Consider the following 57,671-nt stretch of genomic DNA (forward strand, 5'->3'; position numbering starts at 1 on the left):
GGGCCGTGTCTCAGTCCCAGTGTGGCCGTTCACCCTCTCAGGTCGGCTACGCATCGTCGCCTTGGTGAGCCGTTACCTCACCAACTAGCTAATGCGCCGCAGGCCCATCCGCAAGTGACAGATTGCTCCGTCTTTCATCATCCCCTCAGGAGAGGAAATGAGATATCCGGTATTAGCTCACGTTTCCGTGGGTTATCCCGGTCTTGCAGGCAGGTTGCCTACGTGTTACTCACCCGTCCGCCGCTAACCATCAGGAGAGCAAGCTCTCCATCAAGTCCGCTCGACTTGCATGTATTAGGCACGCCGCCAGCGTTCGTCCTGAGCCAGGATCAAACTCTCCAAGAAAGTTGGAAGAATCTGCTCACCCGAAGGGAGTAGCTTTCCAACGAAAGTTTGTAGCTCATTTTGAATCTGACGAGATTGATTTAATCTCTATCGCTCCGGTCATAAGACCGTCGCGTTTATACTCACTCGTTGTTCAGTTTTCAAAGATCAAACTTCGTTTCGTTGCCGGAAGCTCATCGCCTCAGCAACTTTTATAGTATATCATGTTCGGCCCAACTTAGCAAGCTCTTTTTTTAAATCTTTTTATCAGATTTAATATGAAAGCTTGTGATTTGATTCAAGTTTCAACCAAATCATTGGCCGGAGTATTAATATAACACGCATTGTTGTATTATGCAAGTCTTTTTCTGAAATTATTATTTAATTGTATATATACGGTGCCGACCGTTTGCCTAATCATGCATTTCATAACTGCGGCACCTGCTGATAAATCAGTAGCCTTTCTTCTTCCTTGGCCAAAGCGTATAACTGAAACTTATAACGAAATCAATGCCAACAATCCATGCCCAAAGTAAGGGAACTTGCTTAAGCGCTTCGGTTCGCTCGGGGTCATTGACGACTACAATCATGAGAAAGATCAGAATCGAACCGATGACCCAAGCCAGCGCATGTCTGAACCACCCTTGCCGCTCTCGTTTTGCATGTGCCTTCCCGTATTTAGGGGCCTTATGGGGCTTAGCCCCTCCTCCAAAACGATAGGCGAACCGCTCGTCGGCCCAATGAATCATCCGGTGGCCAAAAGCAATGGTTACACCGATGTACACCGCAGCCAGCCCATGCATAAATTCCGCCTCGGCTCCACCGCGCAGATCCATAATCGTAAGAATGATCAAGAGAAGGTCAACTACAGGAGTCATCAACAGCAGCGCGGCACCGCCCTTTTTCCATCCTGCCAAATACCGGACGCTAAGCCCGGCTAAAACCAAGACCCAGAAGGCTATTTCGCACCCAACAATCCATATACCGATCAAACCTATCTCACTCCTTATTTAATACAAATGTGCTAAAATCAATTTACCACAGTCGTACTAAATAAATCAAGCACGTGGTATAATGGAGACATGCCTAAAATTGTTGATCATGAACTCCAGAAAGCCAAAGTGGCCGAGGCCACCTGGCGCGTCATTCAGAAGCACGGTATCGAGCAAGCTTCCGTCCGAAACATTGCGGAAGAGGCGGGGATCTCCGTGGGTTCGATGCGGCATTATTTTTCAACCCAATCCGAGCTCCTGTCCTATTCCATGAAACGGGTATCAGAGCGGGTATCGCAGCGTATATATGATACGGTCTTCTCCGGTGACCTGATGCAGGACATTCCTTCTCTTCTGCATGAGGTTCTCCCTACCGACAACGAAAAGCGGCTGGAAATGGAGGTGTGGTTTTCTTTTGTCGTCAAGTCGCTGTCGGATGACTCCTTGCGTACGCTGCGCCATCAGGTGGACGACGAGCTGCGGTCGATTTTCGTTACCGTATTCAACGGCTTATCGGAAAGCCAGCTCCTGCTTCCCGGTCTGGATTTTGCCATCGAAGTGGAACGCTTCTACGCCGTCCTCGACGGCCTGGCCATCCATGCCGTGATGCGTCCGGAGCGTGTGACCCCCGAGGTCATGGTCGCGGTCATCAGGCGGCATTTGTTATCCTTATGCCAGCCGGGTGTCCATTCCATGGCACAGAAGCCTGACTCAAACGCAAAAAAGGAACAGCCGCGTGATACATGATCACGACAGCTGTTCCTTTTATTTATTTACCCTAAAAACCTGAAAACTACTCCTGACGATTCCGCATATGCGGGAAGAGCAGCACGTCACGGATCGACGGAGAATCCGTCAGCAGCATCACCAGACGGTCGATGCCGATGCCCAGACCACCGGTCGGCGGCATGCCGTACTCCAGCGCGGTGAGGAAATCCTCATCCATTTCATGCGCTTCGTCATTGCCCTGCTCGCGTTCCTTCAGCTGTGCTTCAAAACGCTGGCGCTGATCGATCGGGTCGTTCAGCTCGCTGAACGCATTGGCATGCTCACGGGCCACGATAAAGAGCTCAAAACGGTCGGTAAACCGCGGATCCTGCTCGTTTTTCTTCGCAAGCGGCGAAATTTCCACCGGATGCCCGGTCACAAACGTCGGCTGAATCAGCGTTTCCTCAACAAATTCCTCGAAGAACGCGTTAAGGATATGACCGAATGTCATATGCGGCTCGACTTTGACGTTATGCTCTTTGGCCAGACGGTGAGCTTCCTCGTCCGCCATATGCACGCCGAAGTCCACGCCTTTGACTTCCTTGACCGCATCCACCATGGATACCCGGCGCCAAGGCGGAGTCAGGTTGACTTCATGCCCTTGATAGTTGATGACTTTGGTGCCAAGCACTTCCTGCGCAATATGCGCGATCATGTTCTCGGTCAGGTTCATAATGTCTTGGTAATCGGCATAAGCCTCATACAGCTCGATCATCGTAAATTCCGGATTGTGGCGGGTGGAAATCCCCTCGTTACGATATACACGTCCGATTTCGTATACCTTCTCCAGACCGCCGACAATCAAGCGTTTCAAGTGAAGCTCGATGGCAATCCGCATATACAGCTGCATGTCCAGCGCGTTATGATGCGTAATAAACGGCTTGGCCGCGGCTCCGCCGGCAATCGCATGCAGTGTCGGAGTTTCAACTTCCAGGTAGCCCTGTGAATCCAGGTAACGGCGCATCGATTGAATAATCCGCGAGCGGGCAATAAACGTCTGCTGTACTTCCGGATTGATGATCAAATCCACATAACGCTGACGGTAACGAAGCTCCACGTCCTTGAGGCCATGGTATTTATCCGGCAACGGATAGAGGGATTTCGACAGAACCTCCACCTCGCTGGCCTTGATCGTCGTTTCCCCGGTCTTCGTCTTGAACATCGTTCCGGCGATGCCGACGATATCGCCCAGGTCCAGCAGGCGGAACGCCTCGAATGCATGCTCAGGCACGGAATCCTGGCGCACGTAGATCTGAATTTTGCCGCTGAGATCCTGAATATGGGCAAAAATAGCCTTACCCATGCCGCGCTTAGCCATAATCCGTCCGGCAACGCGAACTTCGGCGTGCTGCTCGTCCAGCTCTTCTTTCGTCATTCCATCGTATTTACTCAGCAGATCGCCGGCCATGCTGGTTCTGTCGTATTTTTTGCCAAAAGGATCGATCCCCAGTGCACGCAGCTCGTCCAGCTTGCTCCGGCGGATTTTCAGCATCTCGCTTAATTCAATTTCCTGTTCCTGGTTGTTCACTTCTTCTGACATGGTCAGTCTTCATCTCCTTCATTTCACTGCTAAACCTCTCCCGCTTGTCCAAGCGGCATGCCGTCTGCCATCTATATCCGAAAATAACCCCACCAAGTGGGGCCTTTCCTTTGCCTCGACGTTAGCTCAAGTGTTACATTCCACAATCTTGAAAAAAAGCTTCCTCAAGGAAGCTTTCTTTCAATCCTAAAGCATGGATATTACTTTTTGATATCGATGATTTTATATTGAATGACGCCCGCAGGAACGTTCACATCCACGACGGTTCCTTTTTGCTTGCCGATGATTGCTTTGCCGACCGGGCTTTCATTGGAAATTTTATTGTTCAGCGGATCGGATTCGGCACTACCGACGATCGTATATTCCATCGTATCGCCGAATTCCAGGTCCTGCACCGTTACCGTAGCACCTACGCCTACAATGTCCGTGTTGATCTCATCATTATTGATGATCCGGGCATTGCGCAGCATTTTTTCCAAAGTAATGATTCGGCCTTCAATAAAAGCCTGCTCGTTCTTGGCGTCTTCGTATTCGGAGTTCTCACTGATATCACCGTAGCCGATGGCAACCTTGATCCGCTCCGCGACTTCGCGGCGCTTCACCGATTTCAGGTTCTCGAGTTCGTCTTCCAGCTTCTTAAGTCCGTCCTGTGTAAGAATGACTTCTTTATCGCTCATCTTAACCGATTCTCCTGTCATGTAAATAAATTAAAAAACATCCTGCTTCCATAGAATGAACTAAAGAAACTTACGTTCTTGCTCCGTGGTCAGGAGATGGCAATGCTTACTTTAGTTCAATCTATATATATGCAAAACTATATGCAAAATTTGAAGGATCAGAACATCCTCCTGCTGCTTGTTAAACGAAGAGTCGAATTTATACTGCAAAATTATATGGTAACCGTTTCAAAATGTCAATGACAGGGGTGCAGCCGCGGCCGCCCATCTTATTGGGCCACCGCTTCCACACCTATTTCCTCGGCTTCCATTTCGGCACGCTGGTTCAGGTTTGCCACAAAATCCTCCAATATTCCGACCATTTCGTCGCGCTTCGTTCCTTCCATAATCTCATCCTTGATCCGCGCGGACCCTTTGAGACCCTTCAGGTACCATGCCAGGTGCTTGCGCATTTCGCGTACGGCCACGAACTCGCCTCTCAGCGCGATAAGACGGTCCATATGAAGAATCGCGATGCGGATCTTCTCTTCAGCCGCAGGCTCCGGAAGCAGCTCACCGCTCTTGAGGTACTCAATCGTACGGTACAACATCCACGGATTTCCCAAAGCGCCGCGTCCGATCATAACCCCGTCACATCCGGTTTCGTCGAGCATGCGCCGCGCGTCTTCCGGCGTAACCACGTCACCGTTACCGATGACTGGGATCGATACCGACTCTTTAACTTGCTTTATAATGCTCCAATCGGCATGTCCCGTATACAGCTGTTCCCGGGTTCTGCCGTGCAGGCTGACTGCCTGGCCTCCGGCGCGTTCTACCGCTTGGGCGTTCTCCACCGCATAAATGTGGTCGCTGTCCCATCCGGTTCGCATTTTCACGGTCACTGGTTTGTCGACTGCATCCACGACCGCGGAGACCATTTCATAAATTTTCTGGGGATCGAGCAGCCAGCGTGCACCGGCGTCGATTTTGGTCACTTTCGGAGCCGGACAGCCCATATTGATATCAATAATATCGGCGTTGGTCTGTTGATCCACAACTTTGGCTGCCTCCACCAGGGAATCCCGGTCTCCCCCGAAAATCTGCAGGCTGAGCGGCTTCTCGCGCTCATCTACATATAGCATTTCCCGCGTGCGCTGATTGCCGTGAACGATCGCCTTGCCGCTGACCATTTCTGCGCAGACCAGACCCGTTCCAAATTCCTTGGCGATAAGACGGAACGCAGGATTACACACGCCCGCCATCGGTGCCAGCACGACTTGGTTCTTCATTTCAATATCGCCAATCTTCAGCATCGCATCATTTCCCCCCTTATTATTCATTGTATATACATAAGCAGTATTCCTGCTTCTCAAAAGTCTAACCGTTCCTCAGTTCCTGAACAGATACACCCAGTGCTTCCGCTACTTTGATCAAAACCTGTTCTTCTGCACGACGGTTTCCCCGTTCGATGGCCCCCAGCACCGCAAGCGATATGCCGCTCTTGGCTGCGAGCTCCTGCTGTGTGTAGCCTTTTAGCTTCCGGAAGGCGCGGACGCGCTTCGCCAGCTGCATGTTTTCCAAAGCTGCAGACCTTCCTTTCCATCCAGCTTATCCAGAGCTGTCTCTACGATTGTATATAAGCCGGAAGGCTCGTCGGGAGGAACGATATCGGATAAGGGAACCAGCACGAAGGCGCGCTCCTCCATCCGGGGATGCGGCAGCACCAGTTCTTCCGTGTTCTCCCTGCGACCCTCCATCCAGATTAAATCCAAATCGACGGTCCGGGGCCCCCAATGGATCTCCCGAACGCGCCCAAGCCCATTCTCAATCCCCTGCATCACGTGCAGCAGTTCATGGGAATCCAAACTTGTGCGGACGCACACGGCCATATTTAAAAAGAGGGGCTGGTCCACATAACCCACAGGCTCCGTCTCATAAAGATGGGAACAGCGGGCTACCGTAATGCGGGGATCCTCATCCAGGCGCCGGATGGCTTCCATCAGCGTATGCTCGCGGTCACCCAAATTTGCCCCTAAAGCAATATAAGCCTCTGATAGCTCAGAGGTGAAATGTGCATTCATGGTGGAGTCTCACTTTCTTGTTCTATGCAGCTCCACAGTAACACCCTGAAAATGGATGTCAAATGGAGGATGCGGTTTGGTCACTTTGACCGTCAGTGCATTGATACTAGTATAAGTGTCCAGTACAACAGATGCAATACGTTCGGCTAAAGCTTCGATCAGGCGAAAAGACTCGGTTTCTACCACGTTTTTGACCGTTTCGTGGACTTCGGCATAATTTACCGTTTGGGTGAGATCGTCGTTCTCTCCGGCTGCGCGCAAATCCAGCTCCATGTCCAGATCGACGTAGAAGCGCTGGCCGAGCTTGCGCTCTTCCTCGAACACGCCGTGATACCCGTAATACTCCATGCGGTGAATGACCATTCTATCCATTTTCTACTCCGCCTCCCCAATAATCAACATCGTATCAAATGATCCTGTATATAAAACGTTATTCCCGACTCACAACTGCTGAAGTGTATATCATCGCATCGCACATTTTGACGGTTCGTTTGATCGATTTCACGTCATGGACCCTCACCAGCTGGCAGCCCTGGGCGATTCCGAATGCCACTGTGGCCGCGGTGCCCTCGACCAGATCATCCACCGGCAGATCCAGCACGCTGCGGATGAACTTTTTGCGGGACGTGGCCAGCAGCACGGGATATCCGATCTGGTTCAGACGGTCCAGCTGGGTCATCAGCTTCAAGTTGTGCTCTCCATTTTTGGCAAAACCGATCCCCGGGTCCAAAATAATATGTTCCCGCCGAACTCCGGCCGCCAAGGCGAGGCGCACGCTCTCTTTCAGGTCAGCGACGACGTCCTCCACAAAATCGGTGTAGGCCATGTCGTGCCGGTTATGCATCAGAATAATCGGACAGCCCAGCTCGGCTGCCACCTTCAGCATGTCCGGATCGCCTTTGCCTCCCCAAATATCGTTGATGATATGGGCACCGGCCAGAATGGCCTGGCGAGCCACTTCCGCCTTGTACGTATCGATCGAGATCGGAATGTGCGGGGCCGCTTTATGGATCGCCTCAATCACGGGAATCACGCGGGCCAATTCCTCTTCCGCGGATACCGGCGTATATCCCGGCCGGGTTGATTCTCCTCCGATATCGATCAGGTCGGCGCCGTCCAGCATCATTTTGAGCGCATGGCGTACGGCCGTGTCCGGATCCACATACCGGCCGCCGTCGGAGAAGGAATCGGGCGTTATATTTAATATGCCCATTACCTGGGTAGACTGTCCGAGCCTCAGCACGGCTTGATCCATCGTAAAGTTACGTTCGTAGATTGTCGTTTTCACTGTCAAATCCCTGCTTTCTGTCGGTACAAATCGAGCAGCCTGCGGGTGATCGGGCCGGCGGCGGCGTGACTCACTGTTCTGCCCGTTCCCTGCCTGTCCAGCAGGAGCGTAACGGGCACAAGCTCTTGGATGGAGCTGGTCACGAACACCTCATCTGCGGCCAGCAGATCTTCCCATGTATACAGGCCTTCCGTGCAGCGGATGCCGGCCTCGCCGGCGAGCTCAAGCACAACCTGGCGCGTAATGCCAGGCAGCAGCCCGGTGGAAGCATCAGGTGTATAGAGTTCCCCTTCTTTCACAAAAAACACATTGCTGACGACGCCTTCGCTAACATGTCCGCGCTCATCGAGCATCAGGCCTTCCGCCTGGAGGGTACGCGGATCACTCACAGCCGCCAGCTCTCTTTTCGCCAAAATGTTGTTCATGTAATGGAGCGACTTTAGGCGGATCGGAGTTTCAGGAGAGTTACGCCGCGTGTCCAGCAGCTGCAGGGCTTTTCCTTGGGTATAGAGGTTCTCAGGCACCTCCGGCAGCGCCTTCACAAGCAGAACATGATTGGGACGGCTGTACTCCTCCCCGGGAAGCCCAAGAACATCAACGCCAGCGCTGACGGTATAACGGATGTAAGCCTCCTCAAGGCCGTTCTCCTTCATCAAGGCTTCAATCCAGCCGGGCATGGACGCAAGGGCATCCTCCGCCGAAAAGGGAATGCCCAGCATCCGGCAGCCCTCTGCCATCCGCTTCAAGTGCCTCTCCAGCAAAAAGGGCCGGCCGCGGTATGTCCGCAGCGTCTCGAACAGCCCCATTCCGTATAAAAAGCCGTGATCCATTACAGGTACCACGGCGTCGGCGGCATCCACGATCCCGCCGTTCAATCCTATCTTCTTCATGCTTTGGCGCCTGCGGTCTGCTTCAGGAAATTACGCAGTATTTGATGCCCGTGATCGGTGATGATCGACTCCGGATGGAACTGGACGCCTTCAATCGGATACTCCTTATGACGCAGTCCCATAATCTCGCCTTCCTCGGTTTCTGCGGTGATCTCCAGGCAGTCCGGCAGACTGTCCCGCTCCACCAGCAGCGAGTGGTATCTTGTCGCCGTAAATGGCGAAGGAAGACCCTCGAACACAGAGGTGCCGTGATGATGGATCGGCGATGTTTTTCCGTGCATCAGCCGTTCAGCACGGATGACATTGCCGCCGAATGCCTGCCCAATGGCCTGGTGACCCAAGCATACGCCGAAAATCGGGATTTTTCCCTTAAAATTCGCAATCGTCTCCAGGCTGATCCCCGCCTCGTTTGGCGTGCAGGGACCCGGGGAAATCAAAATATGGTCGGGTGCAAGCTCCTCAATGCCGGACACGGTAATTTCATCGTTGCGGTACACCTTCACTTCCTGTCCGAGTTCCCCCAAGTACTGCACCAGATTGTACGTAAAAGAGTCATAATTGTCGATAACCAAAATCATATGCTCATCCCCTTATCCCAGATTTGGCGGCGGATTCCTTTTCGCTTGCGAGAACCGCCAGGATCATGCCTTTAGCTTTGTTTTGGCATTCCCGGTATTCCCGGTAAGGGTCGGAATCGATGACGATTCCCGCCCCGGCCTGGATATATCCCGTACCTTCCAGGACGGCCATCGTTCTTATGATAATATTTAATTCCATATTGCCGTTGTAGTCAATCCAGCCGATTGAGCCGGTGTATGGCCCGCGCCTTACGGGTTCCAGCTCCTCGATGATCTCCATCGTCCTCACCTTAGGGGCGCCCGTGATGGTTCCTCCCGGGAAAAAAGCCGCGATCACGTCGTACACGCCTTTGCCCGGAGCGAGCCGGCCTTCCACCTGAGAAACGAGATGCATCACATGGGAGTAATGCTCGACGGTCATCAGCTCCGGGACGTGCACCGAGCCGTACGCCGCTACCTTCCCCAGATCGTTACGTTCGAGATCCACCAGCATGATATGCTCGGCTCTCTCCTTCTCGCTGCCCAGCAGCTCGGCCGCCATAGCCGCATCCTCCTGCGGGGTCAGACCCCGGCGCCTCGTGCCGGCGATCGGGCGGGTGCTGATCCGCTCCCCCTGAAGCTTCACCAGCAGTTCCGGAGAGCCGCTGACCAGCGTGAATCCCGGAGAGCGCAGAAGCCCCATGTAAGGGGAAGGGTTCAGCAGGCGGAGCCATTCATAGGCCTGCTCCGGCGGCGAATGGAGGTCCAGCTCCTGACGGAGCGACAGATTCACCTGGAAGACGTCCCCTTCGCGAATGTACTGCTGGATGGCCCGCACAGCCTGTTCGAAGGATTCCTGCGGGAATCCGGTACGCAGCTGCGGCCACTCCTGCCGTGGAGACAGCTCCTCCGCCTGCTTTCGCCGCCGGTCCGCTTCGGCCTGGATCCCGTCGTCCAGGTTCACCATGGACAGCCACAACGACTGCATGGACCGGGCACGCTCGGCAGCCTCCTCGTAAAGAACACCCAGCCTTTGCCCGATCAGATCCCTGTCCAGCCCTTCTGCATCAAAATGCACATGGACCGTGCAGTACACCTTCTGGCTGTCTGCATCATGTACCCACAACTCTTCCATCCGCATCCACAAATAATCCGGGAATGCCGGAAGATCGGCCGCGGTGGACGGCAGATTTTCAAGGGAACGAACGATGTCATACCCTAGAAAACCAACGCATCCTCCAAGAAGGGGCGGCAAATCTGGATCCGGCTGCTGGGGAGCCCGGTACGGCGCCATCCACCGCTGCAGCACCTGCAGCGGACTTCCGTCCACCTTCTCAGTCGCCCCGCTCAGCACGTGCGTCACAACGCCACCGTGATCTTTTCCGTGAAGAACCGACACCGGCCGCAGCCCCAGGTAGGTATACCGCCCCTCCTTACCGCTCTCGAGTACGAAGGAATAGGGCGAAGCCTGTTCCCAGGCTGACGTCCAAGCCGCCGGGAGCTCCCCTTCTTCCTGCCGGTCCCATCCTCCGGACGACAGCACATATGGAAACATCGTAATGCCCTCTGCGGCCCAAGTCATCCATTGATCCAAGGTGATCAAACCGCGCTTATTTCTCTTCATTTTCTGATCCCCTTTTAGTAACAAGACCCGTCTATTGGTTGTCAGTATACTTGGAGTCGGCAGGTTTGAAAAGACTTTTTCCAAAAAGATGCCTGATTTGGCTGCCAATGAGCAGCTGCATGAACAAAAAAAACCTGCAGCCGGATAGACCGGCAGCAGGGGCGAGAGTTTTTACAATGTATAAGACGCTAATTACGCCTCAAAGTTATACAGCGGTGTGCTCAAATAGCGTTCGCCGTTACTTGGGATGACTACCACGACACGTTTGCCTTTACCGAGCTCTTTGGCCACTTGAAGTGCGGCGAACACGGCAGCGCCGGAAGAAATACCGGACAGGACGCCTTCTTCTTTGGCGATACGGCGTGCCGTTTCAAAGGCTTCGTCGTTCTCCACGTGAATGATTTCATCGTAGATGTCACGGTTAAGGATATCCGGAATAAAGTTGGCGCCCAGACCTTGAATTTTGTGCGGTCCTGGTTTGCCTCCTGCCAGAATTGGAGAAGCCGCAGGCTCAACAGCCACGATCTTGACGTCAGGGAAGCGGTTCTTCAGCACTTCGCCGGCACCGGAAATCGTTCCGCCCGTTCCGATTCCTGCCACGAAGGCGTCGAGGGAGCCGCCGATGGATTCAATCGCTTCCACAATTTCCGGACCCGTCGTTTCGCGGTGAATCTTCACGTTGGCCGGGTTTTTGAACTGCTCAGCCATGAAGTAATCCGGATTTTCCTTCACGATTTCTTCGGCTTTCTTAACGGCACCGTTCATGCCTTCAGCTCCCGGTGTCAGAACCAATTCTGCACCGTAGGCGCGAAGCAGGTTGCGGCGCTCAAGGCTCATCGTTTCAGGCATGACGATCACGGCTTTGTAGCCTTTGGCTGCAGCTACCATAGCCAGACCGATACCGGTGTTGCCGCTTGTCGCTTCCACAATCGTACCGCCAGGCTTCAGAAGGCCGTCCTTCTCCGCTTGTTCGACGATGCTGATCGCAATCCGGTCCTTAACGCTGGAGCCCGGATTTTGATATTCCAGCTTCAAGTAAATTTCCGCGCTGTCTTCCGGTGCAAGCCGGTTCAGCCGGACAAGGGGTGTTCCTCCGATTAATTCCGTTACGTTGTTGACGACCTTAGCCATAGGTAAATCCTCCCTGTTTATAATGAATTTGATGAATAACTGCTGTATACAAAATTCTAGAAAGAGAATCTGGCTGGCTTGGATCAAACTATATCCGAGTAAATAAGTAGGTATTTATACCTTCATCTTATCAACCTTCCACCTCAATGTCAATACGAACCCGGACGTAAGGCCTGGTTGTAAACAAAGAAAACATCCTGAAAACGTATGTAAGCCAGGGCACATCATCTTGCCTGCCGCTTCTGTCGTTTCAGGATGCTTTGGATGGCGATATTTTGATCAAAATTTTGGCGTCATATTTGTTTCTCAACTGTTCTTCCAGCTGCGAAAGGGGGACAGCCTCGCTTAAGGCCAGCTGTTTGCGGGCCTCCAGAATGATCTCCTCGCTGCTCTTGGTACTGCCGTTCTCCACGCTGATCAGCTGGACGACCGCATATCCGTCATTTAGCCGTACCGGACCCGCTGCGTCCCCTGGCTTCAGGGTTGAGGCTGTCTGCAGTACTTCCGGAGCAATAAAAGGATCATCCTCTTCCACCGTCCCCAGGTCACCGCCTTGATCGCGTGTAAATTCATCCAGGGAGTACGCTGCCGCCAGCGTGCTGAAATCCTCTCCCTGCTGCAGGCGGTCAAGCACCCGATTCGCCTCATCTTCGGTATCCGTCTGAATCCAGGCAAGATGATAAGCCTTCTTGGCTGCAAACTCCTCTTGATGCTGATCGATATAACGCTGTACCTCCGCATCCGTGATGCGAATTCCTGCGGTTGCGATCTTTTGCAGTGTGAGACGGTACTCGGTTTCCGCCCGGATTTCCTCGGGAGTCAGGTTCAGCTGGTCGGCCATCTCCCGATAATAGTCGTCCGGGGAAGCGTAACCCTGCATTTCCCGGTTAATCTCCTCCGTCACTTCCTCCGGGGTCACCTTAATTTTCAGGGACTGGGCTTCCGCATATACCGCCTTGTGATTCAGCATCTGCGTCAATGCTTCCTCCCCGTGCGTCCGTTTCAGCTCCTCGACCCAATCGCTTTCCGTAATGGTGCTGCCGTTAAAAGACGCCACCGCATCCGCCCCTGCTTGCTTGTCTTCAGCCGGTGACGGCTCATCTGCCGGTTTAAGTCCACGGATGACAATCAGACTCCCCATAAACAACACGCCCGCTGCCAAAATAATGACCGCGGCCCACAGCCCCTTCTCCTGTCTGGTTATCATATCATCGAACCCGCCCCTTACTTCATGGCTTGTTCAAGAATCTGCTGCAGTTGTTCCCTGTCAAAATCATACGCTTCATTGCAGAAATGGCACACCACTTCCGCCTGTCCATCTTCCTCGATCAAACGCTCCAGTTCCGCTTGGCCCAGGCTGACCAGCGTTTGCTCTACCCGGTCACGAGAGCACTGACAGCGAAACATGATGTCCATCTCTTCGAGAACCTCTACATCGGGAAGCAGCTGCTTCAGCATATCTTCCAACTCCAGTCCTTGGTCCAGCAGGGTGGTTACCGGCGGAATCGCGCTTACCGCCTGCTCGATCGCCGTGATTTCCTCATCGGAAAGGCCCGGAAGCAGCTGAATGATAAAGCCACCGGCCACGAGCACGGAATTGTCGGGAGCGACGAGTACGCCCAGGCCAACCGCAGTAGGGGTTTGCTCCGATACGGCAAAATAATACGTAAAGTCCTCTCCGAGCTCTCCCGAAATAATCGGTACGCTTCCGCGGTAAGGCTCTTTGAGGCCCAGGTCTTTCGTTACGTGCAGGTATCCCTCACGGCCAACCGCGCCGGCTACGTCGAGTTTTCCCTGGCTGTTGCTGGGCAAATGGACATGCGGATTAGTGACGTATCCCGTCACTTCGCCAAAGGAGTTGGCTTCTACGACGATCTGTCCGATCGGTCCGTCGCCCTTGACTTGAATGCTCAGCTTTTCCTTGCCCTTCAGCATGGCGCCCATCATACCAGCGGCTGTCAGCGTGCGTCCCAGCGCCGCTGTGGCGGTAGGCCACGTATCATGCCTTCTGCGAAGCTCGTCAACGAGAGCCGTCGTTCTCACCGCGAAAGCCCGGACCCGTCCGTTCATGGCCGTGCCCCGGATGAGGCGGTCCTGTTTGTTTTCCATTATGTGTACTGCCTCCTTTATTGGATGAGCCGGGAAGGCTCTGCCATTATCTATCTATTTTACCGCAAAACAGGCCTTTTTGGTGATCCGGTTGATCTTTCTGGCAATTCAGCGGTTGCGCTCATAAATAATCCGGAGGCCGTCGAGCGTCAGAAGCGGATTCACTTCCTGGATAACCTTCGTTTCACTGGCGATCAGATCCGCCAGTCCGCCCGTTGCGACCACTTTCAAGGAGGGCACCTGCATCTCGCCGCGAATCCGCTCTACAACGCCGTCAACCTGCCCGGCATATCCGAAAATAATGCCTGCCTGCATCGCATGGACAGTATTTCGTCCGATGACCTTTTTGGGCTTCTCAAGCTCAATCCGAGGCAGCTTCGATGCGCGCTGATACAGCGCTTCGGTCGCAATGCCGATGCCCGGGACAATCAGGCCGCCGAGATAGGCGCCTTTGGCATCAATGCAGTCAAAGGTGGTAGCCGTGCCAAAGTCGATCACGACGAGCGGGCCCTGGTACTTCTCCACGGCGGCAACCGCGTTGGCGATCCGGTCAGCCCCGACCTCGCGCGGATTTTCGTAACGCAGATTGAGCCCGGTTTTAATCCCCGGTCCCACGATGAGCGGCGAATGGTGGATATATTTTTGGCACATCTCCTCAATGACATGGACCATAGGCGGCACCACCGAAGAAATGATCACGCCCTCAATGTCGCTGACCGGGATCCCGGACATCTGAAACATGTTCCGGAACATAATGCCGTACTCGTCCGGCGTGGAATGATTGACCGTGCTGAGACGGAAATGATGCAATAGCTCCCGGTTTCTGTATATCCCCAAGACGATGTTCGTATTCCCGATGTCGATCACCAGAATCACGGGGGCTATCCCTCCTTCACCGCATTGAGATCGAGGCTGATGTCCAGACTGTCGAAGGAATACGTCAGTCTGCCGACCGAAATGACGTCGACGCCGCAGGCCGCGATCCCCTTCACAGTCTTCAAAGACACGTTGCCGGAGGCCTCCACGGTCACATGCGGGGACTTGGCCTTAATACGCCGGACGGCCTCTTTCATCAGATCCTGGCTCATGTTATCCAGCATGATGATGTCCGCACCGGCTTCCAGCGCTTCCTCAACCTGATCAAGCGATTCCGTCTCCACTTCGATGGTCATCGTATGCGGGATAAACGCCCGGGCACGCTCCACGGCCTGGCGGATTCCGCCGGCGCCTTTAATATGGTTGTCCTTGATCATCACAGCATCATACAGCCCGAAACGGTGGTTGGCTCCCCCGCCGACGCGCACCGCGTATTTCTCCAGCATGCGGTGTCCCGGCGTCGTCTTCCGGGTATCGACCAAGCGGGTAGGCAGGCCCTCCAGCGCATCCACGAACGAACGTGTCCGGGTCGCAATGCCTGACAGGCGCTGCAGCAAATTCAAGGCCAGCCGCTCCCCCGTCAAAATCCGGTGCGTGCTGCCTTCCACGACAGCGAGTACCGTTCCCTTCTTTACGAAATCGCCTTCCGATACTTGAGGCGTGAACGTGAGCGCAGGGTCCACGACTTGAAACACGAGCTCCGATACGGGAAGTCCAGCTATCACGCCATCTTCCTTGGCATGAATGATTCCCTTGGATTCATGTCCTGCCGGGATGGTCGACAGCGTCGTCACATCTCCCGATCCAACGTCCTCTCTCAGCCACAGCCGGATGGATTCCACAAGACTTTCATCATAACCGTTAAACGTCATCGCTGATTTCCTCCACTATTTCTTGATCCCGCCGCTGCAGCAGATGCTTGCGCCAGCCTTCGTCATCCCGCAGTGGGAAGTCTTCGCGGTAATGCGCCCCACGGCTCTCTTCCCGGGACAATGCCGCGCTGGTCACCAGCAGACTGCTGGTCAGCATGTTGGCAAATTCAAATTCCTCACGCTTGCTCAGTCCGGACTGGAAAATCGGCAGCTGGCGCTTCAGTTCATCCAGCCCCTTCAGCAGCAGCGTCTTGTTCCGGCGCAGTCCAACATAACGCACCATAACTTTCTGAAGCTTGAGCCGGCGCTCTACAATGGCCTGCCTTGGCGATTCCAGGCGCCCCTCATCGACCCGGATATCTTTGGGTTCCCAGTCCAGCGGGGACAGTTCCTGCAGGCGGTTCACAATACGCCGTCCAAACACGATCGCTTCGGAGAGCGAGTTACTGGCCAGTCGGTTGGCGCCGTGCACGCCGGTCGAGGACACTTCGCCGCAGGCAAACAGCCGCTTGATGCTGCTCTCACCGTTCAGGTCCGTTTTGACGCCGCCCATCATATAATGCGCAGCCGGAGCCACTGGAATCCAGTCCGTCGACATATCCAATCCGTAAGTCATGCACGTTTCGTAAATGGTCGGAAACCGATGCTTAAGCATATCCTCCGGCTCATGAGTGATATCCAAATAGACGAAGGTGGATTTCGTTTCTTCCATTTCGCTGAGGATCGCCCGGGCGACAATGTCGCGCGGCGCCAATTCGAGCAGCTCATGGTATTTTTCCATAAAACGTTCGCCTTTAATATTCCGCAGAACGGCGCCTTCGCCCCGAACCGCCTCGGAGATTAAAAACCTCGGAGCACCCGGATAACAGAGAGCCGTCGGGTGAAACTGAATAAACTCCATATCCCGTACCTCAGCCCCCGCCCGATAGGCAATCGCCACACCATCAGCCGTGGCCACTTCCGGATTGGTGGTGTACCGGTAGAGCTGTCCCGCGCCGCCGGAACAAAGCACGGTCGCGTTCGCCTGCACAAAGATCCGCTGCCCGTCGGGACGCTGAACCAGTGCTCCCTTGCACTCGCCGTCTTCTGTAATAACGTCTATTACAAAGTGATGCTCCCATACCTCAATATGATCATGCTCCGCCACTTTCTCGGCCAGCGCTCTGACAATTTCGTAGCCGGTCGCGTCCCCGTTGGCATGCAAAATCCGCCGGTGGCTGTGCGCGCCTTCCTGGGTCAGGGCAAGCTCCCCGTTCTCCAGGTCAAACGTTGTGCCGAGCCGGATCAGCTCCTTGACGCCCTCAGGGCCTTCATTGACCAAGAGGTCCACCGAGGAGGATGAACACAGCCCTGCCCCTGCCATCAGCGTATCCTGCCGGTGATACTGTGGGGAATCGTCCTCCGAAATGACCGCGGCAATCCCCCCTTGTGCGTACCGGGTGTTGCTTTCGAGCAGTGCCTTTTTCGTGATCATGATGACGTGCCGGTCCTGGCTTGCCTGAATCGCCGTAAACAGTCCGGCTATGCCCGAGCCGATGACGATGACATCCGTCTTGGTCCGGGGCAAAGTCTGCAGATCAAAGTCAACCAGATATTGTGGAATCATGTGCCTGTTCACCTGTCTTAAGAGAAAGAGTAGCGCATGCTACTGTACTTGTAACATGCGCTCTAAAGAAGTTCTGGCTTTATCTGCAACAACCGGCGGCACGTAGATTTGCGGCTTCATGGTTTCCAGACACTTCACCAGTTTTTTCAGATTGTTCACCTTCATGTTCGGGCATACCAAAAACTTGGTGGCGAAATGAAACTCCTTATCCGGGCTGTCGAGACGAAGCTGGTATCCGGTACCGTCTTCGGTTCCGACGATAAACTGTTTGCTGCTTGATTTTTTGCAGTATTCCAAAATTGCCGTAGTGCTGCCGACGAAATCGCCCATAGCCACGACCTCCGGACGGCATTCCGGGTGTACGACAAACTCGGCGTCGGGATATTTGGCTCTCATCTCCACAACGTCTTTTACCGTCAGCATATCATGCGTATTGCAGTACCCTTCCCAAATGATGAGCTTTTTGTCGGTATGCTGCTGCACATAGTGACCCAAATTTTTGTCCGGTACCCAGATGATCTCATCGGAATCGACCGATTGAATCACTTTTACCGCATTAGAAGAGGTACAGCAAATATCCGTTTCCGCCTTGATCTCTGCCGAAGAGTTGATATACGTAACCACTTTGGCGTTAGGATGCTGCGCTTTCAGTTTGCGGAGTCCGTCCACGTTGACCATATCGGCCATTGGACAGCCTGCACGCTCATCCGGAATCAGCACCGTTTTGTTCGGAGCCAGAATCTTAGCGCTTTCACCCATAAAATGAACGCCGCAGAAGACAATGACTTCCGCATCGGTTTGAGCCGCTTTCTGGGCAAGCAGGAAGGAATCGCCACGGAAATCCGCTACTTCCTGAATTTCATCCCTTTGATAATAATGCGCCAAAATAATGGCGTTTCTTTCCTTCTTCAGCTTAAGCAGCTTCTCCGTCAGTTCCCGCTTTTGTTCCTGCTTATGCTCCAGTGCCAGAGCTTCCACCAGTAACCCACTCCCTCTGAAATCCCATGATTTTACCCGGTTGATGGCTTCATAACCTCATAACATCATGAATAGTTTGTGAAAATTCTCCCAAAGTTGCCCGTTGCAACCTCGAGACCATCTTGTTTATCAACTAATTTACACAAGGTTCACGATACTGTCAATTGACTAAAATGATCTTTATATGCTATCTAGCCGAAAGAAAACAAAGCTTCCCGCTCGATTCCGTCCGATTAGGCCGCCTCGCTTCTATTTGGAGAATGTAGCCGCCCCAATCGCTACTATGCCTCAAAAAAAATAACTGGTGCGACAGAGTTAAGGCGGAACGCTATCGGCTTCAATGCTTAAACACCCCAAATGGCCCCCGCTCTTATTCCCTGGCAAACGACACAAAAAACCCGGGGACGGCTAACCGTCTCCGGGCTGTTGTTGCATTGGGATTAGGATCTGGATTCCGGCGGTGTTCCGCCGTTGCCCGAACCTGGATTCTCATTCGTCCCATCATTGTTATTTGGAATGTCGCCCGGTGTATCCGTGTTGATATCGCTAGGCGGGTCATTCGGCAAGTTGGATGGAACATCGTTCGGAATTTCTTCCGTTGGCAGGCTGGTATTATCCTTGCCCTGAATGCGTACACGCACGTCACCGACGTTGTCGATCACTGGGGCGCCGCTTTCGGAAGAACCTTCACCATCTCCGCCCTCTTTCGGACCGTCTTCGGAAAGATAACCCTGCTCGATCAATTCCTTGATTTGATCCAGTTCCAGCGTTTCCTTCTCAAGCAGCGTGTTGGCGATGAGGTGAACCTCTTTCGAGTACTTCGTCAGCAGTTCTTTCGCCCGCTCGTAGGACTCGTTTGTCATGCGCTGCATTTCCTGGTCGATCTCGTAAGCGATCGAATCACTGTAGTTCTGCTCGTGACCGAGGTCACGGCCCAGGAATACCTGACCTTGCGAGGACCCAAACTGAAGCGGTCCAAGCTTCTCGCTCATACCGTATTCCATAATCATGCTGCGGACGATGCCCGTAGCCTGCTGGAAGTCGCTGTATGCGCCTGTTCCGATTTCACCGATAAACAGCTCCTCGGAGACCCGGCCGCCCAGGAGACCCGTCACCTTATCAAGCAGCTCCTGCTTGGTCACAAGCATCCGGTCTTCCTTCGGCATCATGATGACATATCCGCCGGCGCGTCCGCGCGGAATGATCGTTACCTTGTGTACCATATCGGCATGCTCCAAGAAGTAGCCCACGATCGTGTGACCGGCTTCGTGGTAAGCGACAATCCGCTTCTCCCGGTCGCTGATCACGCGGCTGCGCTTCTCGGTACCGACGATGACACGGTCAATCGCCTCATCAACTTCTCGCATGGAGATGTCTTTACGGTTACGGCGTGCAGCAAGCAGCGCCGCTTCGTTCATCAGGTTCTCCAGCTCGGCGCCGGTAAAGCCTGTCGTACGTTTAGCCACAACATCCAGCTTGACATCTTTGGTCAGCGGCTTGTTGCGTGCGTGAACCTTCAGTACCGCCTCGCGGCCTTTCACGTCTGGACGATCGACCGTAATTTGACGGTCAAAACGGCCTGGACGCAGAAGCGCAGGGTCGAGGATGTCGGCACGGTTCGTTGCAGCCACGATGATGATACCTTCGTTGCCGCCGAAACCGTCCATCTCAACGAGGAGCTGGTTCAGCGTCTGCTCGCGTTCGTCATGCCCGCCGCCGAGTCCGGCACCGCGCTGACGACCTACGGCGTCAATCTCGTCAATGAAGATAATACATGGTGCATTTTTCTTGGCGTTCTCGAACAAGTCACGCACACGGGATGCACCGACCCCGACGAACATTTCCACAAAGTCCGAACCGGAGATACTGAAGAACGGAACTCCGGCTTCACCCGCTACGGCGCGGGCGAGGAGGGTTTTACCTGTACCTGGAGGGCCTACAAGGAGAACCCCTTTAGGAATACGGGCACCTACTGCGGCAAATTTCCGCGGATCCTTCAGGAACTCAACGACTTCGACAAGCTCCTGCTTCTCTTCGTCAGCTCCCGCAACATCCTCAAAGGTAACCCTTTTCTTCTCTTCATTATATAGACGGGCGCGGCTCTTGCCGAAGTTCATTACCTTGCCCCCGCCTCCCTGCGCTTGATTGAACAGGAAGAAGAAGAGAATAAACATAATAACCAAAGGAATCAGGGAAGAGAGCAGCGTCAGCCAGACGCTTTCGCCTTCCATCTTCTTCTGGGTGAATTTCATGCCGGTTTTGTCACTGGCAGCTACCAGCTCTTCGATTGCAGCATCTGTAGCCGGAGTGTAGGTCGAGAAATTCTCTGATTTAACGTCGGCCGGTTTATTCTTATATTTACCGGTTACCAGATAGGCGTAACCGTCGAATTGAACCGTAATTTCCGATACGTTACCAGCAGCGATTTGCTGGCGCAATTGATCGTATCTAGGGCTGTCAGCAGATTCACCGCTGTTGCTGACAAACTGGACTATGCCCACCACAACTAAAAAAAGAATCAAATAAAAACCAGAATTCCGGATGAACCGATTCATCCCCTACCTCCTCTCAAAACACTTTAATTATTTTACCATAGCCTGTCTGACCATCTCAAATAGAGGTGGTAAAGGCATGAGCGTGCTTAAGCTCATGGGCTTGAGTAGCGCAATTAGTGGGTATAGATTTCCGGTTTCAAGATCCCGATGTAGGGCAGGTTCCGGTAATGCTCAGCGTAATCCAGACCGTATCCGACAACAAACGCGTCAGGGAGTACGAATCCGGTATAATCCGCCTCGAGCTTCACTGTTCGGCGGGCAGGTTTGTCAAAGAGCGTAACCACGCACGTCGATTTGGCGTTGCGGCTCTTGAGCAGCTCAATCAGATGGCTCAGCGTGAGACCGCTGTCGATAATATCTTCGACAATCAGCACGTCACGTCCTTCAACCGGGACATCCAAATCCTTGATGATTTTGACAACGCCCGAAGACTTGGTCTGCGCCCCGTAACTGGATACGGCCATGAAATCGAGTTCCATAGGTACTGTCATATTTTTAACCAAATCCGCCATAAAAATAAACGCGCCTTTGAGTACACAAATCACAAGAGGGTTGCGACCCTCATATACCGAGCTCAGCTCGGCACCGAGTTCCTTAATTTTCTTCTGGATTTCTTCTTCGCTGATCAGAACTTCTTGAATATCGTTTTGCAACTGAGCGAACCTCCTACGTTATACTATGAAAGCCTAACAATGACCATTACAGTTACTCCGCATTCCCCGCATCCTCCAGGGAAAGGTGAAGCACTGTCGATGTATGCGCACCTACAGCGGCATGAATCGAACGCCGTACACCCGGGATCCATACGATGCTGCCTGAACCGTCAACAAGAACCGGTATGCGGGAGCGCATGGATGGAGGTATCTTCGCGTCAATGAAAATATCTTTTACCTTTTTGCTTCCGTTTAATCCCATGATTCTCATTGTGTCCCCAGGCTGTCTTGAACGGATCGTGAGCGGAAACTGCAGCTCATCGGCGTCAAAAACCGCTTGATGACCGTCTAACGCCATCTTGGACAATTGATTTACTTCAGGCGTATGCTCCGCCATTCTCAGGACTTTCCTTATTTCTTGCAACCACAACTCCGGGACGATTGCATCCAACCGATATGTATAGCCAATCATCTTCTCCGGCATCCCGTGCATAAACGTTATCCAATCGTATTCGCGTATGCAGACCAGGCCGCAGCCCAGATCCAGGTGCCATGTTGTGCTGTCTTTCTGATGAATCCCGTGCCGAATGGTTTCGATCTTGTGATAATCGGTGTTTTCGGAACCCGGCGACAGATAATTTAATATTAGTTTAATCAACCTCCGTTGTAAAGCGACATGTAAGGCCAAAAAGGAAGGCGCCCGAAAAGCGTGCCTTCCATGATTACACTGTACCAGTTCGCGGTATGCGTTCACCGCTGCCTGTTCCACGAAGTCGTCTTCCGGGCCGATAATGTCAGCCATCTGATTGATCGATTGAACAATCCGACTATTATATTGCCCTAAATAAGGCAGGACATCCAGACGGATTGCATTCCGTCTGTACTCGGTCTGGAAGTTGGTCTGGTCGACAGCGTATGGATAACCTTTCTGCTCACACATATCCACGAGGTCTGTTTTGTATATACGTAAGAAAGGGCGGATAAGTTCCACATTTTTTTCCCGTCTTTTGAACCGGATTCCCCGGAGCCCCCCCGGCCCGCTTCCGCGCAGCAAATGCATCAGCACCGTCTCCGCCTGATCGTCGGCATGATGGGCCAAAGCGATAGTGTTGGCGCCGCAGGCCTGCGCCGTTTCAAACAAAAATTCATAGCGCTTGAACCGGGCCGCCTCCTCCACCCCCTTGCCGCTCGCCTTCATATAAGAGGGTACGTCGACTCTGGCCATCTCAAACCGGATACCTAATTCCGCGGCCAGCCGCCGGACCAGTTCGGCTTCCTCATCCGCTTCCGGCCGCAGCCCATGGTGAGCGTGGGCACAAATGAGGTTAAGGGGGACCGCCGTTTCGGAAATGTCCTTCAGAACATGCAAAAGAGCCACAGAGTCCGGACCTCCGGATACTGCGACTACGAGGGTGTCATGGGGAGACCATAAGCGGTGCTCTTCCGCCGTGCGGAGCACTTGCTCTTTAATTGTGCTGAACTTCTGCCTGCTCTCCATCCATGTTCTCCTTTTTTCGCATTCATGCCTATGTATCAATATCTTCTATTATACAGCTCACCGATCTGGTTTTGCTCATTTAAAAAATACAAAGTACACCGCAGCTCCCAGCATAATGACTGAGAAGGCAAACGTATTGATCAGCCACCTCGGCGTCTTCCCCGGGGCTCTCCCGGAAATGGCCGGTGCATAAATTTGCTGTTTCCACGCGGCCAGCGCCTCCCTGGACCCCGGAAATTCACCTTGGACCGCTTTGCGCAGCCATGGAGCATACGGCTTCAGTCTCGGGCTCCGGCCGATCAGGTTGAGCAGTTCAGAACAGTTCCGCGTCTGCGGGAGCAGCTGGGCGCAGGCCGCCTTCAGTCCCTCTTCATTCAGAAGCTGGATCATCAGCACGGCGAAAGCGAACAAGTCGTAAGCTTCATCGCTGCTGCGGCTGCCGGCATTCCAGTAACCCCGGTCATACCACTCCGTGAACTGCTTGACGCTGCGTCCGATTTTACTGACGCCGCCGTAATCGATCAATTCCACCTGCCCATAATCCGATACCATGACATTGTCGGGCTTAAGGTCTCCGAATATGAACCCGAGCCGATGCAGGCCGGTCAGCTTTTCGAGCAGCCGCAGCCCTGTAATTCCAACCCATTCCTCGCCCCGCCGGCGGATAAAATGATGGATCGGATTCCCCTCAATATAACGCATCACGTAGAATGGCACTTCTTTACCCATTCCCGTAAAATCATCCACTTCCAGCAGAAACGGAGTTTTGAAGCTCCCCTTCAGTCCGTCCTGGTGCCTGCTCTGTGACTGCAATGAGGTCAGCACATTGATCTCCGACTGCAGATCCAGCGTGTCATACCCCATTTTCAGCGCGTACAAATTCCGGTATCCGGCCTTGTGAACGAGGTACACGATGCCGTTGCCGCCCTGTCCAAGCACTCGCCGGATCACAAAGCGGTTGTTATGCCATTTTCCCGTAATTACCGTTCCGGCCGGATATGCCGGTCTAGACGACGTAGTCACCGAGCATCCCTTCTCCTTCTCCGTCATTTCCCCGCCAGGTTTGTCCGTCTAGTGTACCATAACGGAAGAAATCAATCACCTTCAGAATCGCCGGTCCGGTTGGCGTGGCCCCTTTCATTTGGATTCGTTGAAATAGATTACGCACCCCGCCAAGATCCTGGATCCAATCGGTGTCCATGACGGCGTCCTCTGTGCTGTTGCGACCGGGAAAATGGAATACGGCCAATTCGCTGCGGCCTTCTCTTGCCTGCAGGCTGAGCATCAAATCCCGGATGGCGTCCTCGACCGCAGCCAGCTTCGGCTTCATGCTGGCACTGGCATCAATCAACAGGGCAACCTGCAGCGGCGTCGTTTCAGTCAGCTCATCCACGACTTGAACGACCTGGGACCGCTGCTGGGGCGGAAGCTCCTCCAAGGATCCGTCCCCCAAAATCGTCTTTAACTCCTTATTAACCGCCTGCTGTATCGTCTGAACCACCGTTTTACGCGTCATCATCTGCATCGTCTGGGCCAGTTGTCTGGTCCCCACGATGTGGCTCACCCCCCCGCCAGCCTTGGCAATTTCAGTGATTTCCAAGCTTCCCAGCTCTCCAATCGTCCCGTAATCGATCACACCGGCAACATTTACCGTAATTCCCTCCTGCAGTGCATGAGCTGCGGCCATGACCGGGCTAGCCCCGACATTGGAACAACCGTCCGTAATTAATAAAATTTGTTTCATAATGGCATCATACCTCCCAAAAGTGTCTATCACCCTTTAGGCTCTAGTATTTCCACTTTTGAGAGATTCAAACGGCAGCCCGGCCTCTCCATCCCATTTCCCGGGCAATGGGACGGCTAACAACTAGTTTACATATTCACCTCCGATCATCCCCGGCAAAGCGGTCAGCTGACCGTGCGCGGCCGCTCCATGCGGTCGACGCCCGGCACATGCAGGGTAGCCCACTCCGGTTGGTAATGCTCCACCTTTCCGACAACGACGGTCATGTCGTCATGAATCTGATTTTGCTGGTAACGAATCACTTTCTCGAGCAGGCAGTCGGCAATATGCTGCGGATCGTTGCTTTCGATTTCCTGCAGCATCCGCTTCATCCACAATTCCTTGTTCACAGCGTAACCCGGTGCATCGTAGATGCCGTCCGTCATCATGATAACGATGTCCCCCGCCTGCAGCTTCAAGGTGACCAGGTCCACCTCAATATCCTGAATAATGCCGATCGGTAGGTTGCTGGCCGAGACGGGAATCACGTCATTGCCCCGTTTGATAAAGCTTGGGGTGGAGCCGATTTTCATAAACGTCGTTTCCGCTGTATATTGATCAATCAACGCCATATCCACCGTCGCATATATCTCCTCCGGGGATCTCAGCATCAGGATGGAATTCACCGATTTGATCGCCAGCTTCTCATCCATGCCCGACTGCAGCAGCTGCTCCAAAATGTTAAGCGCGGTGCTGCTCTCGAGTCTCGCTCGTTCTCCGTTGCCCATACCGTCGCTCAGCGCCACGGCGAAAGTGCCATTGCCCAGCTCGACCGTGCTGAAACTGTCGCCTGACAGCAGATCTCCTCCTTTGGCGGCCCCGGCCACCCCCGTCGTAATTTCGAACGTTTTGGCCGAACCGAACATGACGGTCGCAAGCCCGTCTTTGGTGCTGCTGAACGTTTCATTCAACACGGCCACATGCTCGTCCAATATATTGGATAGCAGCGGCGCAATAATTTTACGGCATTCATCGTACCCCCTTGTATACGCATGCACAATTTCGATTTCCACGTGTCCGGGATCCAAACTAATGATTTCGATCCCCTGGATCGACAGTCCCAGCTTCTCCAAAGCGTCCCGAATTTGCTCCTCCTGCCGGTACATCGCTTGTCCTTCCCGCTGAATTTCCTTAGCCAGGTCCTCCATCACCTGGGATACGCCCGATAATTGCTCGGCGACCAATTGACGGCTATCGTATATTTGCCGTTTCCATTGCATATCATGTTGGTAGAGATGATACTGCTGCTTCATGACATCCACAACGTCGCCGGTTTTGGCGCACATTCTCTTCCATTCCTCCGGAACGTCCTCAGCCGACATCTCCGGGTTCTCCTCCACCGAAGTCATCACGTCGGTCATATATTTATAGGTTTGATAGAACTTCGCGTCCCAGCAATGGTTTTTCTTGAAGCAGTTCGCACACGCCCCTTCCGTCACAGCATTCATAAAATGGTCCATTTCTTCGTTCCGCTTGCTCACCTCCTCCGTGCCGGACACCTGGCCGAAGCTCTGGGACAGCTGACGGAACACCTGCGAGAATTGGGTCACCCGCTCGGCGGTCAGATCCCTTACCCGCTTGGCATACTCATGCTGCGATTTGCTGTGATCCGTCGTCCCCGGCACATACTTGGAGATCACCGCAATCATCGCTTTCGGGGTCAGCAGAAACAGTCCGATGGCGATACAGGTTTCCCAGGTGGACTGCATGACGTCGCCCGGACCGCTGAAATAAATAGACAGGATGGAAGAGCCCAGCAGCATGCCGATGGATACGGCCCCTTTCCGCCCTTCCCGCAGCATTCCGGCGAGCATCCCGGAAAAAGCGAGCAGGCTCATCTGATAAATGGCCGATATATCCGCCAAGCTCAGAATCAACCCGGTTACGACGCCGACCGAAGCCCCGAGCGGCGCCCCGCCGACCAGCGCAAACACCAGGATCAGGTACCTGGAGAGGACATGCTCCACGGACAAATTATATACGCTCCACCCCACCGCACCTGTCATGACGGAAGCAAGCAGGATAATCAAGCATAGAATTTCTTCGTTTTTCAGCTGGTAGTTCTTTTTCCTGTACGTAAACACCGGAATCGCCTGGATAAACACGAGCGTCAGCACAAAGCTGAGTACGGCATCGACCGCGGTCATCATCAGGGCATACCATGTAAACGGCGGACCGATCAGCACCATGAATATTTTGACGCAGAAAGCGGAGACGAACACCATCAGCGGCGCGTAGGATAACTCGGCGTGGTCAAAGGCGTTCAGCCCTTTATACATCAGGTGGAAGATGATGAGCTCGGCGGCGATAATCAGCGGTGCCGGAAACGGAGCAAACAGGGAGCCCAGGATTACGGCCATCCCCACCGGCAGGATGTAATCCCGGCGCATGAAGGCGATGACTGCAAAAAAGGCGACCGCAAACGGCGACAGCTCGTCCAGTATCATGGCTTTTCCGAGTAAGAAGCCCATAAAAGTCAGCAGCAGCATCCACTTCTTTGCTGCGAGGAACTGCATCGGCCGCTGCACGGCCGACATGTTCCGGATCCGTTCCGACCAGCTCATTCCGTCCACGACCGCTTCCCCCTTTGCCGATTTCATGACAGGCACGTCCATCACATTCCATTTTTCCATGATCTTGGCACCACCATTTCGTAGGATTTGTTGGTACCCATTATAGAACCGGTGAAACATGAAAGTTTGTCAGAACAGCGGACAAGCGACCAAGAAATTTCCGACAAAAAAGCCTGCGTTCCCGAATGATCGGAAATCCGGGTCGACTGGTTGTCCCCCAACACTTCCAGCCCGTTTCCAGCGGGTTCGATCCGGGGGAATCTCCCGAATAAAATCACCGCTTCGGCTAGCGATTGCGACAGAGATAGCTGGAATGGCGTTGGATGCTGTCGGTAATTTCTTGCAGAACGACAAAATTACCGAATGCCGCCCTTGATGAGAAGAAGACTGCAGAACAGCGCCTGGCCCGCAGCAAAAACAAAAAAACCGCAGAAGGCTTGGTGCCCTCTACGGTTATCTGCTTCATACGGTTATCGTATGCTCTAATCTGTTAGTAAAAATTACATGCGTTTCGCGCCACGGCCTCCGCGCTTGGATTCCGTGTTCTTCTTGATCGACGATATGCGCTCCTCGCTGTCTTTTAGGAAACGAGACATTTTATCCTCGAATGAAGTCTTGTTGGCCGCAGGCTTAAACGGACGCCCGCCACGTTCACGATTGTAACCTCCACCACCACCGCCAAAACGGTCTCCGCCGCCTCCACCGGTACGTTCCGGTCTTGGTCCTCTTGGAGGCCGAGCTTCGGATGCCGGCTTATCAACAGCTTGTTTGATGGAAAGCCCGATCTTGCCGTCCTTATCGACATTGATCACCTTCACTGTCACAACATCATTGATCTTCAGGTGATCGTTAACATCCTTGACGTAATTATCGGCGATTTCCGAGATGTGAACGAGACCCGTGACACCTCCTGACAGATCCACAAATGCTCCAAAATGCGTTATGCCTGTCACCTTGCCTTCTAACTTGGTGCCCACTTCGATTGCCATAGAATAAAATGATCCTCCCTTAAAAATATACAACAAGATTTAATAAAACCTTGGCTGTGGTGATTTGATTATACATAAAGCGTAAACCCAGGTCAACTGAGTAATAACCCACTTCAGCGCCTATATTAAGGGCTGGTGGATTCCGCATGAATCGGGGTTTCGCCCGGCAAATACAGACCATAATTTTTCCTTGCCAACTGTCCGATATACTCCGGATCGTTCAGCCGTTTCACGTCCCGCTCGAGCTGCGCCTTCGTCTGTGTGGTCTGTGCCTCCAGCTTCAGCTTCTTCGACAGCTCGGAACTCTTGTCCGCAATTTGCGAATTCTGGTCAATAAAGGTATAACCTGCCCACCCCATAAACAGAATCATGAAAGTCAGCCATAAAAAAATCCGCCTCCGTGCGCCAGCATGATGACCGGCAGGCTGTTTGTCATTCTTTTGTGTAGTCTGCGGACGGGTTTGGGCTGGTGATGCAGCGTATTTTCCCATGAATGCCTCCTCTTTACAAATACGGAAATCTTTGCGTAACGGGCCGTTCCTAAGCCTTGTCTACTCCTTGGAGAACCATCGCTTCCACAGCTCTGCAGCTGCGGTGAGAAACTTCCTGAACCACTCGGGCATCTTCAGACGGGAGGTGATGGGGCGGAGCATCCATTGAAGCAGCTTCCAGAAAGGCGTGAGACAGCGCAGGATCACGTGGAGAAGAAACATCAGGAGGCTGCCGAGCATGACGGCAATCCACTTCAACAGTTTCAAGATCGCACGGATCGGAGCCCAGACGAGCGCTCGAAACAAACGCTTGACCACATCAATCACGTAACGTACTGTCCTTATCAACATTACCACAAAACGCTGGGTTGTAACACTCAAGATTAAAAAATATAACCATACCCCAATAAAGAGTCCCACAAATACATAAAACCGAAGCTGGCCGTAATTGCTGATATACAGCATCCGAAACACAAACAGGGCCGCAGCGCTCCAGTACAGCACGTCCAATACATGAAGGGTCCATTTCGGAAAGTGGAGCTGGCCCGACAGCACCCGGTAACTGTCATAGGCCACCCCCAACGCCGCTCCCGAGAACAGCATCCACAGCAGGGTAATCCATTGAATCTGTGGACTCATTTAAACAGCTTGCCGAGCATTCCTTTGTTTTTGCTGTGCGAACCGGGATCCAAATAAACCAGGGAATTCACGTGGCCCTCGATCGAGAGCAGGCCTTCTTCCAGGTTTAAATTTTTAATATGTAAATTCTGGCCTTTAATGGTCAGGTGCCCTAGCTCGGTTTGGAGCAGAAACTCCTCGCTGTCAAAACTCTCCACATTGTTTACCCCCGTCAGGTGCAGCTGCTTGCGATTCAGCATATGCAATTCATGCTGCTTGTTTTTCGCTTGCTCGATCATGGCATGTACCCCTCCTTCTTAACAATAGCTTATGGAGCGGTTTCGGGGTTTAGAACCAGCCCTGCCGGGTGAAACGGAGGAACTTTAAGCATGATCTGAGCATCGTGCCAAGCTAAAAAGGCATCCCCCGATCGCGATCGGAAGATGCCTCTAATGTGCTGCTGTGTATATGCCTTCTGGAATGCCCGCTTACCAGTTCAAACCGTTATCTTTGGCGATCGGTTCTTCCTTGACCAAGGTGTACAGGCTGTTCGCCTCGTCCTTGCGGGTCGTTTCGGCAAGCCGCTCCACCTTCACGGTGACCAGCTTCTGGCCGAACTGGACGGTGATCTCATCGCCCACCTTGACCGTGCTGCTGGGCTTGGCTTCCCTGCCGTTAATGAGGACCCTTCCCTGATCGGAGACGTCCTTCGCAACGGTACGCCGCTTAATTAACCTTGATACCTTAAGGAATTTGTCGACGCGCATCTTATTTTACGGCTTCTTTAAGCTTGTTGCCCGCTTTGAAAGCAGGAACGTTGGATTCCGGAATTTCGATGGTTTTGCCGGTTTGCGGGTTGCGGCCTGTACGACCGGAACGCTTGCGGGTTTCAAAAGTGCCGAAGCCGATCAGCTGAACTTTTTCACCGCTTGCCAGAGCTTCCTCAATTTCACCCAGGAAACCGTTCAGAACGGACTCCACGTCTTTTTTAGTCAAACCGCTTTTCGTGGAAATGTTGTTGATCAGATCTGTCTTGTTCATAAATTATAATCCTCCCAATATACAAAGAAATAAGTATTGGCGCGGTAGAGGAGCTTAACCCCAAAACATACCGCTTTTGGCGCGTTCTGTATGGTATTCTTGCTGTGCCGCCCGAATTCCTGCCTCAATCCGCCATTTTTTTATAATTTCCGAGGAAATCCCTGCAAAAAGGAGCTGCTGGGTGTCATCTAACGGAAATTTTGCGCGAAATCGGAATCATGAAACACAAAAGTCATTCATTCCTGTTCGCTAAAAGGGCTTCACTCCACAGGCATTGAAGGCGCCCTCCGTCCCTCCGGGTACCGGAGATTTCATATCATACCTCATTTTTGGCCCGTTGCCAAATTTTCTCCATCTCATCCAGGCTGGCTTCCTGCAGCGTTTTGCCTTCTGCGTGCAGCACATCCTCGATATAACGGAACCGGCTGACGAACTTGCGGTTCGTTCTCGACAGCGCTTCTTCCGGATCGGCATCCAGGAACCGGGCCGCGTTCGCCGCCGCGAACAGAAGGTCACCCAGCTCGCCCACCTGCTCGTCGACGCTCTGTCCCTCCGCCACGGCCTGCCGCAGCTCTCCGAGCTCCTCCTCGATCTTGTCGAATACACCCTCGATGGAATCCCAGTCGAACCCGACCTTGGATGCCTTCTTCTGAAGCTTATATGCCTTCATGAGCGCCGGCAGGTCTCTTGGAATCCCGTCCAGGGCGGACGCCTTCTCGGGCTCGATGCCTTTACGGCGTTTCTCCTCGGCCTTCATGGCATCCCAGTTCTGCAAGGCGGCTTCCGCATCCTTGGCCTTGTTCTCGCCGAACACATGCGGATGGCGGAAAATCAGCTTGTCATTCAACCCTTGAATGACGTCGAACACGCTGAAGGTGCCTTCCTCTTCCTCCATTTGCGAATGCAGCATGATTTGCAGCAGCAAATCGCCAAGCTCCTCCTGCATATGCTCAGGGTCATCGTCATCGATGGTCTCCAGCACCTCGTAGGTTTCCTCGATGAGATTTTTCCGGATCGACACATGCGTCTGTTCCCGGTCCCACGGGCAGCCCTCCGGACTACGGAGGATGCCGACGATCTCATGAAGCCGGGCGAAGGTCCGCTGGCGCAGGCTCTCGTCGTCGCTTCTAGGAACGTATACGAGCGAGAGGTTGCCATAGCCTTCGACGCGGTCCAGCTCAAACAGCGGAACCTGAAGCACCTGCTCCTCCCCTTCGACACCAAGCGCATGTCCGACAACGACCTGGTAATCGTCAGGATAGAGCTCCATGAGGCACAGCTTCACCTCGGAAGCGGTAAACTCATCGTATACCTGCCCGATCACGGTGTGCAGCTGAGGCTGCAGCATGCTGCTGCGAATGCCGGTGGAATCGAGAAGCTGAAAGCCTTCGATCGGATCAAAGCCGAGACGGATAAAGGCTTCGTCGAGAAAGGACTCCCCGCCCAGGATTTCAAGGGAGATCCCCTTCTGCGGGCAGTGCTCCCTCAGCAGCTGAACGGTGGATTCCGCCACCATCGGATGCCCGGGCACCGCATAGACGATCAGGCTCTGTTCATCGCCGGCCGAAGCCAGCTCCAGCAGCCGGTCTGCGATGGAGGCGTACACCTCCGGAAACGAATCATGCGCTTCGTAGATGTGGTCAAACGAACTGACTTCGAGCTTCAGCTCCTCCAGCATCGACATGACCGGATGCTCTTTCGTTCTGACGTAGATTTGCGATGCCTGCTGCAATGTCTTCACAATACCCATCGTCAGCCGGTCCGGGTTGCCCGAACCGAGACCGACAACCTTCAGTACTGCGCTCATATGTCATTCCTCCGCTCTATTTCCCATTCTTCCGGGAATGGGGCATAAATATACTATATCACGGTTTCTTTTTTAAAAGAAAACCAGAAACGCAAGGAGGGCCCCGCATGGCTCGGCCCTTTACTGAAGCTAGTTCAGCGGCTCCGTTAATCCGCCGCCTTCTATCATTCTCCCTCTATGACGGCCAAAAACAGAAGATTCCTCCGTCCCCTGCGGTTATTACCGCAGCAACCGAACCCGCTTCAGTAAGGCTGTCAACGGACGGCCGATCTTCGGCAGCATCGCAAGCTCCTCTTCGGTAAGGAGCTTGGCCAGCACGGCGCCGGCGAGGAACACGGCGCCTCCGGCCGCGGCACCGGCAACACTTGCCGCGGCAGCCACGAGGCGGGCGGGCAGCCCAAGCGCGGACAGCACCGCGTCCGCCGCGAGCGCCACAGCGCCCGCCACCACGGCCATGCCGGCCAGCATCAGCGCCGGCTTGGCCAAGGCGGCACCGGCGCGAATGCGCAGGCCGGTGCTACGGGCCAGCAGCGCGATGTTGAGCGCTGCTGCCAGGAAGTGCGCGGCCACGCCGGCGATGGCCGCGCCGGTAATGCCCAGCTGCGGGACCAGCAGCAGGTTCAGCAGCGTCTTCGCCGCTGCCGCGGCCAGCAGATGCACGGCCGGCGCACGCACGATGCCGACGCCCTGCAGGAGCGCGGCTGAAATGATGCTGAGCGCGCTGCCGACGGCGGTGAAGGCGATCCAGCGCATGACGCCGCTGCCCGCTGTGTCCTGATACAGCGCGATATTCAGGGGATCAGCCAGAATGGCAATCCCCACCGATGCGGCGAGTCCCAGCAGCCAGAACCAGCGCAGGGACAGCCGAGTACGCTCGCTCACCAGCTCGCGGTCTCCTCTCGCCTTTGCGTCCGCCAAAGCGGGGATGAACAGCACTGACAGCGACGTGGCCAGCATCGTCACCAGCTGGACGATGGGGATGCCGCGGTTATAGATGCCGAACTGGATCATCGCCCCCGCCTCGCCGGCGCCTCCGGCTTTGAGCAGCCGCGGTACGGTAAAGCTGTCCACCATGCCGATTAAAGGCACGGCCAGTGAACCCAGACAGACGGGAATCGCGTACAACAGGATCCGCTTCAGCAGGCTCCAGCTTCTCTCCCGCCCGGCTTGACGCGGCTGACCCGTCCGAACGGTAGACTCCTTGTGCGTCGACAAGGCAGCGCCTTCTGCGCCGGCAGAGCCACGCTGAGCCCGCCGGAACCTGCGCCAATAGCCGAGCATAACGATGAGACCTGCGGCACCACCAGCGGCCGACCCCAACAGCGCCCCTGCTGCGATGGTCTCCGGCTTCGCCCCGATCCCCGTCAGGTAAATCAGCAGCCCGATCATGACGGCGACCCGCGCACACTGCTCTGTGATCTGCGAAACGGCGGTGGGCATCATGTTTTGGTATCCCTGAAAAAAGCCTCGCATCCCGGTCATCACCGGCACGAACAGCAGCGCTAAGGACGCTGTCCGCACCGCCGGCACGACGCTGGAATTGTCGATCCAAGTCCCGATAAACGGAGCGCAGGTGTACACGGCGGCCCCCAGGACGATGCCGAGCAGCGCCAGCAGCACCGAGGACAGCCTCATCACCCGGAGTCCTTCCCCCGTCCCCCCGACGGCTTCGTCCTCTGCGACGAATTTCGAGATCGCGGCGGGCAGGCCCGCGAGTGCGATCGTCATCATTAATGAATAGAGCGGATATACCGTGTTATAGATGCCGAACACCGCATCCCCGCCCATGTTTTGCAGCGGAATTTTCTGCAGCGTGCCGATCAGTTTCGACAGCACCATAGCCATGCTTAAAATCAAAGCCCCCTGCAGCATCTTCGATGCCGCACCTGTCTGTTTCATCCTCTTCCCTACTTTTTGCCCGGATTCAACCTCGGTCATTTGGCGTTGCTTCCGTTTTTTCGATACGAATATACCTATTATACCTGAGGAGAGCGGACACAAAAAACTCCCGCCTTCATTCCCGGGTCATCCGTGAATAAGAAGGGGGAGCTTCGGGTGCTCGAGGAAGAGCCGTACCGGGCTGCCGGATTACTGCTCCATTTGCTTGCCAAGAAAAGCAGCGGCTGTCTCGGACATTTTGACTTCCAGCTGCGACATCTTGGTCGCTTCGTCCTTGCTCAGCAGGATCACTGAACCAATTGGATCTCCGCCGGAAATGATCGGCGCGACCACAAAGGAGGACAGGTTCTCCTGATGGTCCTTGCTGATTTCGTAGCTGCCTTGGTTTGTTTCCAGCAGCGTCTTGCGGCTGTCCATGCAGTTCTCGATCAGGGATCCGATCGGTTTCTCCAAGTATTCCTTCTTGGAACCGCCTGCAACGGCGATGAAGGTATCGCGGTCGGAAATGATCGTGATGTGTCCGGTACCTTCATACAGCGATTCCGCATATTCCTTGGCGAAGTCGCCCAGCTCGCCGATCGGGGAATACTTCTTCAGAATGACTTCACCATCACGGTCTACAAAAATTTCAAGCGGATCTCCTTCACGGATACGCAGTGTACGTCTGATTTCTTTTGGGATGACCACTCTGCCCAGGTCATCGATACGGCGGACTATTCCAGTAGCTTTCATTAACATGTTGCCCCGCTTTCTAGAGAAGATTTTTCAACTACTGTTCTTATGGGAAGAGGTGAGTCCCAGGAATATAAGTTGTGATATCTGCCCATAGTATTCATCCATTCCCAATTCCTTATACATGATGTTGGAACTATTAGTTGCGGTTGTTCTGCACATTTTATCCAGCTCATTGATGCAAAAAAAGACGCGGGTCTGGCCCGCGCCTTCCTTCCTGCACACGATTCAATGCGGAATATGGATTATTTGCCCGATCCCTCTCCGGGCTCGGTTACCTTTTCTTCAAAAGTAGTCGTACCTTTATCGCTGGTTTTGGCATCTCCGCTGCTTTTGCCTTCCGTGCCGCTGCCGGACGTTCCCGTTCCGGTTGTTCCTGTGCCGCTCTTGGACGTATCCGCCGTTTTCGGCAGATCAATCTTCTTGATGATCTTCGTCAGGTCATTCTGCATAAACTGATCGATCTTCGATGCGCCCAAGTTGCTCCGGATCATTTCTTTCTGATCGTTCGTCAGCTTGTCATAAGGCGTGTCCTTGCGGGAGTCGACCTTGATAATGCTGTATCCAAGATTGGATTCGACGGGAGCACTGATTTTGTTCAGTGGAAGGGTCAGCACCTGCTCCTTGAACTCCTGCACGCTCCACTGTCCAACGGTAAAGTCTTTGTAGACGCCGCCATTGTCCTTGGAGGAGGAATCATCCGAGTACTTTTTGGCCAGCTCGGCAAAATCTCCCCCTTTGTCCAGCTGCGATTTGACGTCTTTGGCAATCTTCAGCGCATCTTCCTTGGTGCGCTCCTTGTTATTCGAATCGGTCAGCCCGATCAAAATATGATGCACCGTGGCTACCATGAAATCCTGCTTGTTGGCCTCATACTGCTTCTTGATGTCGTCTTCGGTCACTTTGGCGTTCATATCCTCCATGACCGTCATAACCTGCACCAAATATTGCTTGAGCTCGTCCTCTTTGAGCTTCTGGTCGCCCAGCAGCTGCTTGAACTGGTCATCGCCCACCTGTTTCTTCATTTGGTCGATTTGCTGGCCGGCCTTTTTCTCGCCTTCCTTCTTGGCATCGTCCGTAGCCTTGCCGCTCAAATATTTAAAAGCAATTTTTTGCTTCACCAAATAATCCTGGAAATCGGCCATGTCCATAAATTGGGCATACTCCGGAGACATAAAGGTCATGATTTTTTTCTGCGTCTCAAATTCATTCTCCGTAATCTCTCCGCCTTCATAGGTTGCCACCGTTTTACTGGCATCCTTCTCTTTATCGGAGCCGCCTTTCTCGCAGGCTGCCAGCACGGAAAGGGTCAGTACGCACACCAAAGTCAGCAGAATTCCTCTCCATGCTTTTTTCTTATTGAACAACATCCTGAAGTTCCTCCTTCGATTTGAACAGCTCACGGATCGCTTCCAAGAATTGTTCCAGCAGATCGAGCAGCTGCTTGTCATCAAGCCCCTTGCCTTTGATTCGGATCGTCATTTGAGCATCCTGCTCAAATTGTACACGTCTCTCGAAGCGATTGCCAACTTGTGCAAGCTTCGCGGTGCTGACGGCCTTTTCCTGCCCCTCGTAAAATTTGAGGATCAGATCATCCCCACGGCGGTTGATGGAGTCGATGCCGTACATCTTGCCGTATACCTTCAGCCGGGCGACGGTCAGCAGGTTCGTTACCGCCTCCGGCAACTCCCCAAAGCGGTCCAGCAGCTCATCCTCCAGCTCTTTCCCGTCGTCGAACGAAGAAACTGCCGCCACTTTCTTATAAATTTCAATTTTTTGAATGCTGTCATAAATGTACTCGGACGGCAAATACGCATCAATGCCGATATCGAGCGCGGTATTCCACGTCTTCTCCGGTTCGACCTTTTCTCCGAGAACGGACACCTTCCGCTTCTGGATTTCCTCGGCAAGCATTTGCGAGTACAGGTCGAAGCCGACGGAGGCAATGAACCCGTGCTGCTCCGCACCGAGCAGGTTCCCCGCTCCGCGGATCGCCAGGTCGCGCATCGCGATTTTGAAGCCGGAGCCGAGCTCCGTAAACTCCTTGATCGACTGCAGGCGTTTCTCCGCCACCTCGGTCAGCACCTTATCCCGCTGGTACGTAAAGTACGCATACGCAATCCGGTTGGAGCGTCCGACACGGCCGCGCAGCTGATAGAGCTGGGACAGGCCCATTTTGTCAGCATCATGCACGATGAGCGTATTTACGTTCGGAATATCGACGCCTGTCTCGATAATGCTCGTGCTGACAAGGACGTCGTATTCCCCGTCCAGAAAGTCGAGAATCGTCTTCTCCAGCTCCGTCTCCGACATTTGCCCGTGGCCCACTCCAACCTTGGCCTCCGGCACCAGCGCCGAAATTTGGGCGGCCATTTCATGAATGCCTTGAACGCGGTTGTACAGATAATACACCTGACCGCCGCGGGCGAGCTCCCGTTCGATGGCCTCCCGCACCAGCGTCTGGCTGTATTCCACGACATACGTCTGCACAGGGAAACGGTTTTCCGGCGGCGTCTCGATGACAGACAGATCCCGGACTCCCAGCATGGACATATGCAGCGTCCGCGGAATCGGCGTCGCCGTCAGGGTCAGCACATCGACATTCGTCTTCAGACGCTTCAGCTTCTCCTTATGCGTCACACCGAACCGCTGCTCCTCGTCCACAATCAGGAGGCCCAGATCCTTGAACACCAGATCCTGGGACAACAAGCGGTGCGTGCCGATTACGACGTCGACCGTCCCCTGGCGGATTCCCTTGATCGTCTCGTTCTGCTCTTTCCGCGAACGGAACCGGCTCAGCACCTGGATGTTCATCGGATATCCCGAGAACCGCTCCCGGAACGTCTCATAATGCTGCTGCGCCAGAATCGTCGTCGGCACAAGAACGGCCACCTGCTTGCCTTCCATGGCAGCCTTGAACGCCGCGCGGATCGCCACTTCGGTCTTGCCGTAGCCTACGTCTCCGCACAGCAGCCGATCCATCGGACGGTTCCGCTCCATATCCTTCTTGATCTCTTCGATCGCCCGCAGCTGATCGCGTGTCTCATCGTAAGGGAACATTTCCTCGAATTCCTGCTGCTCGGTCGTATCCTTCTCAAAGCCGTATCCCGGCGTCGACTGCCGCTCGGCGTACAGCTTGATCAAATCGTCGGCGATGTCCTGTACCGAAGAGCGGACTTTATTTTTAACGCGTGTCCACTCGTTGCCGCCCAGCTTGTATATCTTCGGCTCCTTTTCCTCTGAACCGACGTATTTCTGAATGAGATCGATCTGTTCGATCGGTACAGACAGCTTGTCGCCGCCGGCATACAGGATATGCATATAGTCCTTGTGGATGCCGTTGATTTCCAGCGTGCCGATACCCATATACTTACCGATGCCGTGGTTTTGATGGACGACATAATCGCCGACCTTCAGCTCGGTATAGCTCTTGATGCGCTCGGCGTTATCAATGTTTTTGCCCAGCTTGCGGATCTTCCGCTGCTTCTGGGAGAACATTTCGCCCTCGGTAATTACCGCCAGATGAATGGACGGCATCTCAAAGCCCGTCTGCAAATTACCCTGCAGCATGATCGGTTCCTCGATGTTGTAATCCTGGAGCACCCGCCGCATCCGGTCGAGTCGTTCGTCGCTGCTGGCAAGCATCATCACCTGAACCCCGGACTTATGCCAGCGGTCCATTTCCGCTTTCAGCACGTTCATCTGCCCATGGAAATCCTGCATCCCCCGGCTGATAAAGTTCAGAATATTCTGAGGCTGGGTATGCGGAACCTGACGCAGGAAAATCGACATGAATATCGTCTGGAACGGACGCTGGTACAGTATCTCGTCGCCGTCAACGGACAAATGCAGCTGCGGCAGCGTCTTTCCGTTCTGCAGCAGATGCAAGTTCCACTCGGATTCGTCACGCTCCAGCTGTTTGGCCGTTTCAAGAAGGCGCGCCGGCTCGTCGAGAACGAGGACGGTGTCCTTGTGTAAATAGTCGTACAGCGTCTTGTGCTCCGGATAGAGCAGAGAGATATATTTATAGATTTCCGGAAAATAGACATGCTCGCGAAGAAGCTCCATCTCCCGTTTCATTTCTTCCGTTAGACGCAGCTTCGCCTGCCGGTCGGTCATCTTGCCAAGCTGCTCTTCCAGCAGTTGAGCGGTGGCTGCAGCTGCCTGCTCCAGCCTCTGGTGATCGGCGATGATCTCCTTGCAGGGCGTAATGGTGACTTCCTTAACTTTATCGATTGACCGCTGATCGGACGGGTCAAACGTGCGAATCGAATCGATTTCGTCGTCAAACAGCTCGACGCGGTAGGCCAATAAGGAGGTCATCGGGTAAAAGTCGATAATTCCTCCGCGTACGCTCATTTCGCCCTTGCCTTCGACCCGTTCTACCCGTTCGTATCCCATTTCGATCATTTGGGCCAGGAAAGCTTGGGCGTCCAGTGTGCCGCCATCCTGAATCACAATTTGGGCTTTGGCCATCACTTCCGGGGCAGGCAGAAACCGGCGCACACCCGAAAACGGTGCCACCACAATGCCCGAAAACCCCTGCGCGCACTTCATCAGCACATCAATACGCTGCGCAAGGGTCTCTGGACTGGATACCGCGGATTCGGCTGCCACCAGCTCATTGGCCGGATACAGCAGCACACGGTCTGGTGAAAGCGCTTCCTGTAAATCCTCCGCGATTTTCTGGGCGGAAAACATGTTGTGAGTGACGACGAGCATCGGGCGTTTGATTTCTTCAAACAGTGCCGACAGCATAACCTGACGCGCGGACCCCGATAACCCGGAAACGAGCTGTTCCTTCATACCGGCCGATAACCCGGCGGTAATCGACTTTAAATCCGGATCTTTAGAGAAAGCTTCTATAAGTGCATGTAACAAAGGGGGCACCTCTCTTATGCTTACTTGTTATCTTTTGGATGGTAGATTGAATTTTACCATAAAATACCTGACTGCGGTGATTTTTCGCTGTGCTTCATTAAAATATATCTACCGGCTGCGGACATCCCCTTGTCTTAGGAGACTGGACAAAAGGAATACCCAAAAGAAGCCTCAGCAGCACTGCCAAGGCCCTTCCATTCACGGTATCTGTCCGCTTTATTCGCGGTTCCGCGCACAGCATTATTGAAGCGGGTTTGCCAACAGGCTCAGCTCCGGATTGTTCTCCAGCGCTTCTCTGCAGTAATCGCAGATCACTTTGACCGTTACGTCGCCGCTTAAATCATACGCTATTATATCTCTACGTTCTGCCGGGGTCAAGGAATGGAACCCCAGCTGGGCGTCGGTAACCAGGGACGAATCTATTTTTCCGAGCGGCGTGCGGCAGTGCCGGCAAATATAATTTATTGCCATCTATATGCCTCCTGAAAGTCGTTTATACTTCAGTATGCCCGAAAAAACGTTCGTTTAGCCCCCGGTTCCTGCCCCCGAGATCAACCGTTAAACTTGGCCATCGTTTGTTCAAAGGTATGGTTCAGACTGAACTCCGCGGCGTCGCAGGCTTGCTCTATCATCGTCTTCAGCAGCTCGTTCTCCTTTTTCGGAAAATTCGAGAGCACATAGTCGACGATCGCATATCCCGGCTCAGGCCGGGAAATCCCCATCCGGATCCGGTCGAACACCTGCGTTCCCGTATGCTGAATGATCGATTTGATGCCGTTGTGGCCTCCGGCGCTGCCCTGATACCGCAGGCGGATTTTGCCGGTTGCCGTATCCATGTCGTCATAAACGACGATCATGTCCTCGAGCTTAGCCTTGTAATAATCCATATAGGCCCGCACCGCTTCTCCGGACAGGTTCATGTAGGTCATGGGCTTGATAAGAACGACCTTGTCGGTTCCGATAAAACCCTCGCCGATCAGCGCCTTGCATTTGCTTGGCCCAAACTTAATACCATGCCGCTCCGCCAGCGCATCCAGCATCATAAAACCGACGTTGTGGCGCGTTTTTTCATAATTGGATCCCGGATTCCCGAGTCCTACAATCCATTTCATTGCGTTAATCGATCCTCCAAACCGAATGCTGCCGCTACGCCTGCTGTGCAAGTTAGCATTAGCACCAAATTTTGTTACAATAGAGTATAGGATGCTGCATCGCTTCTTGCCTTGGCATCCATGATCACCATAAGAAGGTGGTACGATTCATGACTGAATTCGGCCAATTGCTTACGCTGCACCGGCACTTTCAGCAGCACCAGATCCACGGCATTCCCGTTCAGGTTCTCCGGCAGGGCGTACACGTGGACATTGGAACGATTACCTCATTCACCAAGCACTTCGTTGAAATTCAAGGTACGCTCTACAACCGGAATTTGTATACGTTTGTGTCGACTCCCGGATATTAAAAGAGCATGCGCGAGAAGGGTTATATTTCCTGGAGCCAGGAAACATAACCCTCTCTTTGCACATACCTTCCCTTGCCTTATTCGATTTCGAACAGCTTGCTGATGGACAATTCCTCATGCACACGGATGATGGCTTCACCCATCAACGGAGCTACCGACAGAACTTTGATCTTCTTGCTCGGCTCCGGATGCGTAATCGGAATCGTATCCGTTACGATGACTTCGCTGAGCGGAGAATTCTCCAGGCGTTCCATCGCCGGGCCGGAGAAGACGGGATGCGTACAGCAAGCATACACTTCCTTGACGCCGCCTTCCATTAGAGCATTGGCCCCAAGCACAATCGTGCCGGCCGTGTCGATAATGTCATCGATCAAAATGGCCGTTTTGCCTTCGATGTGACCGATGATGTTCATAACTTCACTTACGTTCGGTTCCGGACGGCGTTTATCAATGATGGCCAGCGGGGCATTCAGGAAATCAGCCAGTTTTCTGGCACGAACCACACCACCGTGGTCAGGAGACACAACAACCGGATTCTCGATTTGCTTGGAACGGAAATACTGGGCCAGAATCGGCACCCCAAGCAGATGATCAACCGGAATGTCGAAGAAGCCTTGAATCTGCATGGCATGCAGGTCCATCGTGATGACACGGTGGGCACCCGCCTTCTCAATCAGATTCGCAACCAGCTTAGCGGTAATCGGGTCACGGGAACGGGCCTTACGGTCTTGACGCGCATACCCATAATAAGGGATTACGACGTTAATGCTCTTCGCAGAAGCACGCTTCAGCGCATCGACCATGATCAGCAGTTCCATGAGATTGTCATTTACCGGACCGCATGTCGACTGCACGACATAAACGTGGCAGCCGCGAACGCTCTCCGATAATTTCACCTGAATCTCACCATCACTGAAGCTGGTCGTATGCGAATCCCCCATGGGGATGCCGATATAATCCGCAATTTGCTGTGCGAGCTTCGGATTGGAATTGCATGTAAATATTTTTAACTTCGAATCACAATAAGTCATAGAATTAAAACCCTCCGTGCTGGTTCATTGAAATTCTGGCCTGCCTCCATGCCGCTTGAAACCATGTATCTCACACTTCCCGATAAGACGGGGACGCTTTACGTTTAAACCTGCTGCTTGCTTTCCTTCTTGGCTTTGGCCTTGGAGCGAATTTTCTCGGCATACCCAGGTTTATTCTCCTGGCGTTTTCTGGCGATGGCCAGGTCATTTTCAGGAACCGATTGGGTAATCGTCGAGCCCGCGACCACGTAGGCTCCTTTGCCCACTTTCACCGGAGCCACAAGATTCACATTGCTGCCGATAAAAGCATCATCTTCAATTTCAGTCATAAACTTATTATACCCATCGTAGTTGACCGTTATCGCACCGCAGCCGACATTGACGTTCTTGCCTACCGTCGCGTCGCCGACATAGCTTAGATGCGATACCTTGGAGCCGTTATCGATCGTTGCATTTTTCACTTCCACAAAATCGCCGATCTTGACGTCTTCCCCAAGCTTGGATTTCGGACGCAGATATGCGTAAGGGCCTACCGATGTTCTAGAACCCACTTCTGCCTGATCCAGCACCGAATGCTTGATCGTCACGCCGTCGCCGATGACGGAATCGCTGATATCGCTCTGCGGACCGATCACGCAATCCTCACCGATAACCGTTTTTCCCTTCAGTACCGTGCCGGGATAGATCACGGAGTCGGCTCCAATGGTCACGTCGGCACCGATATACGTTGAAGCGGGATCAATGATCGTAACGCCGTTCAGCATATGACGGATATTAATGCGTTCCCGCATTAATCCTTCAGCCTCTGAAAGTGCACGGCGGTCATTAACGCCGATCGACTCAGCGTAGTCGTCGGTCACATAGCCGAGAACGGTTTCTCCCTCGCCTACAAGAATCCCGATCACGTCCGTTAAATAATATTCCTGCTGGACGTTGTTGTTCGTTACCTTCTCCAAAGCGGCAAACAATTTCGCATTATCAAAAACATAAGTGCCTGTATTGATTTCACGAACCGCATCCTCTTCCGGCGTGCAGTCCTTCTGTTCAACGATACGTAGTACGCTTCCGTCCTCGCTGCGGATCACGCGCCCGTAACCCTGCGGCTGGTCCATATAGGCAACCAGTACGGTGGCGGCAGCGTTGTTGCTTTCATGCAGCTGCGTCAGTCCCTGCAGTGTCTCGGCCGTGACCAGCGGAGTATCGCCGCAGATGACAATGGTCGAGCCCTCTTCCGAGCCCAGTAAAGCTTTGGCCTGCTTCACCGCATGGCCTGTACCAAGCTGCTGCTCTTGCAGCACGTATTCAGCGGCCTCACCCAGATAAGATTGGACAGCCTCTGCCCCGTGGCCAACGATGACAATGCTCCGTTCGCAGTTCACCTGTTTGACGGTATCCACCACGTGCCCAACCATCGGTTTGCCACAGACGGGATGAAGCACTTTGTATAGTTTGGATTTCATTCGTTTTCCCTGCCCTGCGGCAAGAACAATCGCCATTCTTTTCAAGGATCTTGACCTCCTACTCTAGAACTCGCTCAATACTGAATATATCGTATTATAAGCAAAAAGAAAAGAGAGCCATAGTCCTGGCCCTCCTTTCCTTGAACCCCAATTGTAAACTTAAGCGCCTTCCTCGATCACTTCTTCTTCACTGGCAGCGCGTTCATATTCCGCCAGGACGGCCGTTTGAATCTTCTCCCGGGTGCCGGAAGAGATTGGGTGGGCAATGTCGCGGAATTCTCCATCCGGAGTGCGTTTGCTCGGCATAGCAACGAACATTCCATTGTTTCCATCGATGACCCGAATGTCATGAACAACAAATTCGTTATCAATGGTAATGGATGCGATTGCTTTCATTCTCCCCTCGGAGTTAACGCGGCGGAGTCTGACATCCGTAATTTGCATGTGTGTGTTCACCACCTTTTTCCATCAGAGACTTGGTGTATAATTCCACACAGCATGCGCGAAATCCTCTTTTTTAAGTTAACAAAATGTCCTAAAATCAGGAATTTTTTTATAAGAATGTGAGTGTCGACAGACTTCGGAACTATTCGCCGATAAAATATTTTTATCGACAAAATCCGCAGACCTCTTCAACGTTAAGACGGATCAAAATAATTCCCCGGGCTCACAAATATTTCTTTCGTCTTTGGATCGACCGCCGTCAGTGTCGCCAGGGACACATAATCGTGCAGGAGCCGCTCCTCTGATTCCACCGCTCCCGACTCGACCAATACGCCTACGCCTGCGACTTCGGCATCAAATTCGTTCAGCAGATCTACCATGCCCTGGATGGTGCCGCCTGCCTTCATAAAATCGTCCACGATCAGGACGCGCGACTTTTCCTTCAGCGCCCGCCGCGAAAGGGACATCGTGTGGATGCTCTTATGTGATCCCGACACGTAATTGATGCTCACGGCAGATCCTTCCGTCACCTGATGGTCCCGGCGTACGAGAACAACCGGCAGGTTCAGCTGGGCCCCGGTGGCGTAAGCCAGCGGAATCCCCTTGGTCTCCACGGTCATGACCACGTCGATGTCCTTGCCGGAGAATGCAGTGGCAAAAATCTTTCCCGCCTCGTTCATAAGAGAAGGCTGTCCCAGCAAATCGGACATGTACAAATACCCGCCGGGCAGAATACGGTCCTTCTGCTGAAGCTGGGAACAAAGATCGTTCGCAAACACCAGCGCCTGCTCCTTCGGCATTTTCGGAATATATTTCACGCCTCCGGCGGCCCCGGCCAGCGTCAGCAGGTCCCCGATGCCTTCCTCCTCAAACACTTCCTTGATAATAACCAAATCTTCGCTGATCGAGGACTTGGCGGCTCCGTATCTATCGGCAAATGTGGTGAGCGGGATCAATGTATGCGGTCTGGACAAAAGATACTGCGTCATCTCCACCAAACGCGCGCTTCGCTTTAATTTTTTCACGAAATACTCCTCGCTATCGCTGTATTCATCGGAATCTAAAGCAAAATCACCCAGAAAATCCGAATATTATAGTAAGAATATATCATTTTTGTACGGATTTGTACAACATGGTTGGCGAAGTTAGGTCAATAGGCGCACCGCATACACTTCTTTGCAAAAGCCCCGCAGCCCGTTATAGATCCGTGCCACCTTCGATTCCTTGTACACCAGGCCGAATACGGTCGGCCCGCTGCCTGACATCAAAGCCCCGTCTGCGCCGAGACGCAGCATCCCTTCCTTCAGCTGCTGCACTTCGGGATGCAGCCTCAGCGTCACATCTTCCAGCACGTTCCCCAGGCGGCTGCATACGCCATGAAAGTCCCCCGCTTCGATCGCGCGGATCATTCCTTGGGCCGACGGATGCTCCTTGACCTGCGCCGCTCTGAACTTGCCGTAGACCTCCGCGGTCGATACGTTAATCGGCGGTTTGGCCAAAATCACCCAGCACTGCAGCGGATTCGCCACAGGCGTCAGCTTTTCACCCCGCCCTGTCGCCAGTGCGGTACCTCCAGTGACGCAGAACGGAACGTCCGATCCGAGCTCCGCACCCAGCTTCTGCAGCTCCTCTACCGGAATGTTCAAATTCCACAGCCGGTTCAGACCACGCAGAGTGGCGGCGGCGTCGCTGCTTCCTCCGGCCAGGCCTGCTGCTACGGGGATCTTCTTATCCAGATGGATATGCACCCCGCTCTTGACGTCATACCGGTCCTTAATCAGCCTTGCGGCCTGAAACGCCAAGTTCTTCTCATCCAGCGGTATGTATCCCGCCTGGCTTGAAATAATAATCGTATCCCGGGGCAAGGCCGACATCTCCAGCCGGTCCGCCAGGTCAACCATCGTCATAACCATTTCCACCTCATGGTACCCGTCTGGCCGTTTATGTAATACATCCAGCATCAAATTGATTTTGGCTGGTGCTTTTTCGTAAATTTTCAAGGCGTTCACCCACCCTCAAGATTCCCTCTATCTGGATTGACACAAGCCGCTTCGAATCCTTGGGCTCAATCCGAAATCCGGAATGAACCTCAAGCATTTTTTCTCTTGGGCTCAATCCAGAAATCTGCAACTTCAAATCATTATATCAAACTGAACCAGTCAAGTCATTTTCCGTTTACAGACAAAGGGCGGAGCGGACACAGCCTTGAATTCAAAAACGGAGAGCCTCCCGCTTGGGAGGCCTCCGCCGGCATTGCTGGTGTGAATCAGGATTTACGTGCGGCGGCCTGTTCGGCGAGCTGGATCGCTCTTTTTACCATGTTGCCCGCATCCTTGGCCTTAATACCTCCCCAGCCTTCCTGCTGGACGGTTTCGTAAAATCCCAAATCCTTAGCCAGCTCATTCTTCAGCTCATCCGACATGACACTGCGGCGTCTGCGGCTCATGAACATCCTCCTTTGGTTCCATCGGAATTAGGCTGCTACCATAAGTATTATCCCGCTCCCGGCCGCTCCTCATTCCATATCCCCCTGCCAACTAAAAACAGCCCTCCATCAGGAAGGCTGTTTTGTCATTAAAGTTACGCTTTCTCCAACTCGATCCGGGTGCCGGTATTATCATCGCAAATAATAACCTCCACGGATTCCGTAAGAATATCGGCATAGCTGTATGAAACACGTTTAAAGGTTTGATGCTCTTGATCCAATTTCACAATAAAAACAGATGGGTACGTTTCTTCCAAAACACCAGTACGCTCGACGGTCTTGCGACGACCACCGTTAGCCCGAAGCGAAATCTTCTGACCCACGTGAGCTTCGAGATTGCGTTTGATTTCCAACAGCGTATTTTTAGCCATTGTCGACGACCACCTCTTTCCTTGTCCATTATAACTCGAAAAGATGGTTTTGTCAAATCAAAACAATAATTATATCAGCATCAATTTTATGTTGTCAACGAATTTTTTTGCGGATCCCCAGCTCATTTCTGCTTACACCCGGATAACAACAAAAAACCGCAATCTGCCGGCAGATTACGGTTCCTGCATTTCGTTATGCTGTCTGGTCAAGAGCTTTGCATGGCATTTCCGGACATGTTAAATGGCCGACGGCGTCACTTTAAGCTTGGTTAAGTCGTTCAGCCGGGGCAGGCCGATGCGGTAGCTCCCGCGGGTTTCAATGCCCCCGACGCCCTGCGTGCCGCTGATCGTATTGTGAAGCACATCCGTCATGTTGATCGTATCTCTCACCGATGTAAACGACGCCTTGGCGGCAACATATACCGGATCCAGGGCATGAATCAAGATGCGCCCCGGGGAGCTGGCAAAGTTGGCTCCGGCCTGCAGCAGCGCCTCAAAGTGCGACTGGCATGCACCGGCGATAATCGTCATCTGATCGTAATGGCGCTCAAACTGGCGCGCCACCTGAATCGCCCTGACGAAGTTCTGCGAGTTTTTATAGCTGTTCAAGCTATACAAATCATGATTCTGGCGATGCTTCAGTACGCCGTCATGACCCGTGATCACCACGATATCCGGCCGGACCCGAGGCAGCAGCCGGTACAGGGCGTCCGCCATCCCCGCCTCATTCACATAATGGCCCTCGGCCGGAACCCGAAGCTGCTCATACAGACTCAGGCTCTTTTTCAAATAATTCGGATCTCCATCCAGATGAAGCACCTTCCCGGGGACTTCGAAATAAGCCGGCTCAGCTGTTCCCCATTCCCCGCTTCCGCTCAAGGTGGCCTGATTCCGCTGGGTCTGCTCCTGACGGTGACGTTTCAGTAAACTGAGCGACTCGTTTGCTCTAATATTTGCTTTCTCGGTTTTTTCGCTTATCGGCGCATAAGGAACCCTTACCAGATCATCGAGCGGAGAATCCGCCAGAAGTCTGAACTCCGTTCCCTTAATCACCGCTTCGTCCCTGCGCAAATCCTCGACGCGGAACGCGATATCGCCGCCGTAGGATCTGCGCACGACCAGGTCTCCAATATTCATGAACATCACCCCTACCCCATGGTATGGGCGAATCCCCCTATTGGTTCATCTTTTGTTTAATTTAAGCCGATGCCTTCCTTCCGCAGCAGGTTGCTAAGCACGGCATATTCCTCAATGCTGAGCGTCTCGCCGCGGCGGGACGGGTCGATTCCCGCTGCCTGCAGCAGCTGATCCAGACGTTCCCGTCCCTCCGTGGGGAAGAAGCGGCTCTTCAGATTGTTCGATATCGTCTTCCGCCGCTGAGCGAACGATGATTGTACCACCTCGAAGAAATGCCGCTCATCGTCTACCGCAACCGGCGGCTGTTCCCGCACGGCCAGACGGATCACTGCCGATTCCACGTTCGGCTGCGGAATGAATACCGTCTTGGGCACGATACACACCAGCTCCGGCACGCTGTAATACTGCACGGCGATGCTCAGGCTGCCGTAGTCCTTCGTGCCCGGGCGGGCGGCCATCCGGTCCGCCACCTCCTTCTGGATCATCACGACGATGTTCTCCAGCGGGAGCCGCTCCTCCAGCAGCTTCATCAAGATCGGCGTCGTCACATAGTACGGAAGGTTGGCCACAACGCTGACTTTGGATACGCCGGCAAAATTGCTCTTAAACAGCGCAGCGAGGTCCGTCTTCAGTATATCCCCATGATGAACCTTTACGCCGGGGTATGGAGCAAGAACCTCCTCGAGGATCGGAATCAGCCTCTGGTCGATCTCAACCGCCGTGACGGCCCCTGCCTGCTGGGCCAGCTTTTCGGTCAGGGCGCCGATGCCGGGACCGATCTCCAGGGCACCCTTGGTGGAATCAAGTCCGGCCGCATCCACGATTTTATTCAAAATATTTTGGTCGATCAAAAAATTTTGCCCCAGGCTCTTCTTGAATGAAAAGCCGTGGCGCTGGATAATTTCTTTGGTTCGCCTTGGTGTGGCGATATCGTCCATGCCGTTCACGTTGTCCGGCCTCCTTCATCTTCGATACGGGCAAGCGCATCCGCGAATTCTTCGCGGGATATTTGAAATATAGCGAGTCGCTTATAAAATTGCTTGCCGTTGCAGTAGCCGATACCGAGGAGGTTGCCCATCGCCATCCGCCGGGCGGCGGCATCCGGATGCACCAGCAGTCCCGCCTCCATCAGGTCCTCCATGTCGATCTGGCTTTCCGCCCCCTCATAAGAGGTGTGAACCCGCTCCAGGGCTCTGCGGATCGCCGCAGGCGAGGCGTTCTCCACACCGATATCCCCCTTACGGGTTGCGTCGGCCTCCGGGATAAACGCATGCTTGCAGCCGGGCACCTTGGCCGAAATGATTTTGCGGATTCTTTCGCCGGCGTGGTCCGGGTCCGTTAGCACAATGACCCCCCGCCGCTCCTGAGCCAGCGCGATTCGCTGGAGTATACGCGCATTGATGGCGGAGCCGCCCGTCTCGATCGTATCGGCATCCACCGCCCGCTTCACGGCCACGGTATCATCCCGGCCTTCCACGACAATGACTTCTTTAATCATGATATCCTGTCTTCCTTTCGAGTACATTATACCCGTCAATGCCGCCGGACAGCCAAGTCCCTGCAAGTGGGCATAAACGTGATGCCTGTTCAGGTACTTTGCGGGGTCCCGGTATAGACAAACTGCTGTAAATTAACAACAAAAAGAAGAGGAAAGCTCCTCTTCTTTAGCATGACATTTTCATGATCATAATACTATAACATTAGAATGGCAAAGTAAAACGAAATTAGTTCAGCTCCGGTTTGACCGGACCGATCACGTACACCTTAAGGCCGGATTTACGGCCAAAGTTGCGTGCCTGCTGGACGGAATCGTAGTATATATCGATTTTATTTCCCTTAATGGCTCCGCCGGTGTCTTCCGCACGACGGAAGCCAACGCCTTCAATGTAAACCCACCATCCCAAAGGAATGACGCTTGGATCAACCGCAATCGTGCGGCCTTCTGTGACGCGTGTTCCTGTGGCGGTGCGTGTGCCGACTCCGGACTCGCCAGACGAATAAGCGGTCATGGATACTTTGATCAGCTTCTTGTAGGAAAAGTCAACGCCGGCCTTGCTGACCCGGTTGTTACTGCTGCTGCTGACCTTCTTCACCTTGGCAGGGGTAGAAGAAGCTTTGGCAACGGCTGTTTTGACTTCGGTCACTACGGGAACAGGCTTTTTCTTCGTGCCGACGGCAATGACCGTATCCTTGGTCACCGTCTGCACTTTTTTGCCCACCATCTTCATGGACACCAGCTTGCCGTCTTTGTACTTCTTCTCAATGTACTGCACCATGACGCCAGGAGATCCCTGCTGAATCACCCGCGACTCGCCTTTGTAAATGCTGGGGTCGGAGGTTTTGACCACCCGGAAGGGGAGGGATTCATGACGCTGTACCACTTGTTTGTTCATCCGGACGATCCGGATGTCCGTGTTGGTGGAGACCGCCGTTTCGACAGCCGGAGTGACAATGTCTGTTTCCTTGACTTTGACGCCGGTTTCTTTCAGCACGTCACCGACCGTCTTGGCCGTTGTATACAAATGCTTCGTTGCACCATCAGCCGTCACCTTCACAGGACTCGCGCGGTCGATCACGACCTTGTCGCCGTCGGATATAGCCCCGCTCAGCGGCATCGATATTTGGTCCTCGGGTTTCAGACTGATTTCTTGCTCATCCAGCATTTCTTGAAGTAAAGATGTATTGGTCTGTACAGATTTCATTTGACCGTCTACTACCAAATAAACTTGTTTTCGCGATTGACTGTACACGAGCAGCAAGATCATCAGGGTAACCGCGATTGAAACGATAGCTGCAGTGGAGATCTGGCGCAAATTCTCATGCTTCCATCGCAATGCGTAAGACATGCTGGAGATTTTTGAATCATGGGTCTTCTCTGGTTGGAAAACGCCCACTTTCTCGATCCTCCTTCATAGCCTCGCCGTCTAGAGTTATGCATGATTGTATTTGACGCGACTATACTCAATTTTTTACAAGAACCCACAGAAAGCATGCGTTCTTGCACCATGAACCAATCTCTCCATCATGATTTGTCACCTCCTGTTATACAACAGTATGATGACTGCCTCTCCTTTATTCAAAACAAAAGAAGCCGATAGAAAAGAGCTTACGAGGACTCTTTCGTGGCTTCCGGATGTCTGAATATCGGAATTGTCATGCACGAGGGTACCTCTCTTTATCCGCTTACGGGGTTAGCTGTCGGGTTCGGGCGAAAGAGAGCCGCCCTATTCGCGTCCTTACGCTCATGGCGTAAAGCCGTTCAATTCACCCCAGAGACCCAAGAAAGAAATCAAATACGCTTGCGAGCATGGGACCGCTTCCGGTCTGTCATGACCCGCTCCAGTATTGGTTCCCCCGTTCTCCCATGCGGGAGACTCAGCGAGACTGGTTCATGAAGCTGCGAAGGTAAGACCTTAACGACAGCTCAATGATTCACTGAAAAGATGATATCCTGTTTTGATGCATGTTGTAAAGCGGTAATCAACCACGTTTATTTGAAAAAGTGGTTAAAAAAATGTAATATTCGGCGTTTTGTTTGTTAAAATTCTTTAATCATTCGCTCATGCTCATTTTTTCGGCTGTTTTTCTCCCGATTTCACACAATTCCAAATCGTTCCAGCCCATTTTGGGTGGTAATCTGGGCAATTTCCTCCAGGTCAACCCCCTTAATCTGGGCTGCCGCTTCAGCGACCAGACGGACGTTTGCCGACTCGTTTCTCTTCCCTCGGAAGGGGTGCGGTGTGAGATAAGGGGAGTCGGTCTCGATGAGCAGCCTGTCCATCGGAACCTGAGCCAGGACCTCTTTGGGGACTCTGGCATTCTTGAACGTAATCGGTCCGCCAAACGAAAGATGGAAGCCCATATTCAGGCACAGCTTCGCGGTTTCCCAGCTCCCCGAGAATGAGTGCATGACGCCGCCGACCTCGCCGGCCTTCTCTTCCCGTAATATTTTCACAATATCCTCATGGGCGTCCCGGTTATGTATAACAATTGGCATGTTGAGCTCTCGGGCCAATCCGATCTGCTGGCGGAGGACCCGGTGCTGCACATCCTTCGGCGAGGTGTCCCAGTAGTAATCCAGTCCAATTTCACCGATGGCCACCACCTTGGGATGACTGCATAAGGATGCAATCCACTCCAGATCGCCTTCCTGCATAAAAACGGCGTCCTGCGGATGCCAGCCTATGGCCGCATATATAAAATCATACGTTTCCACCAGCTTCATCGTCGATGGGATCGTCTCTCGGTTAAAACCAACGTTGATCATCCGGGTTACACCGGCTTGTACGGCATTGTCAATGACCCGCTCCCGGTCCTCGTCGAATTGTTGCGCATCCAGATGGGTGTGCGTGTCGAACAGTTCCATGAATTTGAACTCCTTTCTTGTCGGTACCACATGTTCCTTTTCGTACGGCATTTTGTCATTAAAGCTTGAAAATGCGGGAAATCGAAGGAGAAAGATCGGTTATCGCCTTTTCCAGTTTGTCTTCCGGATAATACAAGTGATATTTCCCGCGGTGAATGCCGCTGATGGAGCGGACAATATCCGACACCTCGGATATTTCCCGCAGCTGCTCCTGGCGGTCGAGCAGCAGGATCTGTTTCTGGCTCGACTCGTCACCCGGACGAAATACATCGTAAGGAAGATCGGTCGGAAAATCAATCTCCAGATCGTATTCTGGGTTCATTCCGGCTTGTCCAAACTCCCGACGGATTTCATCGATCATTTCCAAATCGACGGAGTCCATTTCTACATATTTATACAGTTTGCGGTGCATAAATCGGGTGCACAGCTCGCTGAGTATGCGGTCGTCCTCATAGGACCACTGGAGGAAGGCCGTTTGAATCAGCGCCTCGTCCAGCTTCAGATAAGCTTGCACGTCCAGTTTGTCTTCAAAGAGCTGCGGCAGCGGCTCGACCATAAAGCCAAATGGATAACCATCCTGGTACAGCTCCTTGGCCCGCCGGAAAATTTGGCGCAAAATAATTTCTGAACTGCGGGTTACCGGATGGAAGTAAACCTGCCAGTACATCTGGTACCTGGACATTAAATAATCCTCCACAGCATGCATCCCGGACTCTTTGACCACCACTCTGCCCTGATAAGGACGGAGCATCCGTAAAATACGGTCAATATCAATCGTGCCGTAGTTCACCCCGGTGTAATAGGCATCCCGAAGCAGGTAATCCATCCGGTCGGCATCCAAGGGGCTCGAAACGAGGTTCACCACAATCGGTTTATCATAGGTCTTCGCGATGACGGCGGATACCTTGTCCGGGAAGTCCGGGGCAATCTCGCTCAATATATCATTCACTTCCGTATCTCCGGTGACAATCCGACGCGTCCAGTCTTCATGATTCATATGAAAGGCCTCTTCAATCGAATGAGAAAAGGGGCCGTGTCCCAGGTCATGCAGCAGCGCCGCACACAGCGTCAGCAGCCTCTCTTCTTTCGGCCAATCCGGATATCCGCTGCGCTCAAATTGCGAAATAATCCGCCGTGTAATCTCATATACCCCTAAAGAATGGGAGAAACGGCTGTGCTCCGCTCCATGAAACGTCAAATACGAGGTTCCAAGCTGCCGGATCCGCCGCAAACGCTGAAATTCGGTTGTATTAATGAGCCTCCAAATCGTGGAGTCCTGGACGTGAATATAATTGTGAACCGGATCTTTAAAAACCTTTTCCTCACTTAGTGGGTTCATGTTCAGGTCAACTCCATTCATTTTGTGAAATTCGGGTTGTTAAGTGTTTTAATTTTGAAATATTTTTGACAATTAGTGTCGATACATGTCGAAATAAGCAGAATTAAGGTTTTCCAAATCGACATTATACTACCAAGGCGATATAATTGGAAAAGAATCCTGATATGAGTGATTTCCTAGCTGTTATGCTATTTGTAAGGTTATTGAACCAAATTTACTGGTTGACTGTTTTGGGAATCGTTGGTATTATTGATATCATTAAAGAGAGAACGTTGTCGAATTATGACATTTTAAAACTATGGCGAGAGGAGCAATGATCAGTTATGATGAAATCAACTGGTATTGTAAGAAAGGTAGACGAACTGGGTCGGGTAGTTATCCCCATTGAACTGCGCCGTACCTTGGGCATTGGAGAGAAAGACGCACTTGAGATTTACGTGGACGGAGAACGTATTATGCTCAAGAAATACGAACCGGCCTGCATCTTCTGCGGCAATGCCGAGAATGTTACTTACTTCAAAGGAAAAATTGTTTGTCACGATTGCATATCAGAAATCCCAACACCTGTGACAAATTAAGATTTTTAGTATATAATAAGAGTAATTCAAATTGTTAATTCTAACCTTTTTCATATCTCCTTGGTGTCTCCTCGGCTTAGAACCCGGCCGTGGGAGGCATTTTTTTTGATTGTCGGCGATATGACCGCTCCAAGGAGAAGAGAAGCAGCCGCACGACGTCCCACCCCGGCTGCTTCCATTTTGCCACAAATTCCCTAACCTCGGAAAAACTTTCATCCCTATAAAAGGCGACTGTTTTTTCAAAAATGTGGTTTACCCACCAAATCTCTCTCTTCTACCTACTGCTCCCTCACCACTGCATTTATTACAATAGCGCGTTATATACATCTCTTTTGGAAACGCCGCGGTCGGCGGCTGCCTTCTTCATGGCGTCTTTCCTTGGCAACCCTTCCCCTTCGTAATGCTGCACATGCTCTTCCACGGTCATCTCCTGCCACCAAGCATCCCGCTGCTTCTGCTCCTCCTTCGGATCCGCGCCTTCCAGTACGAGGCAGTATTCGCCAATCGGAGCATGCTCCTCCAGATACTCGAGGCACTCTTCAATGGTTCCCCTGACAAACTCCTCATATCGCTTGGTCAGCTCACGGGCAAGCACAATTCTCCGATTGCCGAGAATTTCAAGGATGGCCTTGAGTGTCTTCATTACCCGATGAGGCGATTCGTAAAACAGCAGCGTTCCGGATGCCGCCTGCAACGGCTCCAGCACCGCTTGAATCTCTTTGCGTTCCCGGGGAAGAAAACCGATAAACGTAAAGCGCTCGGTCGGAAGTCCCGACACGATCAGGGAGGATAACGCAGCATTGGCACCCGGGACCGGAATAACGGAAATCCCTTGTTCCAACGCCAGCTGGACGAGATCGGCCCCGGGGTCGGAAATCGCCGGCAGACCGGCATCGCTGACAAGAGCCAAATTTTTTCCTTCTATTATATAGCGTATTAATTCGGGTCCGCTTGCCGCCTTATTATGCTCATGATAACTGAACAACATCGACGGGGAAATGTCGAAATGGGTGAGCAGCTTGCGCGTCTGCCTTGTATCCTCTGCGGCGATGATGTCACAGACCTTTAGCGTGTTTACCGCCCGAAACGTCATGTCCTCCAAATTGCCGATGGGCGTGGCCACCAGGTATAACGAACCCGGCGCGCCCTCTTCTTTTTCCTGAAAACTGCTTTGTATGCTCAGACTCATTCTTTTCCCTCTTTAGCTCCGTAGTAAATATCCAGAATTTCCGGACAATAGCTGTTATTCTCATTATATACAATGAGCGGCGGCAGCAACCGCACCTCCGGCTTGCCCTCCCTCATCGCCTCGACCAGCACCATATTCGCCTCCAAGTGGGCCCTCGGATGAACAAAGCGAATCCGTTTCGGCTCCAGCCGATGCTGCCGCATCAGTGATATAATGTCTGCAAGCCGCTGCGGCTTATGAACCATGCTGACTTTCCCGCCGGGCTTTACCAATCTGAAGCAGGTCTGAATAACCTCTTCCAGGGTGCAGCTGATTTCATGGCGGGCGATCGCCTGGTGAGGATTCAGCTTGATATCGCTGCCGTTCAGCGGCATATAGGGCGGATTGACTGTAATGGCGTCATATACGCCGTGCCCGGTCTCCTTGTGCAGCTCCCGCAAATCGCCTTCGCGGATGAGAACCCGGTCATTCAAGCCGTTCAGCTCCACGCTCCGCCGGGCCATATCCGCCAGACGGGGCTGAATTTCAATACCTTCGATGGCCGCCGCGGTACGGGTGGTGAGCAGCATCGGAATGACACCGTTGCCCGTACACAGGTCGAGCACTCTCCCCTTGGCCGGAATCCCCGCGAAACGTGCCAGAAGCACCGCATCCATGGAAAAGCTGAACACTTCGTCGCTTTGGATAATATGCAAATCATGCGTCAGCAGATCGTCGAGACGTTCCGTCGGCCGCAGGCTTACCTGTGATTTATCAATTTTCATTCTTCATTTTCCTTCTCTGCAGCATAGGGTAACCTTCCTTGTTACTTTACATAAAACCATTGTAAACCATAAAAACATTGAAAAAAAACCGTAGGGAGTTATCCTACGGCTTCATTTATTCAGAAAAGACAGGCAGAAAAGGCAATCGCCTTCTGTGCGCAAATGTCCATAATAGACGTTGCATATATGGAAACCTTCGTGATACAGCCTCGCGAGGTTGTCGTATCCTTCCCCCACCACGTCCTCGATCTCATGCTCCTGCTCTGCTGTGGCATGGGCCGGTTGTGGCAGCGGGGATCCTTCCTCCGGTATGGCTCCTTTTAATATTTTGCGCAGCTGCTCATTCTCCAGGCTCAGGCGGTTGTTTTCCTCCAGCAGCTCTTTGATGAGAAGCTTCATTTCACCCAGATCACTGTGAACCTGCTCCATTTGTGTTTCCATCTCTTGAATGTGTGCAAAAATATTTTTCTTTTCCAAGTTTCCACCCCGAAAGTAACCTCTACGGTTTACTTGATGACAACATCATCCAATGGCAGTTCCTTGACCTTGCTGATTTCAAACAGCTGGACATGGACGCTTCGGCTGCCGGCATTGATACCGACCACTTTGCCTTCTCCCAACGATGTGATGACGATTTTGCCTACTGATGGCAGCTCTTCCTTCACACTTTCATAATTATCATGCTCATATTTCAGACAGCACATGAGTCTTCCGCACAAGCCGGAGATTTTGGTCGGATTCAGCGACAAGCTCTGGTCTTTAGCCATCTTGATGGATACAGGCTCGAAATCGCCGAGCCAGGACGAACAGCAAAGGATGCGACCGCATGGGCCGATACCGCCCAGCATCTTGGCTTCGTCACGTACACCAATTTGTCTAAGCTCGATCCGAGTCCGGAAAATACCGGCCAGATCCTTGACGAGCTCGCGAAAATCCACTCTTCCCTCAGCCGTAAAATAAAATATAATTTTATTTCGGTCAAACGTAAATTCCACATCCACCAGCTTCATCTTGAGGCCGTGATCGCGGATTTTATTTAAACAGGTGGCAAAAGCATCCTTGGCGGCCTGCTTGTTCTCTTCCACAACCCGTGCGTCAGAATCACCGGCGATCCGGATGACCTTCTTCAGCGGGAGGACCACATCGGATTCCTGCACCTCTTTTTTTCCAACGACAACCTTGCCGTATTCGATACCGCGCGCCGTTTCGACGATAACGCTGTTATCCTTCTCA

The 57,671-nt window shown here is 53.0% G+C and carries 57 protein-coding genes, 1 rRNA gene and 1 riboswitch (2 of these 59 running past the window's edge); of the genes, 3 read left to right on the forward strand and 55 right to left on the reverse strand.

The window, feature by feature from the left end; translation table 11 throughout:
- Both GCU45_RS16560 and GCU45_RS16565 read right to left on the reverse strand, forming a co-directional pair.
- Positions 1-345: ribosomal RNA gene (locus GCU45_RS16560) — 16S ribosomal RNA — on the reverse strand; it reaches 1,208 nt to the left of the window's first position.
- Positions 346-776: 431 nt separating this feature from the next.
- Complete coding sequence (locus tag GCU45_RS16565; RefSeq protein WP_152399687.1) at positions 777-1,316, reverse strand: hypothetical protein; 540 nt, start codon at positions 1,314-1,316, stop codon at positions 777-779.
- A 90-nt stretch (positions 1,317-1,406) separates the two neighbouring features.
- Here GCU45_RS16565 and GCU45_RS16570 point away from each other — a divergent pair, with 90 nt between their 5' ends.
- The gene (locus GCU45_RS16570; protein WP_152399688.1) at positions 1,407-2,063 is read left to right on the forward strand and encodes a TetR/AcrR family transcriptional regulator; all 657 of its coding nucleotides are present in this window, start codon (positions 1,407-1,409) and stop codon (positions 2,061-2,063) included.
- Between the two features lie 46 nt (positions 2,064-2,109).
- Here GCU45_RS16570 and lysS read toward each other — a convergent pair whose 3' ends face one another.
- From lysS to pth, 36 genes are all read right to left on the reverse strand, one after another.
- A complete protein-coding gene (gene lysS, locus GCU45_RS16575) occupies positions 2,110-3,624 on the reverse strand; it encodes a lysine--tRNA ligase (RefSeq protein ID WP_152399689.1) in 1,515 nt (504 codons plus the stop codon).
- Between the two features lie 200 nt (positions 3,625-3,824).
- Positions 3,825-4,301, reverse strand: coding sequence for a transcription elongation factor GreA (gene greA / locus GCU45_RS16580; protein WP_076176695.1), 477 nt, complete (start codon positions 4,299-4,301; stop codon positions 3,825-3,827).
- A 269-nt stretch (positions 4,302-4,570) separates the two neighbouring features.
- A complete protein-coding gene (gene dusB, locus GCU45_RS16585) occupies positions 4,571-5,593 on the reverse strand; it encodes a tRNA dihydrouridine synthase DusB (RefSeq protein WP_089549449.1) in 1,023 nt (340 codons plus the stop codon).
- Between the two features lie 64 nt (positions 5,594-5,657).
- A complete protein-coding gene (locus tag GCU45_RS16590) occupies positions 5,658-5,861 on the reverse strand; it encodes a helix-turn-helix domain-containing protein (RefSeq protein ID WP_105442414.1) in 204 nt (67 codons plus the stop codon).
- The gene (gene folK, locus GCU45_RS16595; protein ID WP_152399690.1) at positions 5,813-6,361 is read right to left on the reverse strand and encodes a 2-amino-4-hydroxy-6-hydroxymethyldihydropteridine diphosphokinase; all 549 of its coding nucleotides are present in this window, start codon (positions 6,359-6,361) and stop codon (positions 5,813-5,815) included. The genes GCU45_RS16590 and folK overlap by 49 nt, the downstream gene beginning before the upstream one ends.
- Before the next feature lie 9 nt (positions 6,362-6,370).
- Complete coding sequence (folB, locus tag GCU45_RS16600) at positions 6,371-6,733, reverse strand: dihydroneopterin aldolase (protein ID WP_076176691.1); 363 nt, start codon at positions 6,731-6,733, stop codon at positions 6,371-6,373.
- Positions 6,734-6,791: 58 nt separating this feature from the next.
- On the reverse strand, positions 6,792-7,616 hold the full coding sequence (gene folP, locus GCU45_RS16605) for a dihydropteroate synthase (RefSeq protein WP_152403134.1): 825 nt from the start codon (positions 7,614-7,616) through the stop codon (positions 6,792-6,794).
- Positions 7,617-7,651: 35 nt separating this feature from the next.
- Complete coding sequence (locus GCU45_RS16610) at positions 7,652-8,539, reverse strand: aminotransferase class IV (protein WP_152399691.1); 888 nt, start codon at positions 8,537-8,539, stop codon at positions 7,652-7,654.
- Positions 8,536-9,117 carry an aminodeoxychorismate/anthranilate synthase component II gene (pabA, locus tag GCU45_RS16615; RefSeq protein WP_152399692.1) on the reverse strand — a complete coding sequence of 194 codons (582 nt, stop codon included), beginning with the start codon at positions 9,115-9,117 and terminating at the stop codon, positions 8,536-8,538. The genes GCU45_RS16610 and pabA overlap by 4 nt, the downstream gene beginning before the upstream one ends.
- 4 nt (positions 9,118-9,121) lie before the next feature.
- The gene (locus GCU45_RS16620; RefSeq protein ID WP_152399693.1) at positions 9,122-10,720 is read right to left on the reverse strand and encodes an anthranilate synthase component I family protein; all 1,599 of its coding nucleotides are present in this window, start codon (positions 10,718-10,720) and stop codon (positions 9,122-9,124) included.
- A gap of 192 nt (positions 10,721-10,912) precedes the next feature.
- Positions 10,913-11,851, reverse strand: coding sequence for a cysteine synthase A (cysK, locus tag GCU45_RS16625; RefSeq protein ID WP_152399694.1), 939 nt, complete (start codon positions 11,849-11,851; stop codon positions 10,913-10,915).
- 250 nt (positions 11,852-12,101) lie between these two features.
- Entirely contained in the window at positions 12,102-13,058 is a 957-nt protein-coding gene (locus GCU45_RS16630; protein ID WP_152399695.1) for a peptidyl-prolyl cis-trans isomerase, read from the reverse strand.
- A 17-nt stretch (positions 13,059-13,075) separates the two neighbouring features.
- The gene (gene hslO / locus GCU45_RS16635; protein ID WP_152399696.1) at positions 13,076-13,960 is read right to left on the reverse strand and encodes an Hsp33 family molecular chaperone HslO; all 885 of its coding nucleotides are present in this window, start codon (positions 13,958-13,960) and stop codon (positions 13,076-13,078) included.
- A 108-nt stretch (positions 13,961-14,068) separates the two neighbouring features.
- Positions 14,069-14,836 (reverse strand): type III pantothenate kinase, encoded by a 768-nt coding sequence (locus GCU45_RS16640; RefSeq protein WP_145950194.1) that lies wholly within the window; start codon positions 14,834-14,836, stop codon positions 14,069-14,071.
- Positions 14,837-14,841: 5 nt separating this feature from the next.
- Positions 14,842-15,708: a carboxylating nicotinate-nucleotide diphosphorylase gene (gene nadC / locus GCU45_RS16645; RefSeq protein WP_152399697.1), complete on the reverse strand. Its 867-nt coding sequence runs from the start codon at positions 15,706-15,708 to the stop codon at positions 14,842-14,844.
- Positions 15,698-17,314 carry an L-aspartate oxidase gene (gene nadB, locus GCU45_RS16650; RefSeq protein WP_145165236.1) on the reverse strand — a complete coding sequence of 539 codons (1,617 nt, stop codon included), beginning with the start codon at positions 17,312-17,314 and terminating at the stop codon, positions 15,698-15,700. Before nadB ends, nadC begins: the two co-directional genes overlap by 11 nt.
- Positions 17,315-17,353: 39 nt before the next feature.
- Complete coding sequence (nadA, locus tag GCU45_RS16655) at positions 17,354-18,292, reverse strand: quinolinate synthase NadA (protein WP_145029928.1); 939 nt, start codon at positions 18,290-18,292, stop codon at positions 17,354-17,356.
- A 440-nt stretch (positions 18,293-18,732) separates the two neighbouring features.
- A complete protein-coding gene (ftsH, locus tag GCU45_RS16660) occupies positions 18,733-20,847 on the reverse strand; it encodes an ATP-dependent zinc metalloprotease FtsH (protein ID WP_145029930.1) in 2,115 nt (704 codons plus the stop codon).
- Between the two features lie 113 nt (positions 20,848-20,960).
- The gene (gene hpt, locus GCU45_RS16665; protein ID WP_076176679.1) at positions 20,961-21,500 is read right to left on the reverse strand and encodes a hypoxanthine phosphoribosyltransferase; all 540 of its coding nucleotides are present in this window, start codon (positions 21,498-21,500) and stop codon (positions 20,961-20,963) included.
- Between the two features lie 52 nt (positions 21,501-21,552).
- Positions 21,553-22,998: a tRNA lysidine(34) synthetase TilS gene (gene tilS, locus GCU45_RS16670; RefSeq protein ID WP_152399698.1), complete on the reverse strand. Its 1,446-nt coding sequence runs from the start codon at positions 22,996-22,998 to the stop codon at positions 21,553-21,555.
- 75 nt (positions 22,999-23,073) lie between these two features.
- Positions 23,074-24,021, reverse strand: a complete 948-nt coding sequence (locus tag GCU45_RS16675) for a serine/threonine protein kinase (RefSeq protein ID WP_152399699.1) — start codon at positions 24,019-24,021, stop codon at positions 23,074-23,076.
- The gene (locus tag GCU45_RS16680) at positions 24,005-24,742 is read right to left on the reverse strand and encodes a vWA domain-containing protein (protein WP_152399700.1); all 738 of its coding nucleotides are present in this window, start codon (positions 24,740-24,742) and stop codon (positions 24,005-24,007) included. The genes GCU45_RS16675 and GCU45_RS16680 overlap by 17 nt, the downstream gene beginning before the upstream one ends.
- A 164-nt stretch (positions 24,743-24,906) precedes the next feature.
- Positions 24,907-27,318: a stage II sporulation protein E gene (spoIIE, locus tag GCU45_RS16685; protein WP_425281296.1), complete on the reverse strand. Its 2,412-nt coding sequence runs from the start codon at positions 27,316-27,318 to the stop codon at positions 24,907-24,909.
- A gap of 536 nt (positions 27,319-27,854) precedes the next feature.
- The gene (locus GCU45_RS16690) at positions 27,855-28,343 is read right to left on the reverse strand and encodes a S1 domain-containing RNA-binding protein (RefSeq protein WP_094600118.1); all 489 of its coding nucleotides are present in this window, start codon (positions 28,341-28,343) and stop codon (positions 27,855-27,857) included.
- A gap of 125 nt (positions 28,344-28,468) precedes the next feature.
- Positions 28,469-28,834 (reverse strand): FtsB family cell division protein, encoded by a 366-nt coding sequence (locus GCU45_RS16695; RefSeq protein WP_116234463.1) that lies wholly within the window; start codon positions 28,832-28,834, stop codon positions 28,469-28,471.
- A gap of 60 nt (positions 28,835-28,894) precedes the next feature.
- Positions 28,895-29,473 carry a spore cortex biosynthesis protein YabQ gene (yabQ, locus tag GCU45_RS16700; RefSeq protein WP_145029942.1) on the reverse strand — a complete coding sequence of 193 codons (579 nt, stop codon included), beginning with the start codon at positions 29,471-29,473 and terminating at the stop codon, positions 28,895-28,897.
- Complete coding sequence (gene yabP / locus GCU45_RS16705) at positions 29,470-29,751, reverse strand: sporulation protein YabP (protein WP_089549461.1); 282 nt, start codon at positions 29,749-29,751, stop codon at positions 29,470-29,472. Before yabP ends, yabQ begins: the two co-directional genes overlap by 4 nt.
- Positions 29,752-29,940: 189 nt before the next feature.
- The gene (locus tag GCU45_RS16710) at positions 29,941-30,219 is read right to left on the reverse strand and encodes an RNA-binding S4 domain-containing protein (RefSeq protein ID WP_076176670.1); all 279 of its coding nucleotides are present in this window, start codon (positions 30,217-30,219) and stop codon (positions 29,941-29,943) included.
- A 1-nt stretch (position 30,220) separates the two neighbouring features.
- Positions 30,221-30,493, reverse strand: a complete 273-nt coding sequence (locus GCU45_RS16715) for an HU family DNA-binding protein (RefSeq protein ID WP_076176669.1) — start codon at positions 30,491-30,493, stop codon at positions 30,221-30,223.
- A gap of 316 nt (positions 30,494-30,809) precedes the next feature.
- Positions 30,810-32,300, reverse strand: a complete 1,491-nt coding sequence (gene mazG / locus GCU45_RS16720) for a bifunctional methyltransferase/pyrophosphohydrolase YabN (protein WP_152399702.1) — start codon at positions 32,298-32,300, stop codon at positions 30,810-30,812.
- 219 nt (positions 32,301-32,519) lie between these two features.
- On the reverse strand, positions 32,520-34,199 hold the full coding sequence (locus tag GCU45_RS16725; protein WP_152403135.1) for a putative polysaccharide biosynthesis protein: 1,680 nt from the start codon (positions 34,197-34,199) through the stop codon (positions 32,520-32,522).
- A gap of 189 nt (positions 34,200-34,388) precedes the next feature.
- Positions 34,389-34,931, reverse strand: coding sequence for a stage V sporulation protein T (gene spoVT / locus GCU45_RS16730; protein ID WP_105442451.1), 543 nt, complete (start codon positions 34,929-34,931; stop codon positions 34,389-34,391).
- A 245-nt stretch (positions 34,932-35,176) separates the two neighbouring features.
- On the reverse strand, positions 35,177-36,301 hold the full coding sequence (locus GCU45_RS16735) for a peptidylprolyl isomerase (RefSeq protein WP_152399703.1): 1,125 nt from the start codon (positions 36,299-36,301) through the stop codon (positions 35,177-35,179).
- Positions 36,288-39,812, reverse strand: coding sequence for a transcription-repair coupling factor (mfd, locus tag GCU45_RS16740; protein WP_152399704.1), 3,525 nt, complete (start codon positions 39,810-39,812; stop codon positions 36,288-36,290). Before mfd ends, GCU45_RS16735 begins: the two co-directional genes overlap by 14 nt.
- 240 nt (positions 39,813-40,052) lie before the next feature.
- On the reverse strand, positions 40,053-40,283 hold the full coding sequence (locus tag GCU45_RS16745) for an anti-sigma-F factor Fin (RefSeq protein ID WP_076176664.1): 231 nt from the start codon (positions 40,281-40,283) through the stop codon (positions 40,053-40,055).
- A gap of 80 nt (positions 40,284-40,363) precedes the next feature.
- Complete coding sequence (gene pth / locus GCU45_RS16750; protein WP_076176663.1) at positions 40,364-40,924, reverse strand: aminoacyl-tRNA hydrolase; 561 nt, start codon at positions 40,922-40,924, stop codon at positions 40,364-40,366.
- 149 nt (positions 40,925-41,073) lie between these two features.
- Between pth and GCU45_RS16755 the strand changes: the two genes are divergently transcribed.
- Positions 41,074-41,274 carry a hypothetical protein gene (locus GCU45_RS16755; protein WP_076176662.1) on the forward strand — a complete coding sequence of 67 codons (201 nt, stop codon included), beginning with the start codon at positions 41,074-41,076 and terminating at the stop codon, positions 41,272-41,274.
- 77 nt (positions 41,275-41,351) lie between these two features.
- Here GCU45_RS16755 and GCU45_RS16760 read toward each other — a convergent pair whose 3' ends face one another.
- The 13 genes from GCU45_RS16760 to GCU45_RS16820 all read right to left on the reverse strand — a co-directional run bounded on the left by GCU45_RS16760 (position 41,352) and on the right by GCU45_RS16820 (position 53,907).
- The gene (locus tag GCU45_RS16760; RefSeq protein ID WP_105442434.1) at positions 41,352-42,305 is read right to left on the reverse strand and encodes a ribose-phosphate diphosphokinase; all 954 of its coding nucleotides are present in this window, start codon (positions 42,303-42,305) and stop codon (positions 41,352-41,354) included.
- Between the two features lie 104 nt (positions 42,306-42,409).
- On the reverse strand, positions 42,410-43,801 hold the full coding sequence (glmU, locus tag GCU45_RS16765; RefSeq protein ID WP_167527275.1) for a bifunctional UDP-N-acetylglucosamine diphosphorylase/glucosamine-1-phosphate N-acetyltransferase GlmU: 1,392 nt from the start codon (positions 43,799-43,801) through the stop codon (positions 42,410-42,412).
- A gap of 123 nt (positions 43,802-43,924) precedes the next feature.
- Positions 43,925-44,209: a septation regulator SpoVG gene (spoVG, locus tag GCU45_RS16770; RefSeq protein ID WP_076176659.1), complete on the reverse strand. Its 285-nt coding sequence runs from the start codon at positions 44,207-44,209 to the stop codon at positions 43,925-43,927.
- Between the two features lie 194 nt (positions 44,210-44,403).
- On the reverse strand, positions 44,404-45,234 hold the full coding sequence (purR, locus tag GCU45_RS16775; RefSeq protein ID WP_152399705.1) for a pur operon repressor: 831 nt from the start codon (positions 45,232-45,234) through the stop codon (positions 44,404-44,406).
- 120 nt (positions 45,235-45,354) lie between these two features.
- Positions 45,355-46,209: a 4-(cytidine 5'-diphospho)-2-C-methyl-D-erythritol kinase gene (ispE, locus tag GCU45_RS16780; RefSeq protein WP_105442436.1), complete on the reverse strand. Its 855-nt coding sequence runs from the start codon at positions 46,207-46,209 to the stop codon at positions 45,355-45,357.
- Positions 46,210-46,475: 266 nt separating this feature from the next.
- Complete coding sequence (locus tag GCU45_RS16785; protein WP_076176656.1) at positions 46,476-46,655, reverse strand: small, acid-soluble spore protein, alpha/beta type; 180 nt, start codon at positions 46,653-46,655, stop codon at positions 46,476-46,478.
- A 134-nt stretch (positions 46,656-46,789) separates the two neighbouring features.
- The gene (gene veg, locus GCU45_RS16790) at positions 46,790-47,065 is read right to left on the reverse strand and encodes a biofilm formation stimulator Veg (protein WP_076176655.1); all 276 of its coding nucleotides are present in this window, start codon (positions 47,063-47,065) and stop codon (positions 46,790-46,792) included.
- A gap of 237 nt (positions 47,066-47,302) precedes the next feature.
- Positions 47,303-48,202: a sporulation peptidase YabG gene (yabG, locus tag GCU45_RS16795; protein WP_152399706.1), complete on the reverse strand. Its 900-nt coding sequence runs from the start codon at positions 48,200-48,202 to the stop codon at positions 47,303-47,305.
- A 56-nt stretch (positions 48,203-48,258) separates the two neighbouring features.
- Positions 48,259-49,149 carry a 16S rRNA (adenine(1518)-N(6)/adenine(1519)-N(6))-dimethyltransferase RsmA gene (rsmA, locus tag GCU45_RS16800; protein WP_152399707.1) on the reverse strand — a complete coding sequence of 297 codons (891 nt, stop codon included), beginning with the start codon at positions 49,147-49,149 and terminating at the stop codon, positions 48,259-48,261.
- Complete coding sequence (rnmV, locus tag GCU45_RS16805; protein WP_076176653.1) at positions 49,146-49,700, reverse strand: ribonuclease M5; 555 nt, start codon at positions 49,698-49,700, stop codon at positions 49,146-49,148. Before rnmV ends, rsmA begins: the two co-directional genes overlap by 4 nt.
- A 226-nt stretch (positions 49,701-49,926) precedes the next feature.
- The gene (locus tag GCU45_RS16810; RefSeq protein ID WP_152399708.1) at positions 49,927-51,096 is read right to left on the reverse strand and encodes a resuscitation-promoting factor; all 1,170 of its coding nucleotides are present in this window, start codon (positions 51,094-51,096) and stop codon (positions 49,927-49,929) included.
- 270 nt (positions 51,097-51,366) lie between these two features.
- Positions 51,367-51,593, reverse strand: a riboswitch (cyclic di-AMP (ydaO/yuaA leader).
- Positions 51,594-51,797: 204 nt separating this feature from the next.
- A complete protein-coding gene (locus GCU45_RS16815; RefSeq protein ID WP_116234472.1) occupies positions 51,798-52,568 on the reverse strand; it encodes a TatD family hydrolase in 771 nt (256 codons plus the stop codon).
- A 58-nt stretch (positions 52,569-52,626) separates the two neighbouring features.
- On the reverse strand, positions 52,627-53,907 hold the full coding sequence (locus GCU45_RS16820) for an HD domain-containing protein (RefSeq protein WP_089549468.1): 1,281 nt from the start codon (positions 53,905-53,907) through the stop codon (positions 52,627-52,629).
- Between the two features lie 323 nt (positions 53,908-54,230).
- On the opposite strand from GCU45_RS16820, the gene GCU45_RS16825 reads away from it, so the two are divergent.
- Positions 54,231-54,485: an AbrB/MazE/SpoVT family DNA-binding domain-containing protein gene (locus GCU45_RS16825; RefSeq protein ID WP_036712714.1), complete on the forward strand. Its 255-nt coding sequence runs from the start codon at positions 54,231-54,233 to the stop codon at positions 54,483-54,485.
- Positions 54,486-54,789: 304 nt separating this feature from the next.
- Here GCU45_RS16825 and rsmI read toward each other — a convergent pair whose 3' ends face one another.
- From rsmI to GCU45_RS16845, 4 genes are all read right to left on the reverse strand, one after another.
- Entirely contained in the window at positions 54,790-55,674 is an 885-nt protein-coding gene (gene rsmI / locus GCU45_RS16830) for a 16S rRNA (cytidine(1402)-2'-O)-methyltransferase (RefSeq protein ID WP_152399709.1), read from the reverse strand.
- A complete protein-coding gene (locus GCU45_RS16835; protein ID WP_076176648.1) occupies positions 55,671-56,438 on the reverse strand; it encodes a tRNA1(Val) (adenine(37)-N6)-methyltransferase in 768 nt (255 codons plus the stop codon). The genes rsmI and GCU45_RS16835 overlap by 4 nt, the downstream gene beginning before the upstream one ends.
- A gap of 111 nt (positions 56,439-56,549) precedes the next feature.
- Positions 56,550-56,915, reverse strand: a complete 366-nt coding sequence (yabA, locus tag GCU45_RS16840) for a DNA replication initiation control protein YabA (protein WP_076176647.1) — start codon at positions 56,913-56,915, stop codon at positions 56,550-56,552.
- 29 nt (positions 56,916-56,944) lie between these two features.
- On the reverse strand, positions 56,945-57,671 hold the 3' portion of the coding sequence (locus GCU45_RS16845; protein WP_076176646.1) for a PSP1 domain-containing protein. 74 nt of this gene lie beyond the right edge of the window; 727 of the gene's 801 nt are visible here — the last part of the coding sequence; its start codon lies beyond the right edge, outside the window; the stop codon is at positions 56,945-56,947.

This window comes from Paenibacillus cellulositrophicus (assembly GCF_009363095.1).
GTDB classification, from domain to species: Bacteria; Bacillota; Bacilli; order Paenibacillales; family Paenibacillaceae; genus Paenibacillus_AQ; species Paenibacillus_AQ favisporus.

Bases quoted from the DNA above. Each gene is read 5' to 3' on its own strand.
- yabG (WP_152399706.1), bottom strand. From the start codon at position 48,202: ATGAATATTGGAGACCTGGTCGTGCGCAGATCCTACGGCGGCGATATC.
- folK (WP_152399690.1), bottom strand. From the start codon at position 6,361: ATGAATGCACATTTCACCTCTGAGCTATCAGAGGCTTATATTGCTTTA.
- GCU45_RS16695 (WP_116234463.1), bottom strand. From the start codon at position 28,834: ATGGGAAAATACGCTGCATCACCAGCCCAAACCCGTCCGCAGACTACA.
- pth (WP_076176663.1), bottom strand. From the start codon at position 40,924: ATGAAATGGATTGTAGGACTCGGGAATCCGGGATCCAATTATGAAAAA.
- mazG (WP_152399702.1), bottom strand. From the start codon at position 32,300: ATGAGCGCAGTACTGAAGGTTGTCGGTCTCGGTTCGGGCAACCCGGAC.
- GCU45_RS16620 (WP_152399693.1), bottom strand. From the start codon at position 10,720: ATGAAGAGAAATAAGCGCGGTTTGATCACCTTGGATCAATGGATGACT.
- tilS (WP_152399698.1), bottom strand. From the start codon at position 22,998: ATGGAGAGCAGGCAGAAGTTCAGCACAATTAAAGAGCAAGTGCTCCGC.
- GCU45_RS16680 (WP_152399700.1), bottom strand. From the start codon at position 24,742: ATGAAACAAATTTTATTAATTACGGACGGTTGTTCCAATGTCGGGGCT.
- GCU45_RS16715 (WP_076176669.1), bottom strand. From the start codon at position 30,493: ATGAACAAGACAGATCTGATCAACAACATTTCCACGAAAAGCGGTTTG.
- yabP (WP_089549461.1), bottom strand. From the start codon at position 29,751: ATGATCGAGCAAGCGAAAAACAAGCAGCATGAATTGCATATGCTGAAT.
- folP (WP_152403134.1), bottom strand. From the start codon at position 7,616: ATGGATCAAGCCGTGCTGAGGCTCGGACAGTCTACCCAGGTAATGGGC.
- GCU45_RS16735 (WP_152399703.1), bottom strand. From the start codon at position 36,301: ATGTTGTTCAATAAGAAAAAAGCATGGAGAGGAATTCTGCTGACTTTG.
- ftsH (WP_145029930.1), bottom strand. From the start codon at position 20,847: ATGAATCGGTTCATCCGGAATTCTGGTTTTTATTTGATTCTTTTTTTA.
- GCU45_RS16710 (WP_076176670.1), bottom strand. From the start codon at position 30,219: ATGCGCGTCGACAAATTCCTTAAGGTATCAAGGTTAATTAAGCGGCGT.
- GCU45_RS16630 (WP_152399695.1), bottom strand. From the start codon at position 13,058: ATGATAACCAGACAGGAGAAGGGGCTGTGGGCCGCGGTCATTATTTTG.
- GCU45_RS16745 (WP_076176664.1), bottom strand. From the start codon at position 40,283: ATGGCAATAAATTATATTTGCCGGCACTGCCGCACGCCGCTCGGAAAA.
- spoIIE (WP_425281296.1), bottom strand. From the start codon at position 27,318: ATGTCGGCCGTGCAGCGGCCGATGCAGTTCCTCGCAGCAAAGAAGTGG.
- GCU45_RS16785 (WP_076176656.1), bottom strand. From the start codon at position 46,655: ATGAGCCGCAGACGCCGCAGTGTCATGTCGGATGAGCTGAAGAATGAG.
- rnmV (WP_076176653.1), bottom strand. From the start codon at position 49,700: ATGATTAAAGAAGTCATTGTCGTGGAAGGCCGGGATGATACCGTGGCC.
- GCU45_RS16755 (WP_076176662.1), top strand. From the start codon at position 41,074: ATGACTGAATTCGGCCAATTGCTTACGCTGCACCGGCACTTTCAGCAG.
- GCU45_RS16610 (WP_152399691.1), bottom strand. From the start codon at position 8,539: ATGAAGAAGATAGGATTGAACGGCGGGATCGTGGATGCCGCCGACGCC.
- rsmI (WP_152399709.1), bottom strand. From the start codon at position 55,674: ATGAGTCTGAGCATACAAAGCAGTTTTCAGGAAAAAGAAGAGGGCGCG.
- hslO (WP_152399696.1), bottom strand. From the start codon at position 13,960: ATGGAAAACAAACAGGACCGCCTCATCCGGGGCACGGCCATGAACGGA.
- nadC (WP_152399697.1), bottom strand. From the start codon at position 15,708: ATGACGTTTAACGGTTATGATGAAAGTCTTGTGGAATCCATCCGGCTG.
- GCU45_RS16825 (WP_036712714.1), top strand. From the start codon at position 54,231: ATGATGAAATCAACTGGTATTGTAAGAAAGGTAGACGAACTGGGTCGG.
- spoVG (WP_076176659.1), bottom strand. From the start codon at position 44,209: ATGCAAATTACGGATGTCAGACTCCGCCGCGTTAACTCCGAGGGGAGA.
- GCU45_RS16815 (WP_116234472.1), bottom strand. From the start codon at position 52,568: ATGGAACTGTTCGACACGCACACCCATCTGGATGCGCAACAATTCGAC.
- spoVT (WP_105442451.1), bottom strand. From the start codon at position 34,931: ATGAAAGCTACTGGAATAGTCCGCCGTATCGATGACCTGGGCAGAGTG.
- GCU45_RS16835 (WP_076176648.1), bottom strand. From the start codon at position 56,438: ATGAAAATTGATAAATCACAGGTAAGCCTGCGGCCGACGGAACGTCTC.
- veg (WP_076176655.1), bottom strand. From the start codon at position 47,065: ATGGCTAAAAATACGCTGTTGGAAATCAAACGCAATCTCGAAGCTCAC.
- greA (WP_076176695.1), bottom strand. From the start codon at position 4,301: ATGAGCGATAAAGAAGTCATTCTTACACAGGACGGACTTAAGAAGCTG.
- nadB (WP_145165236.1), bottom strand. From the start codon at position 17,314: ATGATTCCACAATATCTGGTTGACTTTGATCTGCAGACTTTGCCCCGG.
- lysS (WP_152399689.1), bottom strand. From the start codon at position 3,624: ATGTCAGAAGAAGTGAACAACCAGGAACAGGAAATTGAATTAAGCGAG.
- pabA (WP_152399692.1), bottom strand. From the start codon at position 9,117: ATGATTTTGGTTATCGACAATTATGACTCTTTTACGTACAATCTGGTG.
- cysK (WP_152399694.1), bottom strand. From the start codon at position 11,851: ATGGCTAAGGTCGTCAACAACGTAACGGAATTAATCGGAGGAACACCC.
- glmU (WP_167527275.1), bottom strand. From the start codon at position 43,801: ATGGCGATTGTTCTTGCCGCAGGGCAGGGAAAACGAATGAAATCCAAA.
- GCU45_RS16760 (WP_105442434.1), bottom strand. From the start codon at position 42,305: ATGACTTATTGTGATTCGAAGTTAAAAATATTTACATGCAATTCCAAT.
- dusB (WP_089549449.1), bottom strand. From the start codon at position 5,593: ATGCTGAAGATTGGCGATATTGAAATGAAGAACCAAGTCGTGCTGGCA.
- GCU45_RS16690 (WP_094600118.1), bottom strand. From the start codon at position 28,343: ATGGCAATCGAAGTGGGCACCAAGTTAGAAGGCAAGGTGACAGGCATA.
- GCU45_RS16820 (WP_089549468.1), bottom strand. From the start codon at position 53,907: ATGAACCCACTAAGTGAGGAAAAGGTTTTTAAAGATCCGGTTCACAAT.
- yabQ (WP_145029942.1), bottom strand. From the start codon at position 29,473: ATGAGTCCACAGATTCAATGGATTACCCTGCTGTGGATGCTGTTCTCG.
- GCU45_RS16725 (WP_152403135.1), bottom strand. From the start codon at position 34,199: ATGAAACAGACAGGTGCGGCATCGAAGATGCTGCAGGGGGCTTTGATT.
- folB (WP_076176691.1), bottom strand. From the start codon at position 6,733: ATGGATAGAATGGTCATTCACCGCATGGAGTATTACGGGTATCACGGC.
- GCU45_RS16570 (WP_152399688.1), top strand. From the start codon at position 1,407: ATGCCTAAAATTGTTGATCATGAACTCCAGAAAGCCAAAGTGGCCGAG.